The sequence below is a fragment of the Acinetobacter sp. CFCC 10889 genome, assembly GCF_003268395.1.
GTDB lineage: Bacteria > Pseudomonadota > Gammaproteobacteria > Pseudomonadales > Moraxellaceae > Acinetobacter.
Window position 1 is genome coordinate 1 of sequence record NZ_LQXQ01000037.1, and the last position, 41789, is coordinate 41789.

Annotated in this window: 35 protein-coding genes, 1 tRNA gene, 1 other RNA gene and 3 pseudogenes; 21 read left to right on the forward strand and 19 right to left on the reverse strand. The window is 38.1% G+C overall.

The features are described from left to right. The 9 genes and pseudogenes from AVJ19_RS13860 to AVJ19_RS13910 all read left to right on the forward strand — a co-directional run. Positions 1 to 121: pseudogene (locus AVJ19_RS13860) on the forward strand (IS1 family transposase); the annotation flags it as partial. Beyond that, on the forward strand, positions 108 to 2720 hold the full coding sequence (locus AVJ19_RS13865) for a type I secretion C-terminal target domain-containing protein (protein WP_111860268.1): 2613 nt from the start codon (positions 108 to 110) through the stop codon (positions 2718 to 2720). The pseudogene AVJ19_RS13860 and the gene AVJ19_RS13865, both read left to right, overlap by 14 nt. Before the next feature lie 376 nt (positions 2721 to 3096). Beyond that, positions 3097 to 4287 carry a putative solute-binding protein gene (locus AVJ19_RS13870; RefSeq protein WP_111860304.1) on the forward strand — a complete coding sequence of 397 codons (1191 nt, stop codon included), beginning with the start codon at positions 3097 to 3099 and terminating at the stop codon, positions 4285 to 4287. A 722-nt stretch (positions 4288 to 5009) separates the two neighbouring features. Beyond that, positions 5010 to 6605: a Na/Pi cotransporter family protein gene (locus AVJ19_RS13885; protein WP_111860271.1), complete on the forward strand. Its 1596-nt coding sequence runs from the start codon at positions 5010 to 5012 to the stop codon at positions 6603 to 6605. A 171-nt stretch (positions 6606 to 6776) separates the two neighbouring features. Continuing rightward, complete coding sequence (gene tauA, locus AVJ19_RS13890) at positions 6777 to 7811, forward strand: taurine ABC transporter substrate-binding protein (protein WP_111860272.1); 1035 nt, start codon at positions 6777 to 6779, stop codon at positions 7809 to 7811. Positions 7812 to 7820: 9 nt separating this feature from the next. After that, complete coding sequence (locus tag AVJ19_RS13895; RefSeq protein WP_111860273.1) at positions 7821 to 8606, forward strand: taurine ABC transporter ATP-binding protein; 786 nt, start codon at positions 7821 to 7823, stop codon at positions 8604 to 8606. Further along, on the forward strand, positions 8607 to 9491 hold the full coding sequence (gene tauC / locus AVJ19_RS13900) for a taurine ABC transporter permease TauC (protein ID WP_111860274.1): 885 nt from the start codon (positions 8607 to 8609) through the stop codon (positions 9489 to 9491). It abuts the gene before it with no gap. Positions 9492 to 9501: 10 nt separating this feature from the next. Then, entirely contained in the window at positions 9502 to 10347 is an 846-nt protein-coding gene (tauD, locus tag AVJ19_RS13905) for a taurine dioxygenase (RefSeq protein WP_111860275.1), read from the forward strand. Between the two features lie 211 nt (positions 10348 to 10558). Beyond that, a complete protein-coding gene (locus tag AVJ19_RS13910) occupies positions 10559 to 11281 on the forward strand; it encodes a pirin family protein (RefSeq protein ID WP_111860276.1) in 723 nt (240 codons plus the stop codon). A gap of 154 nt (positions 11282 to 11435) precedes the next feature. Here AVJ19_RS13910 and AVJ19_RS13915 read toward each other — a convergent pair whose 3' ends face one another. Both AVJ19_RS13915 and AVJ19_RS13920 read right to left on the reverse strand, forming a co-directional pair. Continuing rightward, positions 11436 to 12239: an amidohydrolase family protein gene (locus tag AVJ19_RS13915; protein WP_111860277.1), complete on the reverse strand. Its 804-nt coding sequence runs from the start codon at positions 12237 to 12239 to the stop codon at positions 11436 to 11438. 7 nt (positions 12240 to 12246) lie between these two features. Further along, the gene (locus AVJ19_RS13920; RefSeq protein WP_111860278.1) at positions 12247 to 13536 is read right to left on the reverse strand and encodes an SLC13 family permease; all 1290 of its coding nucleotides are present in this window, start codon (positions 13534 to 13536) and stop codon (positions 12247 to 12249) included. A gap of 165 nt (positions 13537 to 13701) precedes the next feature. On the opposite strand from AVJ19_RS13920, the gene AVJ19_RS13925 reads away from it, so the two are divergent. Then, positions 13702 to 14433 (forward strand): GntR family transcriptional regulator, encoded by a 732-nt coding sequence (locus tag AVJ19_RS13925; RefSeq protein WP_111860279.1) that lies wholly within the window; start codon positions 13702 to 13704, stop codon positions 14431 to 14433. Positions 14434 to 14571: 138 nt separating this feature from the next. Here AVJ19_RS13925 and ssrS read toward each other — a convergent pair. The 3 genes from ssrS to AVJ19_RS13940 all read right to left on the reverse strand — a co-directional run bounded on the left by ssrS (position 14572) and on the right by AVJ19_RS13940 (position 15693). Then, a non-coding RNA gene (gene ssrS, locus AVJ19_RS13930) (6S RNA) lies at positions 14572 to 14754 on the reverse strand. A 100-nt stretch (positions 14755 to 14854) separates the two neighbouring features. After that, complete coding sequence (locus tag AVJ19_RS13935; RefSeq protein WP_111860280.1) at positions 14855 to 15139, reverse strand: cell division protein ZapA; 285 nt, start codon at positions 15137 to 15139, stop codon at positions 14855 to 14857. Between the two features lie 2 nt (positions 15140 to 15141). Next, positions 15142 to 15693 (reverse strand): hypothetical protein, encoded by a 552-nt coding sequence (locus AVJ19_RS13940; RefSeq protein ID WP_111860281.1) that lies wholly within the window; start codon positions 15691 to 15693, stop codon positions 15142 to 15144. A 64-nt stretch (positions 15694 to 15757) separates the two neighbouring features. Here AVJ19_RS13940 and AVJ19_RS13945 point away from each other — a divergent pair, with 64 nt between their 5' ends. Together AVJ19_RS13945 and pepP are read left to right on the forward strand one after the other, a co-directional pair. Beyond that, entirely contained in the window at positions 15758 to 16390 is a 633-nt protein-coding gene (locus AVJ19_RS13945) for a UPF0149 family protein (protein ID WP_111860282.1), read from the forward strand. 126 nt (positions 16391 to 16516) lie between these two features. Further along, positions 16517 to 17842 (forward strand): Xaa-Pro aminopeptidase, encoded by a 1326-nt coding sequence (pepP, locus tag AVJ19_RS13950; RefSeq protein WP_111860283.1) that lies wholly within the window; start codon positions 16517 to 16519, stop codon positions 17840 to 17842. A 160-nt stretch (positions 17843 to 18002) separates the two neighbouring features. On the opposite strand, the gene AVJ19_RS13955 is transcribed toward pepP, so the two are convergent. The 3 genes from AVJ19_RS13955 to AVJ19_RS13965 all read right to left on the reverse strand — a co-directional run bounded on the left by AVJ19_RS13955 (position 18003) and on the right by AVJ19_RS13965 (position 19915). Beyond that, positions 18003 to 18320 carry a hypothetical protein gene (locus AVJ19_RS13955; protein ID WP_111860284.1) on the reverse strand — a complete coding sequence of 106 codons (318 nt, stop codon included), beginning with the start codon at positions 18318 to 18320 and terminating at the stop codon, positions 18003 to 18005. Between the two features lie 382 nt (positions 18321 to 18702). Then, positions 18703 to 19413 (reverse strand): hypothetical protein, encoded by a 711-nt coding sequence (locus AVJ19_RS13960; RefSeq protein ID WP_111860285.1) that lies wholly within the window; start codon positions 19411 to 19413, stop codon positions 18703 to 18705. Between the two features lies 1 nt (position 19414). Further along, entirely contained in the window at positions 19415 to 19915 is a 501-nt protein-coding gene (locus tag AVJ19_RS13965; RefSeq protein WP_111860286.1) for a metal-dependent hydrolase, read from the reverse strand. 167 nt (positions 19916 to 20082) lie between these two features. Here AVJ19_RS13965 and ubiH point away from each other — a divergent pair, with 167 nt between their 5' ends. The 3 genes from ubiH (at position 20083) to AVJ19_RS13980 (ending at position 22958) form a co-directional block, all read left to right on the forward strand. Further along, a complete protein-coding gene (gene ubiH / locus AVJ19_RS13970) occupies positions 20083 to 21294 on the forward strand; it encodes a 2-octaprenyl-6-methoxyphenyl hydroxylase (RefSeq protein ID WP_111860287.1) in 1212 nt (403 codons plus the stop codon). Then, a complete protein-coding gene (locus tag AVJ19_RS13975; RefSeq protein ID WP_111860288.1) occupies positions 21291 to 22538 on the forward strand; it encodes an FAD-dependent monooxygenase in 1248 nt (415 codons plus the stop codon). The genes ubiH and AVJ19_RS13975 overlap by 4 nt, the downstream gene beginning before the upstream one ends. A 171-nt stretch (positions 22539 to 22709) precedes the next feature. Then, entirely contained in the window at positions 22710 to 22958 is a 249-nt protein-coding gene (locus AVJ19_RS13980; RefSeq protein ID WP_111860289.1) for a hypothetical protein, read from the forward strand. Positions 22959 to 23053: 95 nt separating this feature from the next. On the opposite strand, the gene AVJ19_RS13985 is transcribed toward AVJ19_RS13980, so the two are convergent. The 8 genes and pseudogenes from AVJ19_RS13985 to AVJ19_RS14020 form a co-directional block, all read right to left on the reverse strand. Continuing rightward, a complete protein-coding gene (locus AVJ19_RS13985; protein WP_111860290.1) occupies positions 23054 to 23674 on the reverse strand; it encodes a CatB-related O-acetyltransferase in 621 nt (206 codons plus the stop codon). 67 nt (positions 23675 to 23741) lie between these two features. Continuing rightward, positions 23742 to 24626: a class I SAM-dependent methyltransferase gene (locus AVJ19_RS13990; RefSeq protein ID WP_111860291.1), complete on the reverse strand. Its 885-nt coding sequence runs from the start codon at positions 24624 to 24626 to the stop codon at positions 23742 to 23744. A gap of 113 nt (positions 24627 to 24739) precedes the next feature. Continuing rightward, positions 24740 to 25192: a hypothetical protein gene (locus AVJ19_RS13995; RefSeq protein WP_111860292.1), complete on the reverse strand. Its 453-nt coding sequence runs from the start codon at positions 25190 to 25192 to the stop codon at positions 24740 to 24742. Between the two features lie 91 nt (positions 25193 to 25283). Continuing rightward, positions 25284 to 25761, reverse strand: a pseudogene (gene greA, locus AVJ19_RS14000) (transcription elongation factor GreA). Between the two features lie 92 nt (positions 25762 to 25853). Further along, positions 25854 to 29084: a carbamoyl-phosphate synthase large subunit gene (gene carB, locus AVJ19_RS14005; RefSeq protein ID WP_111860293.1), complete on the reverse strand. Its 3231-nt coding sequence runs from the start codon at positions 29082 to 29084 to the stop codon at positions 25854 to 25856. Positions 29085 to 29097: 13 nt separating this feature from the next. Beyond that, positions 29098 to 30240, reverse strand: coding sequence for a glutamine-hydrolyzing carbamoyl-phosphate synthase small subunit (carA, locus tag AVJ19_RS14010; protein WP_111860294.1), 1143 nt, complete (start codon positions 30238 to 30240; stop codon positions 29098 to 29100). A gap of 634 nt (positions 30241 to 30874) precedes the next feature. Then, positions 30875 to 31414 (reverse strand): DOMON-like domain-containing protein, encoded by a 540-nt coding sequence (locus AVJ19_RS14015; RefSeq protein WP_111860295.1) that lies wholly within the window; start codon positions 31412 to 31414, stop codon positions 30875 to 30877. Between the two features lie 24 nt (positions 31415 to 31438). After that, positions 31439 to 31762, reverse strand: coding sequence for a YhbY family RNA-binding protein (locus tag AVJ19_RS14020; RefSeq protein WP_111860296.1), 324 nt, complete (start codon positions 31760 to 31762; stop codon positions 31439 to 31441). A gap of 196 nt (positions 31763 to 31958) precedes the next feature. Between AVJ19_RS14020 and rlmE the strand changes: the two genes are divergently transcribed. From rlmE to AVJ19_RS14045, 5 genes and pseudogenes are all read left to right on the forward strand, one after another. Further along, positions 31959 to 32627, forward strand: a complete 669-nt coding sequence (rlmE, locus tag AVJ19_RS14025; RefSeq protein WP_111860297.1) for a 23S rRNA (uridine(2552)-2'-O)-methyltransferase RlmE — start codon at positions 31959 to 31961, stop codon at positions 32625 to 32627. A 295-nt stretch (positions 32628 to 32922) separates the two neighbouring features. After that, a complete protein-coding gene (gene ftsH, locus AVJ19_RS14030; protein WP_111860298.1) occupies positions 32923 to 34821 on the forward strand; it encodes an ATP-dependent zinc metalloprotease FtsH in 1899 nt (632 codons plus the stop codon). 133 nt (positions 34822 to 34954) lie between these two features. Beyond that, complete coding sequence (gene folP / locus AVJ19_RS14035; protein ID WP_111860299.1) at positions 34955 to 35809, forward strand: dihydropteroate synthase; 855 nt, start codon at positions 34955 to 34957, stop codon at positions 35807 to 35809. Positions 35810 to 36092: 283 nt separating this feature from the next. Continuing rightward, positions 36093 to 37732: pseudogene (locus tag AVJ19_RS14040) on the forward strand (vWA domain-containing protein). Between the two features lie 79 nt (positions 37733 to 37811). Continuing rightward, positions 37812 to 38126 (forward strand): DUF5713 family protein, encoded by a 315-nt coding sequence (locus AVJ19_RS14045; RefSeq protein ID WP_111860300.1) that lies wholly within the window; start codon positions 37812 to 37814, stop codon positions 38124 to 38126. Between the two features lie 8 nt (positions 38127 to 38134). Here the strand turns inward: AVJ19_RS14045 and AVJ19_RS14050 are convergent, their stop codons facing one another. Together AVJ19_RS14050 and AVJ19_RS14055 are read right to left on the reverse strand one after the other, a co-directional pair. Then, positions 38135 to 38764 carry a hypothetical protein gene (locus AVJ19_RS14050; RefSeq protein ID WP_111860301.1) on the reverse strand — a complete coding sequence of 210 codons (630 nt, stop codon included), beginning with the start codon at positions 38762 to 38764 and terminating at the stop codon, positions 38135 to 38137. A 122-nt stretch (positions 38765 to 38886) separates the two neighbouring features. Next, positions 38887 to 38972 (reverse strand) — tRNA-Leu (locus AVJ19_RS14055). Positions 38973 to 39179: 207 nt separating this feature from the next. On the opposite strand from AVJ19_RS14055, the gene AVJ19_RS14060 reads away from it, so the two are divergent. After that, positions 39180 to 40949, forward strand: coding sequence for an alkaline phosphatase D family protein (locus AVJ19_RS14060; protein WP_111860302.1), 1770 nt, complete (start codon positions 39180 to 39182; stop codon positions 40947 to 40949). A 302-nt stretch (positions 40950 to 41251) separates the two neighbouring features. Here AVJ19_RS14060 and AVJ19_RS14065 read toward each other — a convergent pair whose 3' ends face one another. Continuing rightward, complete coding sequence (locus AVJ19_RS14065) at positions 41252 to 41707, reverse strand: hypothetical protein (RefSeq protein WP_162626615.1); 456 nt, start codon at positions 41705 to 41707, stop codon at positions 41252 to 41254. Positions 41708 to 41789: the final 82 nt, after the last annotated feature.

The following is a 41789-nucleotide window of genomic DNA, read 5'->3' on the forward strand; positions in this document are numbered from 1 at the left end:
TTGCTTACGTCATCGGATCAGGCGAGGCTTTAGGAGAAGCTGCAACTTCTCCAAAAAGCTTGAAAATCATTTCAAAGCCTTTGATTTAGTGTTCTTTTATATCAACAATGGATTCGTTTAATGCCAGCATACTTTTTGAAACACCTCCGATTATCTATCTAGAAGCAGGTCAAACCTATACCTTTAGTGGTACCTTTGATGATAGTGCTGGTATTTTCTTTGGTGCAGGTGCAAATGTAAAAGATGCAAGCTCTGGCAATACTGTAACTGCACCGTATGATGGTGCATGGTTCAAGGGCTATGGTACGACATCTAAATTTGTAGTTACTGTTCCAGAAGATGGTTATTACGATTTTAGTTTTGTAACCCATAATCAGTCTGGTGAAGGACGTTATGATTTAACTTTAAATGATGTAGATTTAAATGCGGAAAACTTTACGTTATTCCCAACTGCTGATTCATTGATTGCAGCAGCACAGGCGGATGCTAACTCTGATAAGATCCGTATCGAATACTATACCGATGCAAAAACAGGAACAGGTCATTACAAACTGTTCAATGCCAATGAAGGTGTGGTGGGCAAAGACGTTCCATTAGCTACGATTGATGCAGCGCTGACAGATACGGATGGCTCTGAAACGCTTACTGTGACTTTGTCTAGTATTCCAGCAGGTGTGACTTTAACAGATGGTAAAAATACGATTATCTCTGATGGTACAACTCCAATTGATGTAACCGATTGGGATTTGAAAAATCTGAAAGTGAATAGTGCTACAGCACAAGATTTTGTGATTGATGTTGCAGTGACTTCAACTGAAAAATCTAATCTCGATGCTAAGACTGCAACAGGAACAATCAATGTTTCGATTGAAGCTGATGATGGTCAGGGTGAAGTAGTTTATCCATTCCCAAGCATAAGTAATGTGTCTGATGTAACAGCAACTGAGGGTGCAGACCTTGTTCATACAGTGCAGTTGAGTGGAGCGACTACTCAGGCGACTGAATATAGCTTTAAGTTGGGGGGAGCTAGTGATAGTGCGACTGCTGATGATTATGGAACACCAAGCTTTAGCAATGGTGTGACTTATGATGCGGCAACAGAGACCATTACAGTGCCGAAAGGTGTTACAAGTTTCACAGTAACCTATACAGCAACAACAGATAGCGAAGTTGAAGGGACTGAAAATGTCACACTTGAAGTTGGCGGTGTGACAGGACAAGGTGAAATTACGGATGTTGTTGCACCTACATCAGGTTTAACTATTCATGTTGAAGCAAAATCAAACAGTTATAGCCAAGATGGTGATTTAACCTCATTTAATAAATGGGGCGGAACAAATGGTACTTGGAAAGTAACAGGAGATACTAATGTATTTACTGATAATAATGGTGCAAATGCAGGTTTAATTGGAATACAGGGTGATGCGTGGAGTACAAATAATGGTGATCCAACGGTTTATCAATTAATTACAGATCCGATCCCAGCCAATGCTCTGATTGCGTTGAATATTGGTTGGAATAATGGTTATTGGGGAACTACAGAGAGCGGTAAGGCAGTATCAGGAACGATTTCCTACAATAACGTAGCCCTCATTAAAATGACAACTTCAGCTGAAAATGGGCGTAGTGATTCACCTGCAAATGCAATTGATACAGTAGGTACAGTATCAGGTATGGGCAAAGTCGAAATATTACATAAAGATGTTGTATTAACCATTAATGGTGTCACATATAAATATGGTGACTCAATTGATTGGAAAACATGGAGTACGTATTATTCTGATGGTGATAAACGCACCAATGGTCATTTCCTGATTGAAAATGGTGTACTGGATAAATTCCTGATCACTATTCCTACTGATGCTCAAACGCCGACAGCTGAAGGAAATAAACTCGCAATTGTCTATGATAAAGCTGGTGAAACAGATGCTAATGCTGGACGTGATGATATTCAAATCAGTAGTTTTGAAATCGTGAATGCACCTGCTGATCGTGATGTAATTGTTCCTGCAGGAACAACTGACAATATTTTGGAATATGTCAATATTTCATCAACAACCAATATTGATGGTCTAAAATCAGCAGTGGTCAAAATTGACAGCGGCTATGCTGTTGGTGATGATTTAACAGTAGATTTGGCTTCTGTAAAATTAAATACGACAGGAGCTACACTTGCAAACTATTTTGAAACAGCATTCAATAACGGTACTTTAACCATTACAGCAAAAGATGGTTCTGAATCAATTGAATATTGGAATACATTATTACAAGCAATTAAATTGACATCAGTGGATGGGGCTCAAAAAGATATTAGTTTCCAAGTCACTGATGACCAAGGTAATGTAAGTAATAATCAGACAGTTTCTATTAAGTCAGGTGTATCAGCAAGCTTTGCTATGTTCTCATTGGAAAACAATGACATCATCTTTGATTTACTTAACGATGACAACACTGGTGGCAACACGTTAACAACTGTGAATGACTTTACAGCTACGGATCACATCGACATTTCAGACTTGTTTGACAACAATGCAAACTTTGAAAATCTCAGTGAATACCTCACTGTAAGCTATGATGCAGACGCAGACCAAGCGGTGATTTCGATTGACCGTGATGGTAAAGCAACGCAATATCAAAGTGCTGAATTGTTGGTGTTAAATAACCAAATGACTGATCTTACTCTTGAAGAATTATTGCAAAATAATCAAATCATCATCTGATGATTTGATTACTGCATTATTTTTCTAAACACAAAAAGCTCCTTCGGGAGCTTTTTGTTTATTTTGGACAATAAAAATATCAACAATCAGATAAATGGTAAATACTTTTATTTGGTTTAATCTATTGATAAATATTAAAATAATATAAAGTTGTAAATAAAATTTTAAATTATACATTTTTGACAAAAGTTGGATATTTATAGTCAATTGAATTTATGAACACATCCCTTAACTTAGCTATATACAAGGATGATGTGTTTGTGGATGCTGATATTCACAAGTATATTGACAAAAAATGGATTATAAAATGAAGATACACAACCCACAAAAATGGGCAAATTTTACTCAACAGATCTGTAAAAACACATACTTGGCAATGGGCTTCTTATTGCCATTTTCTATGCTAAATCCTGTGTCTGCCGCACCAGCAGCAAAACTAGATTTAACTTTGTCTGAGCATTCACAACAAAAAATTAAAAAACTGATGAATGATCCAAAAGTATGGGCGCAGATTCCAAAACAAGTGACTTTATGTGTCTATTCACCCGATGGCGCAAATGGTGAAGCTTTTGAACAAGCAACGAGTTATATCAGTGAGTTGCCTCGCATTGCACAAGTTGCCAAACAGTTTGGGGTTGATCTAAAAATTACTCGATCTTCTAAGCTTCAGATGCGCATTGATATGGATTATCCAAAATTAAAGAAAAAAGCTACGACTGAGCTGAATTTACGAGTTTATACTGATGAACGTGTTTTGACGGAAGATTTTCGCAGTAAACGTTGTGATGGTGCGGGAATCAGTAACCTAAGAGCACGTCAATTTAACCCTTTTGTTGGCAGTATTGATGCCATTGGCGCTGTACAAAGTTATAAACAGCTATCATCAGTGATACAGCTCTTAGCTCGTCCTGAATATGATGATAAAATGGTCAATAAAGACTATGAAGTGGTGGGGATTGTACCATTGGGTGCGGCATATATCATGGTCAATGATCGCCGAATTGATACTTTAGCCAAAGCTGCTGGTAAAAAAGTCGCTGTGATGAATTTTGATGGGACACAAAAGAAATTGGTGCAAAATGTTGGTGCACAACCTGTGTCTGTAGATTTGTTGACTGTCGGTGGTAAGTTTAATAATAAAGAAGTAGACATCATGGCAGGTCCTGCATTGTTGTTTAAACCTTTAGAATTACAAAAAGGCATGAATGATAAGAATGGCAAAACGGTTGGTGGAATTATCAAATTTCCATTGATTCAGGTGACGGGAACATTGATCATGCATCGCAATAAATTTCCTGTGGGTATGGGATCGATTGCACGGGAAATTATTTCTAAACAACTCAGTCCTGCTTTTGAGTTTGTTGATAAAATTGAGCGTGAGATTCCTGCCAAATATTGGATGGAAATGCGTGAAGCAGATAAACCGGGTTATATCAAGATCATGCGTGAAGCCCGCATTCAAATGACTAAAGATGGTTATTATGATCCAGCAATGATGAAGATTTTGAAGAAAGTACGTTGTGCCCAAAACCCAAGTAGTTTTGAATGTGCTTTAAATGATGAATAAGTGATATTGTTTTTTAGTGTTGTATTTTGAAATGCCCAAAAATGGGCATTTTTGATTTGATGAATTTATACATTTACAACGTTGGTTTGGGAATCGGAATAGTCTTTGAAATATCTTTAGAATTGCTAAAATATAAGTCACAATTTGAGTGTCCCCATTTTGTGAGGATTCCTCGCTGAATTAGAAATTTTTGTTCACAATAACGTCCGGGATGAACAAAGCTAAGATAACTTACAATTTTGTCACCATTGTTGAGTGTATAACTTTTATCAGGAACGCCCCAATCTGAAATCAATTCAGTTTCTGTGGAGTTAATCCACGATTGCATTGTATCGTTGAGCGTTGATCTGCGTGTACTTGTATTAAAGACAGCGCAGGCAAGAAGTGCTTGGCAGCATAGTAGTACAATTAATATTCTCATTTTTATGTCACTCTTTTTGATTTTGTTGATATTTTATAAGTTTATGCCATGTGATGTTTATAGATTATGTAATCATCCCAAATCACATTTTTGATGGATCATCGTATTTTATTTTTTAGATATTTTTGTGTTAAATCAGCTTTTTTATTTAAATTAAATAATTTGATTTTATTGAATATTTTATGCATTCAGCGAGTGTCTTATTTGTATGAAATTCGCTATATTGAGCATTCAAATAAAACAGCTAAAAATGCCATAAAACGACATTTATTTTATGCAATAACAATAGATTGAGGGAAATGTGTTTCAAGTATTCGCTGAACTTTGTGGTGGTGTAGGTTTATTTCTGCTTGGTATGACCTTGATGACTAATGGTCTCAAAGACATCGCAGGTGAAACGCTTAAACATTTATTTACCCAATTTACCAATACACCAAGTAAAGCCTTATTGACAGGAATTGGCTTGACCATTTTGGTTAACTCATCTACTGCCACAACTGTGGCTACTGTTGGTTTTGTCAATGCGGGTGTAATGACATTTGCTCAAGCCATAGGTGTCGTCATTGGGGCAAATATTGGCACGACCAGTACAGGTTGGTTGGTGGCATTTCTAGGTTTGAAATTTTCTATTTCCATGTTCGCACTGCCATTTATTGGCTTTGGTGCAATGCTGCATCTGGTTGCTAAAGATCGTTTAAAGTTATTCGGTCTGATTTTAGCAGGCTTTGGCATGATCTTTTTTGGCATTGCTGTTTTACAAGAAGCGATGGCGGGTTTTTCAAATCGAGTTGATCTTTCATTTTTAAATGCAAATGGTTTTTGGGCACAGTTATTGTTAGTTGCAATCGGGATTGTGATGACTTTAATTTTGCAGTCTTCGAGTGCATCAATCACAGCAACTTTAGCTGCTTTAGCCAGTGGTGCGATTGATGTATCACAGGCTTTATATTTGGTGATTGGGCAAAATGTTGGTGCAGTGGGAATTACTGTATTGTCAGCGATTGGTGCTTCAATCAATGCCAAACGTACTGTAGCCGTGAATGTTATTTTTAATGTTGTGGCTGCGATTGCCGCTTTTTTATTATTAGCGCCTTGTTTATTGTGGCTATATCAGCATGTGTCATGGCTAAGTCGTTGGGATAGTTTGGTCATCGTGGCATTGTTTCATACCTTGTTTAGTGTGCTTGGTGCAGCTATTTTTATGCCAGTGTTAAAGCGATTTGAGCAATGGGTGATACGTTTGTTACCTGAGGATTCACCCAGTATTTTAAATTGTTTGGATGATGCTAGTTTGCAGCTCCCAATTGTGGCGATTCAAGCAGCCGAAACAGTACAACATCATATTTTATTTGAAATATTTAATAATTTGCACAAGGTATTTCGTGATGGGATTTTACCTCATCCAAGTGAACTCAAAGTTTTAGATGAGATCATTTTACAGTTAGAACGCTACTTAGAAAAAATCACCATTACGCATAATCCTGAGTTACAACAGCATTTTCTGGCAATTTTAAGGGTAATGGTTTATGTCAGGGTATTACGCAGTGATTTAGCACAAATTGATAATGCTGTTTTATTGCGAATGCATCCTGCAATTTTGCAGTTAGCACTAGATTATTCACATATTTTAGACAGTTATATTGAAAATATTGCCCATTTAAGTGAGCATGCACAAATTGAAAAATTGCGTACAGAATTAAATAGCTTAAAGAAATGGGCAAGTAAACATCGTGCTGAGATTCGCAGCGAAGTTCTAGAATATACTGTGTTAAATCAGCTAAGTGCGGCAAAAAGCTTAGAGTTGTTGGCAGCCCAACGTTGGATTGAACGTTTGATTGCACATAGCTATCGTTTTTCTAATGTTTTGTATGAAGAGTTAATACAAGAACAGTCATGATGTGTGAAATATTAGCTAAGTTTTTGTAAAATATAGATTGCAGAATTTTATCAATGTAAATCTGAAATTGATAAATATCAAAATATGATAACCAATCTTGTTTAAGTTATTTTTCATTGAAAAGTGTAGGGATTAGCATAGTGCTTAGTCCTTGCTTTTCCTGAAAAATATATGAGTAAATCATCTAAACCACTGATCATTACTGCGATTGTTATAGTGGCAATTGTGGCTTTTATTTACCTACAAAAAACTCAAACAGCCAACACTGAAACGGCAAGTACAGTGACTACAAAATCTGATTCAGCTGTGGTGATCGCTTATCAAACTGGGGTAGATCCAACCAAAGTTGCACAAGCCAATGGTGACTATGAAAAAGATAGCCAACAAGCAATTACATGGAAAAAGTTTGATACAGGTGCAGATGTAGTCAATGCTTTGGCATCAGGAGATGTCGATATTGGCAATATCGGAACGAGCCCATTTGCTGCGGCTGCAAGTCGTAATTTACCGATAGAGGTATTTTTCATTACAGCAAAATTGGGTGGATCAGAAGCTTTAGTGGTTCGTAATCAAGCCAATATTCAAAAACCACAAGATTTGATCAATAAAACCATTGCCGTGCCTTTTGTTTCGACTGCGCATTACAGCTTATTGTCTGCACTTAAACATTGGAATATTAGTGAATCACAAGTCAAAGTGATTAACTTACGTCCACCTGAGATTTCGGCAGCGTGGGAACGTGGTGATATTGATGCAGCCTATGTGTGGGAACCTGCTTTAAGTAAAGCGAAAACGACAGGCACAGTGTTGACAGATTCTAAGCAAGTCGGCGAATGGGGTGCACCAACTTATGATGTTTGGGTGGTACGTAAAGAGTTTGCAGAAAAAAATCCTCAATTTCTAAAAGCGTTTGTACAAACATCTTTAAAACAAATTGATGAATATAACCAATCACCACAGGCTTATCAGAAAAATCCTGAATATGTGAAGAAAATAGCCTCATTAACAGGTTCAGAGCCAAAAGAAATCGCTTTGTTATTGTCAGGAAATATTTATTTGAATCAGCAACAACAGTTACAAAGTTTGCAGCAAGAATTTGCTAAAAATATTTTCGATACAGCAACTTTCTTAAAAGCACAAGGCAAAGTCGATCAGGTCAAAGCGAGTTATCAGGACAATATTAACCCTAAATTTGTACAGCCTTGAGGATCAACCATGTCTGTTTTAAAAGCTGAAAACATCACACTACATTATGAAAATCAAGATGTTGCTGTGCTGAAAAATATTAACTTAGATGTACCAGAGTCATCTTTGACAGTGATTTTAGGTGAGTCAGGTTGTGGTAAAACCACCTTGTTAAATATTTTGGCAGGTTTTCAGCGTGTTGATACAGGTGTGGTGAAAATTGATGATGAAATATTGACACAGCCTGATGCACGTCGTGCAGTGGTTTTTCAGGAACATGCTTTATTGCCTTGGTTAAATGTCTCAGAAAATGTAGCTTTTTCACTGAAATTAAAAGGTCTAAAAGAGGCTGAAATCAATCAGCAAGTCGATGCAATTTTAACAACAGTGGGCTTGGCTCATGTGGCAGATGCCAATATTTGGCAATTGTCAGGTGGGATGAAACAACGTGTTGGCATTGCCCGTGCTTTGATTAGCCATGCACCATTTATTTTACTCGATGAGCCATTTGCAGCTTTGGATGCTTTTACCCGTGAAAATATGCAAGAGTTGGTATTGAATTTATGGATTCAGGAAAATAAAGGCTTTTTCTTGATCACGCATGATATCGAAGAAGCCTTATTACTCAGTCACCAATTGGTACTGATGACTGCACGACCAGGGACAATTGTAGAAACGCTGCATTTGGATTTTGCACAGCGTTATCGTCAAGGGGAATCTATCCGTTCAATCAAATCAGATCCGTATTTTATTCAGCTACGTGAGCAATTATTTGAACGTTTAAAAGATCAGAAATTGCATGCTTTGGAGCTTTAAATGAACAGTCAAATTCAGAAAATTGCTCAAAAATTGCCTGCCAGTCCAGCGGTTGAACAGCACAACACCGCTCTTTCTAAATCGGCAAATAAATTTAAATTTCCAAAGTTTGTGACGAAGAATTTAAGTCTATTGATCAGTTTGGGTAGTGTTAGCACGATTGTTATATTGTGGTTTGTGGTCAGCGCATTGCATTTAGTCCCTGAGTTATTTTTACCATCTCCAAGTGCGGTATGGCAAAAGTTCATTCAGGTCAGCCAAGATGGCTTTATGAAAGCCACACTTTGGCAGCATTTGGCAGAAAGTATTAGCCGTGTATTGAGTGCGCTCATCGCTGCGATTGTGATTGGCGTACCTGTCGGTTTATGGATGGGTTTAAACAAATGGGTACGTGCAGTGCTTGATCCTTTGGTTGAACTCTTACGCCCGATCCCACCTTTGGCATATTTACCATTATTGGTGATTTGGTTTGGCATCGGTGAAACCACCAAAATTTTATTGATTTTCTTTTCGATTTTAGCACCCGTCATTATCAGTTCGGCACATGGGGTTTTGAGCCATCAAAAAAATCGTGAGCGTGCAGCGCTTTCTCTTGGTGCAACCCGTACACAAGTCTTGAAATATGTGATTTTACCTACAGCTTTACCACATATTTTAACAGGAATACGCATTGGTCTAGGTGTGGGTTGGTCAACCTTAGTAGCGGCTGAGTTGGTTGCGGCAGATCGTGGTATTGGCTTTATGGTGCAGTCAGCAGCACAATTTTTAATTACCGATACAGTGGTGCTCGGCATCATTGTGATTGCCATCGTTGCAGTCAGTTTTGAATTATTTTTACGTTGGTTGCAAAAGCAATTAGCACCTTGGTACGGTCAACAGTTATAGAAGATGCATCATGACATTACATATTCAGCCTATTCAAGCCAACATTGGCGCAGTTATTGAAAATGTGGATTTAAATCTGACTGATCCACAAATCTTGTCAGAGATACATGCAGCTTTATTGCAATATCAAGTGATTTTCTTTAGAAATCAGCAGTTACAAGCACAATCTCAGGTCAAACTTGCCAAGTCTTTTGGTTCTTTACATATTCATCCGATTTATCCAGCAATGCAAGATGCACCTGAAGTGATTATTTTAGACAGTCATGCAACTGATTTACGTGATAATGAGCTATGGCATACCGATGTGACATTCAGCCATACGCCACCTTTAGGTTGTGTGTTGCAAGCCATTAAAATTCCTGAAGTGGGTGGCGATACTTTATGGACGAGTGGTACGGCAGCGTTTAAAGCATTGTCTGAAGACCTGCAGCAAAAGTTGCGTGGTTTAACAGCAACACATGATATTCGTAAATCATTTCCCTTGGAGCGTTTTGGGGCAACACCTGAAGCACGTGTAAAACTCGAAGCTTCGTTTCAGAAAAATCCACCAGTCATCCATCCTGTAATTCGTAGTCATCCTGAAACAGGCGAAGAGATTCTATTTGTAAATGAGGGGTTTACCACACAGATCAACGAACTATCTGCAACTGAAAGCGAGACACTATTAAACTTTTTGTTTGAACATGCAGTGAAAAGCGATTTTCATTTACGTTGGAAATGGCAACAGGGCGATGTTGCCATTTGGGATAATCGTTGTACGCAACATAAAGCTTTGTTTGATTATGGTGATGCACATCGAATCATGCATCGTGCCACGATCAATGGCACTGTGCCGTATTATCAACAAGCAAGTTAATTTTATTGCGTGTTTATGGGGACAATCAATCATGCTGTGGATTACCTGATTGATTGTCCCGATCTGTATTTAAAAATCTCAAAATTGATAACGATCATGATGCTAAATACGTTCTAAAAATGATACGAAACTTTCTATTTTTGCTAGATGAAACCTAAAAACAAAAGCCTAAACTAAGTACATAGACAAAACAAAATTAGGAAATAATCTTATGTTCGATATGCGCTTATCTCAAGAACGTGGTGCGGCTCATCATGGTTGGTTAAAATCACGTCACTCATTTTCATTTGCAGATTATTGGGATCCAAAACAAGTCGGTTTTTCAGATTTATTGGTGATCAATGATGACACTGTTGCACCATCGAAAGGCTTTGGTACACATCCACACAAAAATATGGAAATTATTTCCTATGTGCTTGATGGGGCATTGGAACATAAAGATTCGATGGGTACAGGTTCGGTGATTGTCCCGGGTGATATTCAGTTAATGAGTGCGGGGCGAGGTGTTGCGCATAGTGAATACAACCATTCTGCACAAGATGATGTACATTTTTTACAAATTTGGGTTGTGCCAGATCAAGCCAATACCGAACAAAGCTATCAACAAGTGCATATTGCACCTGAAGATAAACGTGGAAAATTACACTTGATGATTTCACCAACAGGTGGTGAAAAAACTTTAACAATCAAGCAAGATATTAATATTTATGCAGGTCTGTTTGATGGTGAAGAAACAGCAGAATTTAAAATTCCTGAAGGACGTTATGTGTACGTACATGTTGCCAAAGGACAACTTGAGATTAATGGTCAAGTGTTCAATACAGGTGATGCCGCACGTATTCGCGAAGGCGGAAAATTAACATTTAGCCATGGTCAAAATGCTGAAGTTTTAGTGTTTGATATGCGTCCTGAAGAAATTCCAAGTATGCCTTAAGATATTTTAAGCGTTGTTCTTAAGTTGTAATTCAACAAAAAACACGCTCAATTAGATGCTGTCTAATTGAGCGTGTTTTTATGCTTTTGACGTTGTAAATAGGAAAAACGATCTGACATCCATGTCAAGATCGCGAGGGAGAGTTTTGCCCTTTCTAAAAATGAAAGAGCTTTGCCGCATTTTGACCTAATACTAGGTCTTGTTCCTCGGCAAAAGGAACAATCTGGTGAAAGGCATCAAGCACTTGCTGATAAGAAACGATACTTTCATGTTGTGTGTGTGGCCAATCGCTGCCCCATATCATTTTGTGTAGAAAGCCTTTTTCTTTCAGTAAGCGATACGCTTTTTGTGCTGTTTCAATATTTTCAGGCGCAGCACCTAAACGGTAATATCCTGAAATTTTGATCCAATGTTGTTTAACATCAAGCAAACTTAAAAACTTTTGATAATCGGGATCATCTAAGCCTAGCTGTGGTAGTGCACGACCAAAATGATCAATCACAACTTCAATTTTAGATGTATTGAGCATGGGCAAAATCTGAATCAGATAAGCAGGTGGTGCATGCAACTCAAGTTGTAAATCGAGTTGTTCTAAATTGTGGATCAACATTTTCCACTGCGCTTGACTTAGATCAGGAACAGAAATACCAAACAAGTTGAGACGAATTCCGACTATACCTTTTGACTTCAGATCAGCCAACTCAAGGATACTGATGTGAGGATGTACGACAGCAATGCCTTTTAAACGTTGTGGATATTGGCGAATCGCTGTCAGCATGGCTTGATTATTTGTGCCCAAAAAACTAGGTTGTACTAAAACACCATGTGTAAAACCATGAGCATCTAAATGCTGTATATATTGCTCTACTGTAGCATCATAATCTGGGTTGTAACGTGCTGTCGCAATGCATTGATCTTGCTTAGAAAATACATGGGCATGTGTATCAATACGAATCATTTCAAACTCACAAAATTACTTTTAGAACAAGAACAGCAATTAGAGCAGCAACAACACCAACAGGAATTGCTCTAAATAACAACTGATTAAATAATTTATTTCGGTCAATCCCTTCAGGTGCAGAACCCATAATTAAACTACCGCCTGAAGAAAATGGAGAAATAGAAGAAGACTGTGCACCAGCAACGATACAAATAAAGAGCAGCATTGGATTTAACCCAGAAGCCGCTGCAATTGCAGGCACGATCGGGAATAACGTCGGTGTTACCACGCCTAAAGTGCTTGAGAAAATCGACATAACAGCACTGATTAAACATAACAAGACAGGGATCATCCACATCGGCACATTTTGTGTTAACCATTCTGCTAATAGGTCAATAATGCCAACTTTGACACCCAGTGAAATCAACATGCCAACACCGCAAATCATGATCAATGTGCCCCAAGGCACCAGTGCTACTACTTTTTTCTCATCTGCAAGTTTCATTAAGAGACTAATGAGTGCAAAGACGATGGCAATAAATGCAATATCAATCTTTGAGTTCAAGAAATGGATGGTTTCTTGTTGTGGGAAGATCAATTGTAAAATTGGGAAAATTAAAACAATGACCATCATCAATAAAATTAAAAACAATGATTTCTTCTGTGCAGCATTAAATGCTTCAGGGCGAATATCTTCAATTTCAATATTGCTGTTTTTACGATTCCAAAGGGTATATAGACCTAAAACTACGATAGGGATAAGTATCGTGACCACAAAAATACCTGTGGCATAGGCAAAGCTTGTAGAACTGTCGATGCCAACATTTTCCATTAAACTTCTAAAAATGATGCCGCTTTGCGAGGTCATAAAGTTCGCACCTGCAAGTGCGCCGTAGTTCACCGCCATACCACCAATCACCAAACTCATTTTGGTTTTTTGGCAAAGTAATAAGGTAATCGGTGCCATAAATGCCAGTACAGTATAAAAACCTGCACCCAATGCAGCGATAATAGTTGAGGCTGCAAAGATAGCTAAAGGTAGTAAATACGGATATTTACGACATTTATAGAGCAAGTGTCCTGCTAGACGTTCCAGTGCACCATTGGCTAAAGCAAAGTTATAAAATAACGTGACTGCAAAAATAATAAAGAAAATTTTCACAGGCCAAAGTTCAATCACTTCGGCAGGTTTCATTCCTAAACCAAAACAACCAATAAAATAAGCACCAACCATGGCAAAAAAACCAATATTGATTTTTGTGACATAGCCCAAGGCGATGGAAAGTACCAAGGTTGTAAGAATGAGTATGACCACGTTAATCCCTCACTTTAGGAAACATCTATATGACCTTTTTATCATAGTTAGAGATATATTTAGAACATATAAACATTTAGTTGTATACACATATATATGACTTGTTTGGTATTAAAGCCTGATATGATATGATTGTCAAATCTAGATTTAAAACTGTGCACCCAAATGCTTGATGATATTGCATTTAAAAATTTGAAATTACCACGTTATGTCCAAATCCGTTGGCAATTACAACAACTATTGGTTGATGCAAAATGGCGTGTTGACCAACCAATTCCAAGTGAATCTGAATTGGTAAATCAATATGGCGTTTCGATCGGAACCATTCGTAAAGCGGTGGAATGTCTCGTTGAAGATGGTTTTTTAGTTAAAATTCAAGGCAAAGGTACATTTTTAAAATATCCAGATTTTAAATTTTCTCTGATGCGTTTTTTTCATTCTACTGAAAAGCATCGTGAACATATTGCACCGATTGGTGATGTGAAAAAGTTGGAGATTACGCCTGCTGTTGCTGAAATTAATCAATATTTGGCTTTGGCACCTGAGGCAGAACTGTTGTATATGGAGCGTGTACGTAAACAAGCGGATACGGTGGTGTTGAGTGAAAAAATTTGGTTATCTGCGGATTTGTTTACGGAGTTGAAAAATATTCCATTAAAGAAAATTGGAAATTTACTTTATCCTTTTTACTATGAACAGTGTGGGCAGTTTGTGATTTCTGCGACAGAACAACTGACGTTTACAACAGATTATGTCGATGCGTATTTACCAACTCAGTCCGTAGTACCTTTGGTCAAAGTGTGTCGTTGGGCAAAAAACATGCAAGGACAAGTGATCGAATATCGTGAGTCTTATGGTTTTGCTGAAAACTTCCATTATCAAATAGAAATTCATTGAGTAAGCTTTAAGCTTACTCAAGCTTATTTTTTGAATGAAAGGCTATATAAAATAAAAATTTAGACTAGAAAATAAATAGAAATTAAAAATGAGGATAAAAGCTTACATTTTTTATTTGAATTAAAATGATAAGTTAAAAAACACTCCGAAGATGCCGCTGCATGGTCGTTACCCTGAACCCGATGAGTTCAAGGTGGACGCGACGCGTACTTAATGGGTTTCCCACTCGGAGGTGGGCATACACTCAAAATACACAGAACGCATCCGTAAGTTTAAGTATCGGCAGGGGAATAGACGTACTGGCGAACATCCCAGAGTTATATTAAGTATACATATTCTCAGCGAACTGGCAAATGCTGAACGACAAGAAAATGTCTAATTTTATGTACTGTAAGCTTTAACTGCGCAAACAAAACGCAATTTATACCGCTTTTTCAACGTCTTTTAAAATTTCCTCAAGCAAACGTTCACAATGTGTATATTCTTGTAAGGACTTGTTCATGCTCAATACTTCTTGCATCAACTCCAAAGCCACCATGATCATCAGTTTGTTGTGTTCCATGTTGGGTGCTTTACGGCGAAATTCTTGAAATTTTTCATTCAATAAATTACCTGCACGTTCTAAATCAGCTTTTTTTTCAGATGTAGTACTTAATCGAAAAATTTGTTCAATTAAGCGTAATTCAACAACGACAACCTCAGACATGATTAAACTTCCTCATTGCTTTCAGATGGATGAGCAAGTTGTTGAATTTCTTGCGCATGATGATCTTGTTCAGTGCCTAAAATTGCTAAACGTTGAATAATGGCTTCAACTTTGACTTTGGCATGATCATTTTTCTGAATTAAACGTTCACGTTCACTTAACAAGTCTTTGATTTCTTGTTGTGAATGACGCTGATCTGTCTGCAGTTTTTCTTTAACAACACGTAACTCATTACGCTCAGCCAAAATTTCCTGAAAGCGTGTTTTGAGATCAGTACAGCTTTTTTCTAAACGACCATAACGTTCAGCCAAAGCGTTTGCATCAGTATTCAGTTGGTTAAACTGTTTTTGTAAGGTAGCAAGTTGTTCTGTCAAACTTTCGATTTCATCTTGCTTTTGGGTAATGATGCCATTTTTATGCAAAATTTGGCTATGTGACTGCTCTTCACTGTTATCTTTCTCTTTTAACAGTGCTACATTTTCTTTCTCGGTCGTTTCAATACGTGTTTTTAAAACACCTATATGCGTTTGTAGACGCTGTAATTGTTCTAGCATAACGGGTCGCACAGATTTGCAATCAAAGGTAATATATACAGAAGTATAGAGATTGGATAAGCGAATGCAAGACGATATTTCAGGTTGGTCAGATTGGGATCAAAACTTTGGTCAAATTGAAGAAATTTCAAGCCCAAGTGAGTTACACGGCTTACTCACAGGTATAATTTGTGTTACTGAAGTGCCATCTCGTGATGAATGGTTACAAATTTTATCCACCATTGATGTACCAAAAGTAAACGAAGAAGCACTCGCAATCTTAGCTGAAGAATCAGAAGACATCGCACATGCTTTGTCAGAAGATGAATTGGACTATTTACCACTATTACCTGATGATGAGCATAGTTTGTCGGAACGTGTACAAGCCTTGGCAGATTGGTGTGCAGGTGTAGTACTCGGTTTTGGTTTGGCTTCAGGGCATATTCGTTCGGATGAACAAGAACTCATCGAGAGTTTACAAGATGTAGCTTCGGTTGAGTTTGATGAGTCAGACGATGACGAAGAAGGCGAAGCAAGCTATCAAGAGTTATATGAGTTTGTGCGTTTGATTCCTGTGTCATTGTCAATGGGGCGTAAGAAAATCCCTGTGTTAGAAAGTTCATTATTACAAAACTTTCATAGCAAAATGAAACCAGCCATTGAGGCGTCAGACAGTCACAATATCGTAGAAGTATTTACGCCACACCGTCCAAGCTAAAGTGGATTGTTAGTACGAATACGTACTAAAAGGCTTTTTGGGTCGAGATGCGAATTGAAACTCAAAAAGTCTATATATGCTGTATCAATTAATTTTTCATCCATCTAACGATAAGCTGAATAAATAATGAAATTAACCCAAGCAGATTTTCAGGAACGCCGTGACCGCCTCGCAGAGCAAATGGGTCCCAACAGTATTGCGATTATTGCAACCAGTCCCGAAGTGATGCGTAACCGTGATGCGGATTATAAATTTCGTGCGGACAGTAGTTTTTTCTATTTAACAGGATTTGCTGAACCTGAAGCGGTTGCAGTCATTGAAACAGATGAAACAGGTGAAGACTACACCTATAGTTTGTTCTGTCGTGAACGTGATCGTGAAATGGAAATTTGGCATGGTTATCGTGCAGGCGTGGATGGCGCTGTGGATGATTATGATGCAGATGAAGCCTATGCGATTGATTTATTAGATGAAGAAATTATCGAAAAATTACTGAGTAAAGATAAATTATTTTATCGCATCGGACAACGAGCAGAGTTTGACGCACGAGTTGCTAAATGGATTGCAGAAGCAACAGGTGAGTCACGTAAAGGTGCTTCTGCACCTGCACAAATTATCCAGTTAGATGGCATTGTTGATGAAATGCGTTTGCACAAATCAACAAAAGAAATTGCATTGATGCAAATCGCATCAAATATCAGTGCTGAAGCACATACCCGAGCGATGCAAGCTGTACAACCCAATATGATGGAATATGCGCTTGAAGCAGAACTCAATTATATTTTTGGTAAAAATGGTTGTGTACCGTCATATAACAGCATCGTGGGTGGTGGTGAAAATGGTTGTATTTTACATTATGTGGAAAACAACAAAGTCTTAAAAAATGGCGACTTAGTGCTGATTGATGCAGCCTGTGAGTATGAACTATATGCCTCTGATATCACTCGTACTTTCCCTGTAAATGGTAAATTTAGCCCTGAACAAAAAGCACTTTATCAAGTAGTATTAGATTCCCAAATTGCGGCGATTGATGCTGTACGTATCGGTAATTCTTATAAAGAGCCACATCACATTGCGGTGCAAATCCTCGTTCAAGGTTTGCTTGATCTTGGTATTATGCAAGGTGATCTTGAACAAATTATCGAAACGGAACGTTATCGTCAGTTTTATATGCATGGCACAGGACATTGGCTCGGTATGGATGTACATGATGTCGGAACATATAAACATGGTGACGATTGGCGTGTTTATGAAGAAGGCATGGTCGTAACGGTTGAGCCGGGTTTGTATATCGCACCTGATGATGAAACTGTGGCGAAAAAATGGCGTGGGATCGGCATCCGTATCGAAGATGATGTGGTAGCAACTGCGAATGGACCCTTGGTTTTAACCAAAAATGTTGTGAAATCTGTGGAAGATATTGAAGCATTGATGGCGAAAGCTAAGTCTTGATTGTAGAAATGAAGAATCTATATTGAATAGATTCTTCATTTTTAGAAATATTTTAAGGTGAAAATTGCGCTTAACCTATAAAAAAGATATACAAAAATAAGATAAATTTAAGAAAAATCAAAAAATATAAAATGATTGTACTGATTATTTCATGATCTAACTATAGAGACCAATTCGCTTGTTGCTTAAGAACTGCGAGTTTTTGTACAGCTTTTTGCTCATTACTCAAAGGTTCTTCATGCTGATTCATTGTAACCTGACTTGTGTTTGGTAAAATTAATGCATTTAAGCTACTCACATAACGTTGTAACTCATTGTCTTCTATACTTTCAGCTAAATGTAATAAATGTTTTGCATATTCTGTATTTTCTACCATATACAATACATCGACTACTCGCCCTGTAACACGGCGTAAGCGTACATAAAATTGTGTCGCTAATGAAAAAATTTCAGAATCTGAATGCGTATTAGCAATCATCTTGTTTAACCCCATAGCAAAAATAAATGAATTTACGCTTCCAATGCGTTTATTTTATTCCCGAATAGAAATATCTTCCTATGTCCACATTGGAAGAAATATTATTACTATCATATCAATCGTTTAGTCTATTGTATGATCATGCAAATTCTAACAAGTTAATAAAAATGAATGGTACTCGACCAAGGTCTATTTATGTACAAAAAGACAAAAAATTATTGGGAGCTGCGCTAAAAATTATGCTGAATGAATTTTAATCATGCTTGTAATATGATGAAGTTTTGAAAATACGGTGAATTTAACGCATATATTTTCAATTTTTCTATGGATATATTGAACAAGCATACAATTTAGAGCATTGGTTATATGACAAAAAATCCCTCTATTTATTGTCACTCACTAATTTCCCATTTTTCCAATGTGGCAATGAAGAGGGGAAATCTATTTTTGTCATACAATCTTGAAATTTCCAAAGGCTTGGCTTAAAGGTCAGTGGTGGGATGGGGAGATTTTTATCACGATAAACCGATTCCAACTCATAATTATTGAGATCAACAATGAAATAATGTGTTTTAGGGCATATTGTTTTTTGACCATTGTTAATGAAATGATAGTCTTCGGCTAAACGTAAAAAGCCTATTGTTGTCGAAATTTCGATGACTGACATACCATTGATCATGACAGGATGTGGAAATTGAATTCCGTCGACATCATTTAAATCACGTGGTGCATTGTATTGAAAACCCGCAGGAATATGTTTGCTGATATGTGTACCTTTGGGGAGGATAATTTCTCCAAATGGTGTGTCTTTTTCCAATGTGAAATAGCGGTTTTTATCCTTTTCATGTTCAAATGCAACATGTTTTTTATCGGCTTGGATTGCCCAAAAAATCAATATACAGAGTAAAATACATAGAATAATTGGGCTATACAGTAAGAGTAGTTGCCATTTTTTTAAAGGAGGGACGAGTAAGCCTTTGCGTGTATAGCGACAGCGCCAAATAAAATAAAAAGTCGCTGAACCGAGACTCATGAGTATGAGCAGAAAGAAAATAAGAAATAGTCCACCAGCACCACCGCCTGCAACAATCATTTCAAAGCCTTATTTTACGAATATATACATATAATGCATAAGCGCAGATCAATAATTCCACCAAAAATGACCAATGCAAAATAAAGTTAAGCCACCAAGGTTGATAACGTGCAGTGACTTCAAAAAATACATAAGCTCGATCAATAAATGGTGCAAACAGCCAAACATCACCAACAAAAGTATCCAAACAAATATGTAAAAGTGCAGCACCTGAAAATAGCGTGGTGGCAAGTGCAAGTTTAGAGCGGTGTTTGGAAATTTTCCAAAACGTATAAGCCATCAGAAAAACAGGAATCCAAACAGAAAACCAATGCACAAAATATTTATGATGATGTACGGAACGTTGATCGAAGAAATAGAAGTAAAACAGATCAATATCAGGAAAAATTGCACCAAGCATGATGATGCTATAAAAAGCTTTGCTGCCAAGAAGATTGGGCTTTAATTTTTTGTCTAATAGATCCGCTAAAATATAGCCAGAAGGTAAATGTGCAATAAACATATTTTATATTTTTTAACATCAATTGGGCTTAGATTAACATAAGGTTGCTCAATCGCATTGAACAAGGTACTAATCCAATATAAAAAATTCCTCGCTTCATGTAATATAAAATCAATCATCATTATAAGTATTCAGCATGCTGAATCGCATATAGAAAGGGTCAAGACATGCAACAAGACGTCATTATCGTGGGTGGTGGAATGGTGGGGCTGAGTTTGGCACTCATGCTCGCAAAGTCAAATATTGCAGTGAAGCTGCTTGAAGCCATTAAATATCCAAACTATGAAGATGGCAATGTTGCTCCTTATCATTCCAGTTTTGATGCACGAAATACTGCACTCTCTCGCCGTACAGTACAGATTTACCAAAAGCTTGGGCTTTGGGAGGCATTACAAGAACACGCCACACCTATTTTAGAAGTGCATATCACTGAGCAAGGCAGTTTTGGTAAAGCACGATTAAAAGCGGATGAAGAAAAGGTCGAAAGTTTTGGACAAGTGATCGAAAATGCATGGTTAGGTCGTGTGTTATTGTCGCAAGTTCGTCAACAACCGCTGATTGAATTGATTGATGGAGTGCAGGTGACTTCACTGACCCAAGATCAAGATGAAGTCTATATCGAAGCAACACGTGGTGGAGAATATATTCATTCTCTGAAAGCAAAATTAGTCATTGCAGCAGATGGTCGAGATTCTTTCTGTCGTCAGGCGCTTGGTGTTGGTGTAGATGTGCATGATTATGAACAAGTGGCGATTGTGACGGCTGTACAAACATCTAAACCGCATAATCATGTTGGTTTTGAACGTTTTAGTCACTTAGGACCTTTGGCATTATTACCTTTGCCGGGTGAATGTCGCCGTTCTGTGGTCTGGCCTGTGACTAAAGGTACAGAACATGAATGGCTCGGTGAAGAAAATGATCAACATTTTCTAGATGCTTTGCAACAAACTTATGGTGATCGTGCAGGGAAATTCCAAAAAACAGGTAAGCGTTTTAGCTTTCCATTGTCACAAGTTTTAGCGCATAAACAAGCGGTTGGACGAGTCATTCTAATGGGCAATGCTGCACATACCATTCATCCTGTGGCAGGACAAGGCTTTAACTTGTGTATGCGTGATGCGGATGTGTTGGTGCGCTATCTCAATCAACAAATCGCAAATGCTCAAGATATTGGTGAGCCTGAAATGCTTCAAGCCTATGAACAAGCACGTTTAGCCGATCAAAAGCGTGTCATTAAATTCTGTGATTCAGTGGTACGTGGTTTTAGTAATCAAAATCCAGTGTTAAAACTGCTGAGAAATACAGGCTTGGTGGCATTTGATGTGATTCCGGGAATTAAACCACTTGTTGCAAACTATGCGATGGGGTTAAAAGCATGAGCGAATTAAATCAACATGATCTGTTAGATGTGGTCATTATTGGTGGTGGTTTGGTTGGTGGCTTAACGGCTTTATTGCTTGCGCAAGGTGGTGTACAGGCGACTGTTTTGGACGCTGCACCGATTCTCGATGCTGAAAAGACTTTAGCTGTAGCAAATCCACGAGTTTTGGCACTGAGTCAAGCGACCATGCATTTACTAAAAGTCGCCAATGTTTGGGACAAACTCGCCCGCCAAATGCCCTATACAGGCATGCAAGTGTGGAATAAAAATGGTTATGGCGAAATTAATTTTGGGCAAGCCTCTAGCCAATTTCCAACTGAACAAAACAGTTTAGGTTCGATGGTTGAACCAAGTGTTTTAAACCTTGCCATTCAACAGACTATGCTTGAAAAAGTAAAAGATTATCGGACTCAAGTGCGAGTGACACGTGTTGAGCAGGGCGTGGGCTGTTGGATTATTCAGCTGGCAGATGGGACAACTTTAAAGACAAAATTGGTGATTGGTGCGGATGGTGCTAATTCATTTGTACGAGAGCAAGCGTTTATTGATCTTGATGTGTTGGATTACAAGCAAGCAGGTTTAACTTGTGCGATTCGCACGACTCAGTCACATCAATATGTTGCTCGTCAGATTTTCCATCCAACAGGACCTTTGGCATTTTTACCAATGGCAAGTTTAAAGCCCGAGCAAGCGGAGCAGTGGATTTCGATCGTCTGGACTTTACCTGATGATTATGCAGATGAATATGCCAGTTTAAATGATCAGGATTTTTGTCAATTGCTTACACGGGAAAGTCATCACATGTTGGGTGAAGTGTTAGAAGCTTCGCCACGTGCAAAATTTCCACTTAAAGCCCGTGCTGCACAGCGTTATGTGAAAAATGGTTTGGCATTGATCGGGGATGCTGCTCATGTGATTCATCCACTTGCAGGGCAAGGTGTGAATATTGGGTGTTTGGATGCTGCTGTTTTGTGTGATGTGCTATTAAAAGACCGTGAGCGTGGTGTATGGGCACATGAGCAAACATTGAAGCGCTATGAACATCAACGTAAAGGGCAAAACGATGCCATGATGCATGGTATGTCTGCGATTGGTTTTTTGGAAAGTGCTGAGCTTTTTCCTTTTGTCTGGGCGAGGAATTTTGGCTTAAAACAGGTTGAAAATATTCCCGTATTGAAAGATCAGTTTATGGCGCAAGCCAATGGTTTGGCAAATTTAACGCATACACGTTATGCGCTTTAAAATAAAAGTGATATTTTTTGTGCAATCATTTAAGAAAAATTACCAATTTGAGTGAAAAAAATACGATTTTTATGTATTTAGTACTAGGCGAATGCTTGAGAGATTGGTACATTTCTTCGTAATTAGAGCCGACTTTGGTAAACGTATAGTCATTCATGGGGGAGATCGTAAATGACGGACACAAATGATTACGATGAAAATACAGAAGACAGCGCTGTAGATGATGATGAAGCGAAAGCTGCCGAAAAAGGCGCTGCTGCGAGTGATTCAACAGTTTCGGATGCTGACTTGGCAGAAGCAGAGACTTTAACGGTGACTGCGAAGAAAAGACAGCGTGAAGCACTTGAAGATGAAGTGGCTGCTTTTTTAGCACGTGGTGGAAAAATTACAGAAGTTCCACCTGATGAGTCAAAAGACTAAGCCACTTTTGTCAAAAATAGCCCAAATATTTTAGGTGAATGCTTGGAATAGTTTGGGCTTTTTTGTACTTGCAATCAAATCATGAGGAAAATGATTTAAATGTTATGAAAATGTTTAACCAATTGACTTAGATCCTCGGTTTGTAACTTTTCCCGCATTTTTAAAAACAGCTTTTCATCCATCTCATAGAGTTTAAGGGCAAGCAGTTTTTCGATTTCTTCCTCAGAAAAACGATACTTCATGACTTTAGCTGGAACACCACCGACGATGGCATAAGGTGGTACATCTTGTGTCACCACAGCACCTGTTGCCACTACTGCGCCTTCACCCAAAGTTACACCTTGCATAATCATGGCACGACTGCCAATCCAACAACCATCACCAATTACAGTATCACCCGCAGGCAAAAAACTACGTGTATCAAAAGGAAAGGTCGAAATCCAGTCAGGACGATGCAACTGATTTCCACCCATCATGATGACGCATTCAGCCCCAAAACACACAAAATTACCAATATAAAGCTGATCTATCGGCTTTTCAGTTGTAGCAGGCTTGTCATGTAAATAACGTACCACACAACGCTCAAAACCTTGATCCCAGTAGGCTGAATAATAAGAATAATTTCCTTTGATGTGAATGTTTGGGTTTTTCACAGTTTTAGAAATAAACTCAAATTCACACCAGTGTTTTACAGGTGAGTTAATGGAATCAGTCATATAAAAAGCAAAAGGCGAGTGGTTGCACCATTTTATATGACTTCAACACAAAGCGTAAGTAAATAGCCTAAGCTAATCTTAAATGAATCAACTGTGAAGCTGTGGTATGCTGAATATAATCAGCACGTTGATGAAAATAACGCTGTGTAATGTCAGTGCCTGATAAATCTTCTACAACGATATAGCCCATTTTTTCAATCGCTTGATGCAGTTCAGATGATGCAAAAGCACCTAATAATGGCTCTTTTAGGAAACGGGTAAATTGGGTTAAAGCAAATGCACCAAAACGTTCAATGCCTTGTAATTGCTTATAATCAATCGAATAGTCCATCACCAATTCACTGCCTGAAGCGGCAAAAGAGGCGATATTTTGTAGCGTACCTAGTGTGGTTTCAGGTGTTAAATAATGTGTAGTTCCCAACCATGAGAAGAATGCTTTTTCGTTAGGTTGATACTGACTGCGAAGTAGGGCATCAGCCAGTTTTTCTTTTTCAAAATCAATGCTGACAAATTCAACATTGGTAGGTAGTTGTTTAGATTTTAAAACAGACTTGAGTTGTTGAATTTTGGTTTTTTGCGTATCAGGATGATCGACTTCAAAGATTTTTAAATTTGGAAATTGTGCAGCCAAACGTAATACAAAAGAATCTAATCCTGCACCCACCAAAACATATTGCTGAATGTTATTCTTTTCAATGGCTTGTATTAAAAGGTCTTCGGTATAACGAGAACGCCCAACCACTTGTCCTGTGAGTTTACCAAAAGTTTGATTCATTAAAGTGGAATTTAAGGTTTTACGAAATAAGCCATTTTTGAGTAGAAAACGCCAACGGGCATTGGTCAGATCAAATGCATAAGGATCTGAAAATACAGGATCATTTGCGTAAAGATAGTGATTGGCACGCAGCGCAGCAGCAGCTTCGGCAGTTCGACTGACACGTCCTTTTTTCATAGTAGTTCCGTTGCAATTTTTTATTTTCTAATACTTTACAGAGAGCGTAAAAATTAACAATGGCTTATTATTCAAAGCGAATGGGGAAAATGATCATCTGACTATATCTAGTTTCACAATAGATTTATTTTAGCTTCTAACTGATGATATAAATCTAATAAATCTTTAAAATTTTCGCTATCTATATCAAAATATTGTGGATGATGTGTGATTTGATAGAGTAGTGGTTTTAACTGTGGATAAATCTGTTGGATTGAGCTAGGGCATTCACACATTTTGAGATAAACCAATTCTACAAAATATTGATGGGCAAAAGTAAAGTTAAGGTCTCCAAGTTCTGAACCTATTTCTAAGCATTTTTTGAATGCAAAAATATAGTACTTAAATACAGGGATAGGCATATATTGCATTTCAAACAATCTTTCCTGACTTGATTGTTGAATCATGAGAACAGCGTCATCTATATTTTTGCCCTGATATTTCGCAAATGTATAATTCAGATCATAGTCATTTGGAGGAATTTCTCCCCAATCCTCAAGTGATGGTAGCGTTAAATTATTCTTCATTAGGTTTTATTCTCAAAAAATATTTTAAATTTTTCAATAAAAAGGGCTGAATGATCAGCCCTAAATTTTATCAAAAACTTTCATATAAATATTATGAAAGATATTCAACTTTCACAACTTCGTATTCGACTTCGCCATTTGGTGTCTGAATTTTGGCTTCATCGCCTTCGTTTTTACCCAAAAGACCACGCAATCGGTGAGTTCACTGAGATTTTATTGATTTTAAAATCAGCTTCATCATCTCCAACGATACGATAAGTCTTTTGCTCTTCTGTATCTAAGTTTTCGATGGTTACAGTGACACCAAAAACAACACGACCTGTTTGTTCAAGTGTTTTAACATCAATCACTTGACATGCACCAAGTTTACCTTCGATGTCCTGAATACGACCTTCACAGAAACCTTGTTGCTCACGGGCAGCATGATATTCTGCATTTTCTTTTAAATCGCCATGTTCACGTGCTTCTGCAATTGCAGCAATAATACGTGGGCGATCAACAGATTTTAGCTGTTGTAATTCTTTCTCTAAGGCAACTTTGCCTTCTGGAGTCATAGGATAACGTTGCATTGTTGTCCCTCAAGTTAAGTATTTTAAAAATACAGTTAAAAAATAAAAAAGCCCCGCCACCGATAAGGTGACGGGACTTATCGGTAACTGAATTAACCTTTAGTTAGGTCTTGCAAGCGGTAGACATCCATAGGTAGTTTAATCGCTAAAGCTTGGCATACAGCATCAGCACCATTCAAAGTTGTTGTGTAATACACTTTACCTTGAAGCGCAGAGCGACGGATTGAGAATGAATCCTGCTGAGCTTGTTTGCCTTCGGTTGTATTGATAATGAGGTGAATTTCGCCATTTTTCAAGCGGTCGACGATATTAGGGCGACCTTCTGTGACTTTATTCACACGTTCAACTTCAATACCCGCAGCTTTGATCACATCAAAAGTACCGCCAGTTGCAATCACTTTGAAGCCAAGATCAGTCAACTGTTTTGCGATGCCAACTGCACGAGGCTTGTCCGAATCACGTACTGATAAGAATGCGTGTTTGATTTCGCCTTCCGTTGGTAGACCAGGTAAACGATCATTTGAACCTAGCACAGCTTTGTAGAATGCTTCGCCAAATGTTTTACCTACGCCCATCACTTCACCTGTAGATTTCATCTCAGGCCCAAGCACAGGATCAACGCCAGGGAATTTGTTGAATGGGAACACTGCTTCTTTGACAGAGAAGTGTTCAGGGATAATCTCTGCTGTGAATCCTTGAGATTCTAAAGATTGACCCGCCATACAACGTGCAGCAACTTTCGCTAAAGATTCACCGATACATTTAGAAACGAACGGTACTGTACGTGATGCACGTGGGTTTACTTCTAGGATGTAAACGTCATTACCTTTTACAGCATATTGAACATTCATCAAACCAACAACGCCAAGTTCTTTTGCCATTGCCACAGTTTGACGACGCATTTCGTCCTGAATTTCTTTAGATAAAGAATAAGGAGGAATAGAACATGCTGAGTCACCTGAGTGAATACCTGCTTGTTCGATGTGCTGCATGATCCCGCCGATCACAACATCTTTACCGTCAGATACGCAGTCCACATCAACTTCGATCGCATCATCAAGGAAGTGGTCAAGCAGTACAGGCGCTTCGTTAGATGCTTGTACAGCATCACGTAGGTAGCGTTTAAGTTCGTCATCGTTATAGACGATTTCCATCGCACGACCACCCAGTACATAAGAAGGGCGTACAACCAATGGATAACCCACTTTCGCAGCTTCAGCCATACCTTCTTCAGCAGATTTTACAATGCTGTTGTTTGGTTGGCGAAGTTGTAGACGTTGAATCATTTGTTGGAAACGTTCACGGTCTTCTGCACGGTCAATTGCATCAGGAGATGTACCGATAATTGGCGCACCCGCTTCTTCTAAAGCACGAGCCAGTTTAAGCGGAGTTTGACCACCGTACTGAACGATAATGCCTTTTGGCTTCTCGATACGTACGATTTCTAAAACATCTTCAAGTGTAATCGGTTCGAAGTACAAACGATCTGAAGTGTCATAATCCGTTGAAACAGTTTCAGGGTTACAGTTCACCATGATTGTTTCATAACCGTCATCACGCATTGCAAGAGCAGCGTGTACACAGCAGTAATCGAACTCGATCCCTTGACCAATACGGTTAGGACCACCACCAATCACCATGATCTTGTCACGGTTAGATGGATTCGCTTCACATTCTTCATCGTAAGTTGAGTACATATACGCTGTATCTGATTCAAACTCAGCAGCACATGTGTCAACACGTTTGTAAACTGGAGTTACACCCAAGTTCCAACGATGTTTACGGAATTGTTTTTGTGAAATGCCCATCAAGTTTGCAATGCGAAGGTCTGACAAACCTTTACGTTTGAATGAACGGATATTGTCCGCATTCAAATCACCAAAACCTAAAGTTTTGATCTGGTTTTCAGTTTTGATAATGTCTTCGATTTGGATCAAGAACCAACGATCAATTTTGGTTGCTTCAAATACTTCATCTAAAGTGAAGCCGTGACGGAATGCATCACCCACATACCAAATACGCTCTGGACCTGGAACTTTAAGTTCAACAAGGATCTTTTCACGTGCGCCTTCAGTACCCACAGCGATTTTTTCGTCAAAACCACATGCACCCACTTCAAGACCACGAAGCGCTTTAGATACAGACTCTTGGAAGTTACGACCAATCGCCATCACTTCACCTACAGATTTCATCTGAGTTGTCAGTGTCGCGTCAGCTTGTGGGAATTTCTCGAAGTTAAAACGAGGAATCTTCGTTACAACGTAGTCGATTGCAGGTTCGAAAGATGCAGGTGTTGTACCGCCAGTGATGTCGTTTTTCAACTCATCAAGGGTATAACCGACAGCCAGTTTCGCAGCAATTTTCGCGATTGGGAAACCCGTCGCTTTAGATGCAAGTGCAGATGAACGAGAAACACGTGGGTTCATCTCGATCACAACCATACGACCGTCTTTCGGGTTAATACCGAATTGAACGTTCGAACCACCTGTTTCTACACCGATTTCACGAAGAACCGCTAAAGATGCATTACGAAGTAACTGGAATTCTTTGTCTGTCAGTGTTTGCGCAGGCGCAACAGTGATTGAGTCACCTGTGTGCACGCCCATTGGGTCAAAGTTTTCAATGGTACATACGATGATACAGTTGTCGTTTTTGTCACGAACAACTTCCATTTCGTATTCTTTCCAACCAATTAAAGATTCATCAATCAATAATTGTTTGGTTGGAGAAAGATCGAAACCACGTTCACAGATTTCAATGAATTCTTCACGGTTGTAAGCAATACCACCGCCTGAACCACCCATGGTAAATGATGGGCGGATAATCACAGGGAAGCCGAAACGAGCTTGAATTTCAAGCGCGTGTTCCATGCTTTCTGCAACGTCAGCACGTGGACATTCCAAACCAATTTTGCGCATTGCGATATCGAAAAGTTTACGGTCTTCCGCTTTTTCGATCGCTTCTTTGGTCGCACCAATCAATTCAACATTGTATTTTTTCAAAATACCGTTGGCATCAAGTGCAAGTGCACAGTTCAATGCTGTTTGACCACCCATTGTCGGAAGAACAGCATCTGGGCGTTCTTTCTCAATGATTGCAGCAACAGTTTGCCAAGTAATCGGTTCGATATACGTTGCGTCTGCCATTGCAGGGTCAGTCATAATGGTCGCTGGGTTAGAGTTCACCAAAATAACACGGTAGCCTTCTTCACGAAGGGCTTTACACGCTTGTGCACCTGAGTAGTCAAACTCACATGCCTGACCGATCACAATCGGACCTGCACCAATAATTAGGATGCTTTTAATGTCTGTACGTTTAGCCATGATCGCTCCTCAATTATTTCTTAGATGCTTCAATAAGTTCGATGAAATGATCGAACAAAGGTGCGCAGTCGTGTGGACCAGGACTAGCTTCAGGGTGACCTTGGAAGCTGAACGCAGGTTTATCTGTACGATGAATACCTTGGAGCGTTTGATCGAACAATGATTTGTGCGTTGCTTTAAGGTTTGCAGGAAGCGTTTCAGCGTCTACAGCGAAGCCATGGTTTTGAGAAGTAATCATCACTGTACCCGTTTCCATGTTTTGAACAGGGTGGTTAGCACCGTGGTGACCATGAGGCATTTTCACAGTTTTTGCACCAGAAGCGAGTGCAAGGATTTGGTGACCTAAACAGATCCCAAAGACAGGAACATTACGTGCATCTTCAACAATGGTTTTTACTGCTTCAATCGCATAATCACATGCTGCTGGATCACCAGGACCATTTGACAAGAATACGCCATCTGGATTCAACGCAAGTACTTTTTCAGCAGGAGTTTGTGCAGGCACAACAGTTAGCTTACAACCGCGATCTGCAAGCATACGTAAGATGTTGGTTTTGACACCATAATCGTATGCAACCACATGGAATTTCGCTTCAGGTTGGGAGAAACCTTTGCCTAAAGTCCATGAGCCTTCAGTCCACTCGAAACCTTCAGGGTCACAGCATTCTTTGGCAAGGTCTAAACCATTTAAACCACCAAATGCACGTGCTTTTTCTAAAGCTTCTTCTTCAGTGATATTTTCACCTGCAAGGATGCAACCATTTTGTGCACCTTTTGCACGTAAAATACGCGTAAGTTTACGTGTGTCGATGTCTGCAATTGCAACAACATTGTGTTGTTGTAAATATTCAGCGAGAGATTGTTCAGCACGGAAGTTGCTGTGCAATAACGGTAAGTCACGAATGATTAAACCATTCGCCCAAACTTTATGAATGCGACCAGACTCTGCATCTTCATTGTTGCAACCTGTATTACCAATATGCGGGTAAGTTAAAGTTACAAGTTGTTGTGCATAACTTGGGTCAGTCAAAATTTCTTGATAGCCAGTCATGGCAGTATTAAAAACGACTTCACCAGTCGTACTTCCCGTAGCGCCGATCGATGTACCTTTGAAAATAGTACCGTCAGCGAGGGCTAAAATGGCGGGGATGCTCAAACCAAAGCTCCTGATCTAAAACCACAAAAATAGGGCTGTAAAAAAGCGAGTAGACGAAAAAAAAGGAAGGTCAATTTGATCTTACCCTCCTCATGTCTGCTCGCTTGTAACTTAACACTGCATTATACGCACAAGTCGTCCTAAAGTCCATGTAAAAAACCATCAAAATGTGAGATATGCACCTTGAATTTATCTTGATATTCTGCTTTTTAAATTTTGAATAATTCAGAATGATTTTGCAGAATTTATATATGAAATCAAAATTTAAAATTTATTGTTATAGTTTAGCTTGTTAGCGATTTTTATGGGAAATGCTACTATTGAGTATAGTTGAACAGTCGGTAAAAAAATGGTTTTGGATTTATTTAAAATTGAAGAGAGAGTAAGTTTTAAAATGAATCAATGATATGTTATCTAGATGAATTTAAGCTAAAAAAATGAGCAATGCAGATGATTCTTTAAATGATAGAAAATAGTATATGAAAACGAGATTTAGAATATAGAGGCAGATGGACATCAATCGTATTTTTAATATCAAAGCTATTTTTACTTTTTATAAGCTTTTTGGCTGAGACAAAGGTTGTGGATGAGTATAGAAGATAAAGCAAAAGGGGATACCTTTTGCTTATTTATCTTAAAAGGTATGTAACCAATCACGCTTGTTGTGAAAGTCAGCATTTGGGCTGCTATGTTGCATGGCAAAAAAATGTTCGCCTTGAGTGGTATTTAACACAGCCGTTAAGCCAATAAAAAGATCATCCCATTTTAATTTATGTTTGAGCATAAATTCGGTTAGATCAAGACTTACATTTAAACCGTAATGCGTACGCTTTAATTGGTTGAGTTCAATATCTTCAGCGACAACAGGTGGCATAATCTCAGGATAGCGATATTCTTCAAAAGCATAAGCTTGCCATGCCTGAGATGGGGAGAGATTGATTTCACGATAGAAATCTTCACCTTTAACTCCGATAAAGACTTCAAAACAGGTATTTTCCCATAAAAAGTCCATACGAGGATGTGATGCAACCAATTCGGGATATTGCATGAATTGGTTGGGGTCACGTAACCAATAGCCAACATTTAAGGTAAATGGGCTGACTTGTTCGATTGCACCGACCAATGAAATGCTTTGAAAACGGCGATCAAAAGCATTCAGTTCATAACTTGCCATAAGTTTTGCCAGTAAAATGTAAGCTTAGTTTGACAAATGTGCGTGGCGAACTAAGTTTGATAACTTAGGATTTTGTTTTGCTGCTTTTTTGTAGATCAAAGCAATTTTACCAATGGTTTGTACAACTTCAGCACCTGTAGTCTCAGCAACCTCAGCAATTGCAGCAGCACGTGCTTCACGATCTTCACCAGAAACTTTGATTTTGATCAATTCGTGGTCGTTTAGAGCACGGTTGGTTTCTTCGATGACATTTTCAGATAATCCTTTATCACCAATCATCACCACTGGATTTAATGCATGTCCGATTTGACGTAAACGCTTACGTTCTTGGATTGATAAAGCCGCCATAAAGATAACCTAATTTTAAAAACGGCTTAGTATAGCAAAACTCAAATTTAAACGCTGCACATTCTCACGAAATAATCGATCAAACTTATTTAAAAAAACATGCGCATAACAATGCATTTAGATACAGTTGTCTACTGCAAAAGCTTTGTTTTTCACGTACAATTAAAAGTTGAATGTCAATTTTATTTAGAGAGTTATGGCTACACGCATTACCAACCAAAAGTTATCTAAAAGTAGTCGTGCGTGGATGAGAGAGCATTTAGACGACCCATTTGTGAAAAAAGCACAAAAAGAGGGTTATCGTGCTCGGGCAGCGTACAAACTTCTTGAAATTCAAGAAAAATATAAAATGATTAAGCCTGGAATGACCGTGGTTGATTTAGGTGCAGCACCTGGTAGTTGGTCACAAATTGCAGGAAAATTGGTCGGCCCTAAGGGTTTAGTCATTGCTTCAGATATTCTTGAAATGGATGCTTTGCCAGATGTGACCTTTTTGCAAGGTGACTTTCGAGAAGAAGAAGTTTTTGAAAAATTGTTAAATATTTTAAATGGACGTACCGTAGACGTTGTAATTTCGGATATGGCCCCCAATACATCAGGTAATAAGGCAGTAGATCAACCACGCCAGATTTATCTATGCGAACTTGCACTTGATTTTGCTAATAAGGTTTTAGGACCCAAAGGGCAATTTGTTGTGAAAGTTTTCCAAGGTGATGGTTTTGATGAGTTTCGTAAGCAAGTCGTCAGTAGTTTTGAGGTCTTGAAAACAGCGAAACCTGCTGCGTCTCGGGCACGTTCAAAAGAAGTTTTTTTAATTGGACAGGGTCGTAAAAAGGTTTCGCAGCAAGTACAGATTGATGATTGAAATGTAAATTTTTAAGCATTCTCAGGTGCATGTGTTATGTTTGAAATTGTTTCTTAGTGCGGTTACACATTGCATAATGCGTTAACATTATGCGGTTAAATAACTTTACTTTGAAAAAATTTAAATGAAAAATGTAAATCATGTATGAATTGTCAATAAGTCCTCTTGCCAAGTTGTTAAAAATTGTGCATTTTGTACGTTTTTAAAATTTATTGCGAAATTCATTACTCGCTTTTTTGTTAGGATCACCCTCTAATGGGGCATGATCAAATTAGATTGATATGGGAATAAAGCTTTGAGCGATCTCTTCAAAAACGCCGTCTTATGGCTTGTGATACTCGGTGTACTGATTTTAATTTTCAGTAACATCAGCGACCGCAATAAGCCTGCTGCAATGAACTATTCTGAGTTTGTTACGGCGGTGAATGCTGGTCAGATTAAACAAGTCACAATTGATGGCGAAAGAATAAGTGGCGAAAAAACCAATGGTTCAGATTTTGAAAGTATCCGTCCTGCGGTTCAAGATCCAGAACTTATGCCTACTCTAATCAAAAATAACGTTGTTGTTGAAGGTACTGCACCTCAACGTCAAGGTTTGTTGATGCAACTTCTTATCGCAAGCTTCCCTGTACTTTTAATCATTTTGTTATTCATGTTCTTTATGCGCAACATGGGTGGTGGTGCAGGCGGTAAAAATGGTCCGATGAGTTTTGGTAAATCGAAAGCAAAAATGCTATCAGAAGACCAAATCAAGGTGACTTTTACCGATGTTGCAGGCTGTGATGAAGCAAAACAAGAAGTTGTTGAAATTGTAGATTTCTTAAAAGATCCAGCAAAATTCAAACGTCTTGGTGCGACTATTCCAAAAGGCGTATTAATGGTTGGTCCTCCAGGAACAGGTAAAACTTTACTTGCAAAAGCGATTGCAGGTGAAGCGAAAGTTCCGTTCTTTAGTATCTCAGGTTCTGACTTTGTTGAGATGTTTGTGGGTGTTGGTGCATCTCGTGTGCGTGACATGTTTGAGCAAGCAAAACGCCATGCGCCTTGTATCATCTTTATTGATGAGATTGATGCGGTGGGTCGTCATCGTGGTTCAGGTACAGGTGGTGGTCATGATGAGCGTGAGCAAACATTAAACCAAATGCTTGTTGAAATGGATGGTTTCGAAGGTAATGAAGGTATTATTGTTATTGCTGCGACCAACCGTGCAGATGTACTTGATAAAGCATTGCTTCGTCCAGGGCGTTTTGACCGTCAAGTGATGGTAGGTCTTCCGGATATTAAAGGTCGTGAACAGATCCTTAATGTTCACTTGAAGAAATTACCTTCTGTAACCGGTGTGGATGTTAAAGTGCTTGCACGTGGTACACCTGGATTTTCTGGTGCACAGTTAGCGAACCTTGTGAATGAGGCTGCATTATTTGCTGCACGTCGTAACAAGAATACAGTTGATATGCATGACTTTGAAGATGCAAAAGACAAGATTTACATGGGACCAGAACGTAAATCAATGGTGATTCGTGATGAGGAGCGCCGTGCGACTGCTTATCATGAAGCAGGTCATGCGATTGTTGCTGAAATCCTTCCTGGTACAGACCCAGTGCATAAAGTCACAATTATGCCACGTGGTTGGGCACTTGGTGTGACTTGGCAGTTACCTGAACAAGATGCGATTAGTCATTACAAATCAAAAATGTTGAATGAGCTGTCTATCTTATTTGGTGGTCGTATTGCCGAAGAAGTCTTCATTAATCAAATGTCGACAGGTGCTTCAAATGACTTCGAACGTGCAACCAAAATGGCACGTGCGATGGTAACCAAATACGGCATGTCTGATAAAATGGGCGTGATGGTTTATGAAGAAGAGAACCAAAATGGTTTCTTTGGAAATATGGGTAATCGCACTATTTCAGAAGCAACGCAGCAACAAGTTGACCAAGAAGTTCGTCGTATTTTAGATGAACAGTATAAAGTTGCACGTGAGATTATTGAAAATAATCAAGATATTGCGCATGCGATGGTGAAAGCTTTAATGGAATGGGAAACGATTGATCGTGATCAAATCCGTGACATTATGGAAGGTCGTGAACCACAACCACCAAAAGTGTATGTTGCAGAAAATCCAGTGATTGATGTAACACCGATTGATGGTTCTGAAACACCACCACCATTACCTTCATTGCCAAAGCTTTAAGTTTAAATGATGTAAATGAAACCGCCTTCGGGTGGTTTTTTTATGCATTGAAAATAATTCTAGTTGAAAGCTCACCACAGTTTGCTCTCAAAAAGTTAAAATAGAGTTTATTATGATGAGGACATGCAGTGCTATGAAATTAGTCGCTTTACCGAAACGGATTTTACAATGTGGTAATCAGCAATTGGATTTGTCGCAACCACATGTGATGGGTATTTTAAATGTCACACCTGACTCATTTAGTGATGGTGGAAAGCATAATGATGTTGAGCAAGCTGTTACTCATGCGAAGCAAATGATGGCTGATGGTGCAACAGTGATTGATATTGGTGGGGAGTCTACACGTTCGGGTGCTTCACCTGTATCTGTCGAAGAGGAAATCCGCCGTGTTGTGCCTGTGGTTGAGCAATTGGCAAAAGAAAAAGTGATCATTTCTATTGATACATCAGAACCTGAAGTAATCAAAGCGGCTGTTCAAGCAGGGGCGCAGATCTGGAATGATGTACGTGCATTGACACGTCCAAATGCATTGCAAACAGCAGTCAAACTTGATATTCCAATTATCATTATGCATATGCGTGGTGAGCCAACTACAATGAATAATCTTGATCAGTATCAAGATGTAACACAGGATGTGGTTGCTGAGTTAAGTCAGCGTGTCGAGGAAGCATTAAAGGCAGGTGTGAAGCCTGAAAATATCATGATTGATCCTGGTTTTGGTTTTGCCAAAAATGCACAGCAAAATTTAAAGCTGCTTCAAGAGTTTCATAAACTGAATGAGATGGGTTATCCAATACTTTCAGCATTATCACGTAAGCGTTTTATTGGTGAGGCGCTCAATGGTGCAGATGCACAGCAGCGCGCGGTGGGAAGTGTGGCTGCTCATTTGATGAGTATTCAGCAGGGGGCATGTATGGTGCGAGCACATGATGTAAAAGCGATGCATGATGCAATTTTGGTGTGGCAAGCCACAATGAATGTTAAGTAGTCACAGATTTAAAGCTCAATTTTTTGTATTGAAAATCACACAATGAGAACTAAGTTCTTATTGTGTTTTTTATATTTCTTTATGTTAAGCTAAAAAATTACATAAAATATAATTAAAATATTGAAAAATAATGATTTTATTAAAATTACAAAAACACTATAAAATCATGTCAACCAAAGTCAACTTGCGTATTGCGAAAAATATCTACTGTTATAATATAACAATTGAAATGTATCGATATACATCAAAACAAATACTACAAGTATGAATTGAGGGTTGAGTGATGAAAATAAAATATACAATTTTGGCTGTTTCGGTAGTTGCAGTTTTAATGTCAGGTTGTTCTAAAAAAACAGAAGAGTCATCAAGCGAAATGGTTTCAACTGAGGCAGTAGCAGCAGATGCAGCTTATGAACCAACAGCGGTAGCAGCAGATGCAAGTGCAGAAGTAGCGGCTTATGGCTCTGAGGAAAATACAGAAAATTATCAAAAACTGAACAAAACACAGTGAAAAGTGTCGTAAAGGAACCAATTTCAACATTTAGTGCTGATGTAGACACGGGAAGTTATGCCAATGTACGTCGCTTCCTTACACAGGATCGAACTTTGCCACCTGTAGACGCAGTGCGCGTTGAAGAGTTGATTAATTACTTTAATTATCATTATCCACAACCTGCAGGTAGTCATCCATTTTCTGTGAATACTGAAACTGTAGATTCACCTTGGCAAGCCAATGCTAAAGTGATTCGTATTGGTATTCAAGCTAAAAATATTGGTCAAAAACAACTTCCTCCTGCAAATTTGGTGTTCTTAGTTGATGTATCTGGCAGTATGGATGAGGAGAAAAAATTACCTTTAGTGAAAAAAACTTTGTCGATTTTGACGGAACAATTGCGCCCACAAGATAAAGTGACATTGATTACTTATTCAGGGCATGAGGAAATTGTGCTTGAGCCAACCTCAGGTGAGAACAAAAGTAAAATTTTAAATGCGATTAATGAGCTTTCAGCAAGTGGTTCAACATCAGGTGAAAGTGCCATTCAAATGGCGTATAAAGAGGCGCAAAAATCATTTATTAAGAACGGGATTAATCGTATTTTAATTGCTACGGATGGTGATTTTAATGTCGGTATTACAGATTTTGATACGCTGAAAAATATGATTGCTGAAAAGCGCAAAACAGGGATTTCATTTACCACTTTAGGCTTTGGTCGTGGTAATTATGATGAGCAATTGATGGAGCAATTGGCGGATGCGGGCGATGGGAATTACAGTTATATTGACAATGAAAATGAAGCAAAGAAAGTATTGAAGCAGCAACTCAGTTCAACACTGGCTACAGTTGCACAAGATGTAAAAATTCAGGTTGAATTTAATCCTGCTACGGTAAAAGAATATCGTTTGATTGGTTATGAAAATCGTATGCTAAATCAAGAAGATTTTAATAACGATAAGGTTGATGCTGGTGATATTGGTGCAGGACATACCGTAACTGCTTTATATGAAATTATTCCCACAGGGCAAAAAGGTTGGTTGGCAGATTCACGTTATCAAGATGCAGCCAAAAAAGAAGGAAGTAAGACAGAGTATGCTTATTTAAATTTACGTTATAAATTACCAAATACTGCGAAAAGTATTTTACTCACGCAGCCTATTGCGGCTGCATCGAAACCATTGGCACAAGCCAGTGCTGATACTCGTTTTGCACTAGCAGTAGCTAGTTATGGTCAGCAATTAAAAGGTGCTAAGTATAGTGGTGCAATGGGTTGGAATGATATTGTGCAATTGGCGAAATCGGCAAAACAACCTGATGAGTTTGGTTTAAAAGCTGAATTTATTGATTTGCTTCAACGAGCAAAAAGTATGAGTTCAGACAAAGCGCAGACACAACAGTCAACCCAACAAATTAACCGAGCTTCTTAATTTGTGCTGGAGAAGTTTGTTGTTTTGTATTCATTATGTTATATAGATGCGCTTATCGAATGCTAAATATTAGGTTCATATGTTTAACGATTTACTTCTCCCGATGTTTGACGATGACTACTACCCAGATATTTTGGTTGCCGAAGTCAAACAAATGATCGAAGCTTTTGCAAAAAAGATTGCAAAATCAAGCCTAAGTGATGATGAGCTTTATCATGTTGCACATAGTACTGTGGTGGAAATTAATAAAATGAAACCTCAGTTTGAAGACCTTGATTCATCTTTGGATGATACGGCGGCAGATTGTATTGCGGAAGCGATGATGATGGTGGCGCAAGATCAAGGTTATATGGATGTTGAAATGGAAGAGTTGATTTCAAATAGAGAGTGGTAAGCCACTCTTTATTTTGTTGATTTTTTATTATAAATGATTAAAACGTTTGGTTTAATGATCGAGTTTAATGCGGAAAGTGAAACTTTATAATAACAACCTGTTGAATAATAAATACCACTAAATTCATCGTTAATGGGCATGACTAAAACATAGCTATCATTTTGATCAATGGCTATCATGACTTGATAATACTCTTTATTATTATATATTTTTCTAAAATCATCGATATTAAACCCTGAAACTTGTGTATAGCCCATCTCATACATAGCTCTTTTTATTGCTAATAATGAAATTCGCTCAAAAGACTTATTAACATTGGTTAATAATTGTTGCTTGAGTAATACTTGCTGAATAGTGTTATGTTCCATCTCTTGTTGATAGTGTAAATATATGGCTAACTTTAATAAATAAGCCAAATGTTCACTTGCTTGCTGTGTATGATTATTTACTTTGGGGAAGTGAATAGGGATTTGATGATTCGACTGTTTATAGCGATATAAAGGATCGACAATACATTCATTATATAATACTTGTTCAATTATATTGATTTCTTGACTTAATTTTGCATAGATATTGGCAGGATAGAGATATATTAAAAATGGAATAAATAATATATTTTGCTTAGATTTTAATTTCATCAGCGTTCCTTAGTTGCGAACAAATTTTTATTATCATGATAGAGTTATTTGTGTTTTATAAGGCATAAAAAAACCTGCATATTGCAGGATTCTTTATTGCACCATTTTAAGAAGTATTAAAATGGTGCCCGAGGCCAGACTCGAACTGGCACGCTTTGTGGGCGGGGGATTTTAAATCCCCTGTGTCTACCGATTTCACCACTCGGGCATGAGCGCAATAATAAAGAACAAAATAAATCTTGGCAAGTGCATTTGTGATTATTTGCTTTCTTTTCAATCAATTCAATGATGCTTGCTATAAAAAACAGCATTTTTCCTGAAAAATAAAAAAAATATCATGATTGTGTCATGAATCTGAGATCAAAAAGCAATATTACATCTCTAGGTTGTAAGAATAAAAAATTAGGGAAGAATCATGTCGAATTCAATTTCACGTCGTAAATTAATACAAAGCACATTGGCAGGTTTTGGGGCTTTATCTTTACCAATCAGTTTAACTGCTTGTGGGGATGATAAAGAGAGTGGGGGAGTTGAGCCTACCGTTAAAGTTGAGTTTTTGCATGGGGTTGCCAGTGGTGATCCATTAAAAGACAAAGTTATTTTATGGACACGTTTAACACCACAAGATACATCATTGCGTCTAGAGGTGATTTGGGAAATTGCAACAGACGATAAATTCACGCAAATTGTAAACTCAGGCAAAGTTCAAACTGCTCAAGCGCAAGATTTCACCATTAAAGTTGATGCGAACAAATTAAGATCAAACCAAACTTACTTTTATCGTTTTAAGTTTGGTAATGTGATTTCGCCGATTGGGCGTACCAAAACATTGCCTGAAACCACCAATAAAGTGCAGTTTGCGGTATGTTCGTGTTCAAATTATCCAGCAGGTTATTTTCATGTTTATCGTGAAATGGCACAGCAAAATGTCGATGTGATTATTCATTTGGGTGATTATATCTATGAATATGGGCAAGACGGTTATGCAACCGAAGATGCTGCAAAGCTTGGGCGTACTTTGGCTACGGATAATAATAAAGAAATTATCAAATTAGATGATTATCGTAAACGTTATGCCTTGTATCGTACAGATGCAGATTTGCAAGCAGCACATCAGCGCCATCCATTTATTGTGGTTTGGGATGATCATGAGCTCAGTAATGATACATGGAAAGATGGTGCTGAAAATCATCAGGACAATGAAGGTAAATTTTTAGACCGTAAACTTGCTGCATTACAAGCGTATTTTGAATGGATGCCGATACGTCCTGTTGCTGAAAATGATCATTTGAATATTTATCGTCAGTTTAATTTTGGTAATTTGGTTGAACTGACGATGTTGGATACACGGATTTTAGCCCGTGATCAACAGCTTGATTATGTAAATTATATGACTGCACAAGGGTTGGATATTCAGCGTTTTCAAGCAGATTTAATCAATCCAATGCGTACTTTGATGGGCTATACACAACGTGATTGGTTGCAAAAGAAGTTGGCACAATCAACCGCAACATGGAATGTACTTGGTCAACAAGTCCTGATATCAAAAATGTTGATTCCTGCTGAGTTACTTATGTCTTTAGCGGCGATTACCAGCGGCAATGTTAGCAATGAAGCATTATTAAAAATGACTCAACAAATCACAGCATTGGTGACCATTAAAATGCGTTTGTTGCAAAATGATCCACGTTTAACCGAAGCAGAAAAAGCACGTGTCACTACGGTTGCACCTTATAATTTGGATGCTTGGGATGGTTATTATGCAGAGCGTGAGATTTTATATAGCACACTGAAAAGCTTGAAAAAGAAAGTCGTAGTGCTTGCAGGAGATACGCATAATGCGTGGTCTTCAAATTTACATAGTCAAACAGGCGAGTTGGTTGGTGTGGAGTTTGCAACGAGTTCTGTAAGTTCACCGGGTATGGAAAAATATTTGAATATCCCACAAGCGCAGTTACAGCAATTTGAAATGGCATTCACCACATTGATTGATGAATTAGCTTATACCAACTTAAATCAACGTGGTTATTTGTTGGTGAGTTTTACTGAGAAAAATGTGCAAGCGGATTGGATTTTTGTGAATACCATTAAAGATAAACAGTATGCGGTTGATACGAAAAGAAATTATCAAGTTATTTTAGATGGTAATTTTTCAGTGATTCAAGATGTAGCGAAAACTGCGTGATTGAATGATTTAATCAATAGGCTGATGAGGCGTTTCTTAGCCTATTGATATTTAAAACTCTATAGGTATAGCTGTTATGCTGGTTTGGATTTCAACTTCTTTTAGTGTATCAATGGTACAGGTGTCGAGTAATATTTTAGTGGTTGCACTATATGTTTTAGTGTGTGAATCTTGCTGTTTTTTTAAGAACCTTTGCAATAAAATCTCTATTAAAATAGATAGTTAAACTTTCAATAGATTGGTTATTATAAGCGGTAATAACTACAAAGTTTTGTGGTAAATCATTTGTTGTATGGAGTGGATTATTTTGTTATTGAACTTTTGTTTGTATGAGCCTCAAGGGTTTCTTCATTTGTTTCAAGTGTAGAAAAATCAATACCTAAATATTCATCCGTGGTTTGATGATCTGTCAGACCATTTTCTAAACTCGACCATAAAAGCTCACCATCAATAGAATAGTGCTCGGTTGATCCATTTCGTCGTTGTACCACATAGTAATCTAGTTGATTTTGATTATTATTTACTTTTTGGTAAGTTTCACCTTCAAAGAGTGTAAAAGGTAAAGTATCTGTGTTTTTTTGTACTGTATTAGGTGGATTTTTATCTTGATCAAAAATAGAGTTTTCTATGAATTTTGCTGTTATTTTTGCTAAAAAATGAAAGAGCCCCTCCCCAATTTCTGCTGCAACTTTACATCCTGTAAGTTGTAGTGATGTGCAGATGAGAAATAAGGCGAAAATTTTTTTAGATAATTGCAATATCGGCATTTTTATTCTCAGTTATATGTTATGAATGATTATCGTTAATGTGTGCCATTTTTATGAATGTAAAAAATTTTGG

Bases quoted from the DNA above. Each gene is read 5' to 3' on its own strand.
- AVJ19_RS13865 (WP_111860268.1), top strand. From the start codon at position 108: ATGGATTCGTTTAATGCCAGCATACTTTTTGAAACACCTCCGATTATC.
- AVJ19_RS13870 (WP_111860304.1), top strand. From the start codon at position 3,097: ATGGGCTTCTTATTGCCATTTTCTATGCTAAATCCTGTGTCTGCCGCA.
- tauA (WP_111860272.1), top strand. From the start codon at position 6,777: ATGAGTAAATCATCTAAACCACTGATCATTACTGCGATTGTTATAGTG.
- AVJ19_RS13895 (WP_111860273.1), top strand. From the start codon at position 7,821: ATGTCTGTTTTAAAAGCTGAAAACATCACACTACATTATGAAAATCAA.
- tauC (WP_111860274.1), top strand. From the start codon at position 8,607: ATGAACAGTCAAATTCAGAAAATTGCTCAAAAATTGCCTGCCAGTCCA.
- tauD (WP_111860275.1), top strand. From the start codon at position 9,502: ATGACATTACATATTCAGCCTATTCAAGCCAACATTGGCGCAGTTATT.
- AVJ19_RS13910 (WP_111860276.1), top strand. From the start codon at position 10,559: ATGTTCGATATGCGCTTATCTCAAGAACGTGGTGCGGCTCATCATGGT.
- AVJ19_RS13915 (WP_111860277.1), bottom strand. From the start codon at position 12,239: ATGATTCGTATTGATACACATGCCCATGTATTTTCTAAGCAAGATCAA.
- AVJ19_RS13925 (WP_111860279.1), top strand. From the start codon at position 13,702: ATGCTTGATGATATTGCATTTAAAAATTTGAAATTACCACGTTATGTC.
- AVJ19_RS13935 (WP_111860280.1), bottom strand. From the start codon at position 15,139: ATGTCTGAGGTTGTCGTTGTTGAATTACGCTTAATTGAACAAATTTTT.
- AVJ19_RS13940 (WP_111860281.1), bottom strand. From the start codon at position 15,693: ATGCTAGAACAATTACAGCGTCTACAAACGCATATAGGTGTTTTAAAA.
- AVJ19_RS13945 (WP_111860282.1), top strand. From the start codon at position 15,758: ATGCAAGACGATATTTCAGGTTGGTCAGATTGGGATCAAAACTTTGGT.
- pepP (WP_111860283.1), top strand. From the start codon at position 16,517: ATGAAATTAACCCAAGCAGATTTTCAGGAACGCCGTGACCGCCTCGCA.
- AVJ19_RS13955 (WP_111860284.1), bottom strand. From the start codon at position 18,320: ATGATTGCTAATACGCATTCAGATTCTGAAATTTTTTCATTAGCGACA.
- AVJ19_RS13960 (WP_111860285.1), bottom strand. From the start codon at position 19,413: ATGATTGTTGCAGGCGGTGGTGCTGGTGGACTATTTCTTATTTTCTTT.
- AVJ19_RS13965 (WP_111860286.1), bottom strand. From the start codon at position 19,915: ATGTTTATTGCACATTTACCTTCTGGCTATATTTTAGCGGATCTATTA.
- ubiH (WP_111860287.1), top strand. From the start codon at position 20,083: ATGCAACAAGACGTCATTATCGTGGGTGGTGGAATGGTGGGGCTGAGT.
- AVJ19_RS13975 (WP_111860288.1), top strand. From the start codon at position 21,291: ATGAGCGAATTAAATCAACATGATCTGTTAGATGTGGTCATTATTGGT.
- AVJ19_RS13980 (WP_111860289.1), top strand. From the start codon at position 22,710: ATGACGGACACAAATGATTACGATGAAAATACAGAAGACAGCGCTGTA.
- AVJ19_RS13985 (WP_111860290.1), bottom strand. From the start codon at position 23,674: ATGACTGATTCCATTAACTCACCTGTAAAACACTGGTGTGAATTTGAG.
- AVJ19_RS13990 (WP_111860291.1), bottom strand. From the start codon at position 24,626: ATGAAAAAAGGACGTGTCAGTCGAACTGCCGAAGCTGCTGCTGCGCTG.
- AVJ19_RS13995 (WP_111860292.1), bottom strand. From the start codon at position 25,192: ATGAAGAATAATTTAACGCTACCATCACTTGAGGATTGGGGAGAAATT.
- carB (WP_111860293.1), bottom strand. From the start codon at position 29,084: ATGGCTAAACGTACAGACATTAAAAGCATCCTAATTATTGGTGCAGGT.
- AVJ19_RS14015 (WP_111860295.1), bottom strand. From the start codon at position 31,414: ATGGCAAGTTATGAACTGAATGCTTTTGATCGCCGTTTTCAAAGCATT.
- AVJ19_RS14020 (WP_111860296.1), bottom strand. From the start codon at position 31,762: ATGGCGGCTTTATCAATCCAAGAACGTAAGCGTTTACGTCAAATCGGA.
- rlmE (WP_111860297.1), top strand. From the start codon at position 31,959: ATGGCTACACGCATTACCAACCAAAAGTTATCTAAAAGTAGTCGTGCG.
- folP (WP_111860299.1), top strand. From the start codon at position 34,955: ATGAAATTAGTCGCTTTACCGAAACGGATTTTACAATGTGGTAATCAG.
- AVJ19_RS14045 (WP_111860300.1), top strand. From the start codon at position 37,812: ATGTTTAACGATTTACTTCTCCCGATGTTTGACGATGACTACTACCCA.
- AVJ19_RS14050 (WP_111860301.1), bottom strand. From the start codon at position 38,764: ATGAAATTAAAATCTAAGCAAAATATATTATTTATTCCATTTTTAATA.
- AVJ19_RS14060 (WP_111860302.1), top strand. From the start codon at position 39,180: ATGTCGAATTCAATTTCACGTCGTAAATTAATACAAAGCACATTGGCA.